The 57,671-nt window shown below is 50.3% G+C and carries 47 protein-coding genes (1 of these 47 running past the window's edge); 10 read left to right on the top strand and 37 right to left on the bottom strand.

The window, feature by feature from the left end; genetic code table 11:
• The 4 genes from Q1B04_RS12465 to Q1B04_RS12450 form a co-directional block, all read right to left on the bottom strand.
• Window positions 1-2,609, bottom strand: partial view of an efflux RND transporter permease subunit gene (locus tag Q1B04_RS12465; RefSeq protein ID WP_299759161.1) — the 5' portion only. The gene continues 571 nt to the left of window position 1, outside the view; only the first 2,609 of its 3,180 coding nucleotides appear in the window; the start codon lies at window positions 2,607-2,609; its stop codon lies beyond the left edge, outside the window.
• 140 nt (window positions 2,610-2,749) lie between these two features.
• Window positions 2,750-3,805, bottom strand: a complete 1,056-nt coding sequence (locus Q1B04_RS12460; protein ID WP_299759159.1) for an efflux RND transporter periplasmic adaptor subunit — start codon at window positions 3,803-3,805, stop codon at window positions 2,750-2,752.
• Between the two features lie 20 nt (window positions 3,806-3,825).
• Window positions 3,826-5,181, bottom strand: coding sequence for a TolC family protein (locus Q1B04_RS12455; RefSeq protein WP_299759157.1), 1,356 nt, complete (start codon window positions 5,179-5,181; stop codon window positions 3,826-3,828).
• A gap of 87 nt (window positions 5,182-5,268) precedes the next feature.
• Entirely contained in the window at window positions 5,269-5,742 is a 474-nt protein-coding gene (locus Q1B04_RS12450) for a MarR family transcriptional regulator (RefSeq protein ID WP_299759155.1), read from the bottom strand.
• Window positions 5,743-6,023: 281 nt separating this feature from the next.
• Between Q1B04_RS12450 and glgP the strand changes: the two genes are divergently transcribed.
• Window positions 6,024-7,679, top strand: coding sequence for an alpha-glucan family phosphorylase (gene glgP, locus Q1B04_RS12445; protein ID WP_299759153.1), 1,656 nt, complete (start codon window positions 6,024-6,026; stop codon window positions 7,677-7,679).
• 575 nt (window positions 7,680-8,254) lie between these two features.
• On the opposite strand, the gene Q1B04_RS12440 is transcribed toward glgP, so the two are convergent.
• The 29 genes from Q1B04_RS12440 to Q1B04_RS12300 form a co-directional block, all read right to left on the bottom strand.
• On the bottom strand, window positions 8,255-9,718 hold the full coding sequence (locus Q1B04_RS12440; protein WP_299759151.1) for an aminoacyl-histidine dipeptidase: 1,464 nt from the start codon (window positions 9,716-9,718) through the stop codon (window positions 8,255-8,257).
• Between the two features lie 106 nt (window positions 9,719-9,824).
• A complete protein-coding gene (locus tag Q1B04_RS12435) occupies window positions 9,825-10,877 on the bottom strand; it encodes a ferredoxin--NADP reductase (protein WP_299759149.1) in 1,053 nt (350 codons plus the stop codon).
• A 344-nt stretch (window positions 10,878-11,221) separates the two neighbouring features.
• Window positions 11,222-11,683 (bottom strand): hypothetical protein, encoded by a 462-nt coding sequence (locus Q1B04_RS12430; RefSeq protein WP_299759147.1) that lies wholly within the window; start codon window positions 11,681-11,683, stop codon window positions 11,222-11,224.
• Between the two features lie 117 nt (window positions 11,684-11,800).
• Window positions 11,801-12,493: a hypothetical protein gene (locus tag Q1B04_RS12425; protein ID WP_299759145.1), complete on the bottom strand. Its 693-nt coding sequence runs from the start codon at window positions 12,491-12,493 to the stop codon at window positions 11,801-11,803.
• 268 nt (window positions 12,494-12,761) lie between these two features.
• Complete coding sequence (locus Q1B04_RS12420) at window positions 12,762-15,197, bottom strand: outer membrane beta-barrel family protein (protein ID WP_299759143.1); 2,436 nt, start codon at window positions 15,195-15,197, stop codon at window positions 12,762-12,764.
• A 442-nt stretch (window positions 15,198-15,639) separates the two neighbouring features.
• Entirely contained in the window at window positions 15,640-16,260 is a 621-nt protein-coding gene (locus Q1B04_RS12415; RefSeq protein WP_299759141.1) for a DUF3347 domain-containing protein, read from the bottom strand.
• A 30-nt stretch (window positions 16,261-16,290) separates the two neighbouring features.
• The gene (locus Q1B04_RS12410) at window positions 16,291-16,419 is read right to left on the bottom strand and encodes a hypothetical protein (protein ID WP_299759139.1); all 129 of its coding nucleotides are present in this window, start codon (window positions 16,417-16,419) and stop codon (window positions 16,291-16,293) included.
• A gap of 11 nt (window positions 16,420-16,430) precedes the next feature.
• Complete coding sequence (locus Q1B04_RS12405; RefSeq protein WP_299759137.1) at window positions 16,431-18,203, bottom strand: efflux RND transporter periplasmic adaptor subunit; 1,773 nt, start codon at window positions 18,201-18,203, stop codon at window positions 16,431-16,433.
• A gap of 111 nt (window positions 18,204-18,314) precedes the next feature.
• The gene (locus tag Q1B04_RS12400; RefSeq protein ID WP_299759135.1) at window positions 18,315-19,745 is read right to left on the bottom strand and encodes a TolC family protein; all 1,431 of its coding nucleotides are present in this window, start codon (window positions 19,743-19,745) and stop codon (window positions 18,315-18,317) included.
• Complete coding sequence (locus tag Q1B04_RS12395) at window positions 19,742-23,503, bottom strand: efflux RND transporter permease subunit (protein WP_299759134.1); 3,762 nt, start codon at window positions 23,501-23,503, stop codon at window positions 19,742-19,744. The genes Q1B04_RS12400 and Q1B04_RS12395 overlap by 4 nt, the downstream gene beginning before the upstream one ends.
• A 94-nt stretch (window positions 23,504-23,597) precedes the next feature.
• Complete coding sequence (locus Q1B04_RS12390) at window positions 23,598-24,035, bottom strand: hypothetical protein (RefSeq protein ID WP_299759133.1); 438 nt, start codon at window positions 24,033-24,035, stop codon at window positions 23,598-23,600.
• Window positions 24,036-24,202: 167 nt separating this feature from the next.
• Window positions 24,203-25,093 (bottom strand): cation diffusion facilitator family transporter, encoded by an 891-nt coding sequence (locus Q1B04_RS12385; protein WP_299759132.1) that lies wholly within the window; start codon window positions 25,091-25,093, stop codon window positions 24,203-24,205.
• A 24-nt stretch (window positions 25,094-25,117) separates the two neighbouring features.
• Window positions 25,118-25,609 (bottom strand): DUF2231 domain-containing protein, encoded by a 492-nt coding sequence (locus Q1B04_RS12380; protein WP_299759131.1) that lies wholly within the window; start codon window positions 25,607-25,609, stop codon window positions 25,118-25,120.
• 1 nt (window position 25,610) lies between these two features.
• On the bottom strand, window positions 25,611-25,928 hold the full coding sequence (locus Q1B04_RS12375) for a hypothetical protein (RefSeq protein ID WP_299759130.1): 318 nt from the start codon (window positions 25,926-25,928) through the stop codon (window positions 25,611-25,613).
• 114 nt (window positions 25,929-26,042) lie between these two features.
• The gene (locus Q1B04_RS12370; RefSeq protein WP_299759129.1) at window positions 26,043-26,693 is read right to left on the bottom strand and encodes a CatA-like O-acetyltransferase; all 651 of its coding nucleotides are present in this window, start codon (window positions 26,691-26,693) and stop codon (window positions 26,043-26,045) included.
• A gap of 366 nt (window positions 26,694-27,059) precedes the next feature.
• Complete coding sequence (locus tag Q1B04_RS12365; RefSeq protein WP_299759128.1) at window positions 27,060-28,520, bottom strand: NADH-quinone oxidoreductase subunit N; 1,461 nt, start codon at window positions 28,518-28,520, stop codon at window positions 27,060-27,062.
• 194 nt (window positions 28,521-28,714) lie between these two features.
• Entirely contained in the window at window positions 28,715-30,265 is a 1,551-nt protein-coding gene (nuoM, locus tag Q1B04_RS12360; protein ID WP_299759127.1) for an NADH-quinone oxidoreductase subunit M, read from the bottom strand.
• Window positions 30,262-32,148 carry an NADH-quinone oxidoreductase subunit L gene (gene nuoL, locus Q1B04_RS12355; protein ID WP_299759126.1) on the bottom strand — a complete coding sequence of 629 codons (1,887 nt, stop codon included), beginning with the start codon at window positions 32,146-32,148 and terminating at the stop codon, window positions 30,262-30,264. Before nuoL ends, nuoM begins: the two co-directional genes overlap by 4 nt.
• A gap of 4 nt (window positions 32,149-32,152) precedes the next feature.
• Window positions 32,153-32,461 (bottom strand): NADH-quinone oxidoreductase subunit NuoK, encoded by a 309-nt coding sequence (gene nuoK, locus Q1B04_RS12350; protein WP_119431143.1) that lies wholly within the window; start codon window positions 32,459-32,461, stop codon window positions 32,153-32,155.
• Window positions 32,458-32,994 carry an NADH-quinone oxidoreductase subunit J gene (nuoJ, locus tag Q1B04_RS12345; protein ID WP_299759125.1) on the bottom strand — a complete coding sequence of 179 codons (537 nt, stop codon included), beginning with the start codon at window positions 32,992-32,994 and terminating at the stop codon, window positions 32,458-32,460. Before nuoJ ends, nuoK begins: the two co-directional genes overlap by 4 nt.
• A 5-nt stretch (window positions 32,995-32,999) precedes the next feature.
• Window positions 33,000-33,515: an NADH-quinone oxidoreductase subunit NuoI gene (nuoI, locus tag Q1B04_RS12340; RefSeq protein ID WP_299759124.1), complete on the bottom strand. Its 516-nt coding sequence runs from the start codon at window positions 33,513-33,515 to the stop codon at window positions 33,000-33,002.
• A gap of 214 nt (window positions 33,516-33,729) precedes the next feature.
• Window positions 33,730-34,692, bottom strand: coding sequence for an NADH-quinone oxidoreductase subunit NuoH (nuoH, locus tag Q1B04_RS12335; RefSeq protein WP_299759123.1), 963 nt, complete (start codon window positions 34,690-34,692; stop codon window positions 33,730-33,732).
• Window positions 34,662-37,391 carry an NADH-quinone oxidoreductase subunit NuoG gene (nuoG, locus tag Q1B04_RS12330; RefSeq protein ID WP_299759122.1) on the bottom strand — a complete coding sequence of 910 codons (2,730 nt, stop codon included), beginning with the start codon at window positions 37,389-37,391 and terminating at the stop codon, window positions 34,662-34,664. The genes nuoH and nuoG overlap by 31 nt, the downstream gene beginning before the upstream one ends.
• Window positions 37,373-38,674, bottom strand: coding sequence for an NADH-quinone oxidoreductase subunit NuoF (nuoF, locus tag Q1B04_RS12325; protein ID WP_299759121.1), 1,302 nt, complete (start codon window positions 38,672-38,674; stop codon window positions 37,373-37,375). Before nuoF ends, nuoG begins: the two co-directional genes overlap by 19 nt.
• Window positions 38,675-38,691: 17 nt before the next feature.
• Complete coding sequence (nuoE, locus tag Q1B04_RS12320; RefSeq protein WP_299759120.1) at window positions 38,692-39,156, bottom strand: NADH-quinone oxidoreductase subunit NuoE; 465 nt, start codon at window positions 39,154-39,156, stop codon at window positions 38,692-38,694.
• Between the two features lie 196 nt (window positions 39,157-39,352).
• Window positions 39,353-41,101 (bottom strand): NADH-quinone oxidoreductase subunit C/D, encoded by a 1,749-nt coding sequence (nuoC, locus tag Q1B04_RS12315; protein ID WP_299759119.1) that lies wholly within the window; start codon window positions 41,099-41,101, stop codon window positions 39,353-39,355.
• A 316-nt stretch (window positions 41,102-41,417) separates the two neighbouring features.
• On the bottom strand, window positions 41,418-42,056 hold the full coding sequence (nuoB, locus tag Q1B04_RS12310; RefSeq protein WP_299759118.1) for an NADH-quinone oxidoreductase subunit NuoB: 639 nt from the start codon (window positions 42,054-42,056) through the stop codon (window positions 41,418-41,420).
• Between the two features lie 76 nt (window positions 42,057-42,132).
• Window positions 42,133-42,525 (bottom strand): NADH-quinone oxidoreductase subunit A, encoded by a 393-nt coding sequence (locus Q1B04_RS12305; RefSeq protein WP_366524690.1) that lies wholly within the window; start codon window positions 42,523-42,525, stop codon window positions 42,133-42,135.
• Window positions 42,526-42,634: 109 nt separating this feature from the next.
• A complete protein-coding gene (locus Q1B04_RS12300; RefSeq protein WP_299759116.1) occupies window positions 42,635-43,066 on the bottom strand; it encodes a CBS domain-containing protein in 432 nt (143 codons plus the stop codon).
• 650 nt (window positions 43,067-43,716) lie between these two features.
• On the opposite strand from Q1B04_RS12300, the gene Q1B04_RS12295 reads away from it, so the two are divergent.
• Both Q1B04_RS12295 and Q1B04_RS12290 read left to right on the top strand, forming a co-directional pair.
• The gene (locus Q1B04_RS12295; protein WP_299759115.1) at window positions 43,717-44,853 is read left to right on the top strand and encodes a P1 family peptidase; all 1,137 of its coding nucleotides are present in this window, start codon (window positions 43,717-43,719) and stop codon (window positions 44,851-44,853) included.
• Complete coding sequence (locus Q1B04_RS12290) at window positions 44,837-45,685, top strand: aminotransferase class IV (protein ID WP_299759114.1); 849 nt, start codon at window positions 44,837-44,839, stop codon at window positions 45,683-45,685. Before Q1B04_RS12295 ends, Q1B04_RS12290 begins: the two co-directional genes overlap by 17 nt.
• A 71-nt stretch (window positions 45,686-45,756) precedes the next feature.
• On the opposite strand, the gene Q1B04_RS12285 is transcribed toward Q1B04_RS12290, so the two are convergent.
• Window positions 45,757-47,313, bottom strand: coding sequence for a protein adenylyltransferase SelO (locus tag Q1B04_RS12285; RefSeq protein WP_299759113.1), 1,557 nt, complete (start codon window positions 47,311-47,313; stop codon window positions 45,757-45,759).
• A 330-nt stretch (window positions 47,314-47,643) separates the two neighbouring features.
• On the opposite strand from Q1B04_RS12285, the gene Q1B04_RS12280 reads away from it, so the two are divergent.
• The 3 genes from Q1B04_RS12280 (at window position 47,644) to Q1B04_RS12270 (ending at window position 49,522) form a co-directional block, all read left to right on the top strand.
• Window positions 47,644-47,841, top strand: coding sequence for a hypothetical protein (locus Q1B04_RS12280; protein WP_299759112.1), 198 nt, complete (start codon window positions 47,644-47,646; stop codon window positions 47,839-47,841).
• 336 nt (window positions 47,842-48,177) lie between these two features.
• Window positions 48,178-49,107, top strand: a complete 930-nt coding sequence (locus Q1B04_RS12275) for a glyoxylate/hydroxypyruvate reductase A (RefSeq protein WP_299759111.1) — start codon at window positions 48,178-48,180, stop codon at window positions 49,105-49,107.
• 1 nt (window position 49,108) lies between these two features.
• Window positions 49,109-49,522 carry a VOC family protein gene (locus Q1B04_RS12270; protein ID WP_299759110.1) on the top strand — a complete coding sequence of 138 codons (414 nt, stop codon included), beginning with the start codon at window positions 49,109-49,111 and terminating at the stop codon, window positions 49,520-49,522.
• A gap of 49 nt (window positions 49,523-49,571) precedes the next feature.
• Here Q1B04_RS12270 and Q1B04_RS12265 read toward each other — a convergent pair whose 3' ends face one another.
• Window positions 49,572-50,945: a TonB family protein gene (locus Q1B04_RS12265; protein WP_299759109.1), complete on the bottom strand. Its 1,374-nt coding sequence runs from the start codon at window positions 50,943-50,945 to the stop codon at window positions 49,572-49,574.
• Entirely contained in the window at window positions 50,932-51,531 is a 600-nt protein-coding gene (locus tag Q1B04_RS12260) for a sigma-70 family RNA polymerase sigma factor (protein ID WP_299759108.1), read from the bottom strand. Before Q1B04_RS12260 ends, Q1B04_RS12265 begins: the two co-directional genes overlap by 14 nt.
• A 97-nt stretch (window positions 51,532-51,628) precedes the next feature.
• Between Q1B04_RS12260 and Q1B04_RS12255 the strand changes: the two genes are divergently transcribed.
• Complete coding sequence (locus tag Q1B04_RS12255) at window positions 51,629-53,482, top strand: von Willebrand factor type A domain-containing protein (protein ID WP_299759107.1); 1,854 nt, start codon at window positions 51,629-51,631, stop codon at window positions 53,480-53,482.
• Window positions 53,483-53,576: 94 nt separating this feature from the next.
• Here the strand turns inward: Q1B04_RS12255 and Q1B04_RS12250 are convergent, their stop codons facing one another.
• Entirely contained in the window at window positions 53,577-54,014 is a 438-nt protein-coding gene (locus Q1B04_RS12250) for a hypothetical protein (protein ID WP_299759106.1), read from the bottom strand.
• A gap of 141 nt (window positions 54,015-54,155) precedes the next feature.
• Here Q1B04_RS12250 and Q1B04_RS12245 point away from each other — a divergent pair, with 141 nt between their 5' ends.
• The 3 genes from Q1B04_RS12245 to dacB all read left to right on the top strand — a co-directional run bounded on the left by Q1B04_RS12245 (window position 54,156) and on the right by dacB (window position 57,160).
• The gene (locus tag Q1B04_RS12245; RefSeq protein ID WP_299759105.1) at window positions 54,156-54,719 is read left to right on the top strand and encodes a DUF1543 domain-containing protein; all 564 of its coding nucleotides are present in this window, start codon (window positions 54,156-54,158) and stop codon (window positions 54,717-54,719) included.
• A 151-nt stretch (window positions 54,720-54,870) separates the two neighbouring features.
• Window positions 54,871-55,572, top strand: coding sequence for a hypothetical protein (locus Q1B04_RS12240; protein WP_299759104.1), 702 nt, complete (start codon window positions 54,871-54,873; stop codon window positions 55,570-55,572).
• Between the two features lie 193 nt (window positions 55,573-55,765).
• Window positions 55,766-57,160: a D-alanyl-D-alanine carboxypeptidase/D-alanyl-D-alanine-endopeptidase gene (dacB, locus tag Q1B04_RS12235; protein WP_299759103.1), complete on the top strand. Its 1,395-nt coding sequence runs from the start codon at window positions 55,766-55,768 to the stop codon at window positions 57,158-57,160.
• The last annotated feature ends 511 nt before the right edge of the window (window positions 57,161-57,671 follow it).

The raw sequence follows: 57,671 nt of genomic DNA, 5'->3' as shown, positions 1-57,671 counted from the left end.
ATGATCGAGGCCAGCAAAGCAAGTCCCAGCGTACCGAAACCTTCGCTCTGGTTTTTCAGGTCGCCGCCATAATCGATGCTCACACCGGCAGGTATGTCAATCTCGGCCACCTTGGCCTGAATATCGGCACCTACCGAACCTGACGGACGACCGATTACCTGCGACTCTACTTTAACCGAAGTTACACGGTTGTAACGCTCCAGCTGCGACGGACCAGTAGACTGGCGGATGTCGGCGAACTGCGCCAGGCGCACCAGTTGCCCTTGGTTGTTCACGAAAGGCAGGTTGCCAATGTCGGTTACGCTGCGGCGGTCGAATTCGTCCAGGCGGATGTTGATATCGTAATCTTCGGTGCCGGAACGGAAGGTAACATCAGAGTTGCCGCTGAAGGCAAGCTGCATACTCGCACCCACGTTCTCCAGCGACAGGCCAACATTCGCCATCTTATCACGGTCCACTACCACTTCAATCTCCGGGTTACCGCCTTCTACAGACATGTCCACGTCGGCTGTACCCTGTATACTTTCCGTAATCGCCATCAGCTTTTCTGAGAAAGCCATCACAGAGTCCAGGCTGGAACCTGACACGATGATCTGGATCGGTGCCTGAGAATTACCTACTAAACCAACCGGAACCGGCGTTACTTCCACATCCGGAAACTTGCTCTCGATATCGGCTTTGGCCTGGCGGCTGAACTGGTCGGTGCTGAAATCACGCTCCTTCACGTCTACCAGCGTAACCGATACATCTGATTTGTAGGCTGTATTCTGGCCTGCCTGAGCCGAGGTAGTTGTACCTACGGTGGTAAATATTCTTTTTACTTCAGGTTTAGACTGCAGAAATGCTTCTACCTGCTTTGTAGCCAAATTAGTCTGCTCCACAGTCGCGTTCTTCGGCAACTCCAGCTGCAAGCTTACTTCACCACGGTCACCGGCAGGTATAAATTCTGAACCGATAAAGCCGAACGGCACCAGCATGAATGAGGCAATCAGCAGCACAAAGGTTAAGGCTAACGTGATGAACTTATGGTTGAACGCCCACTTTAGAGCAGCTATAAAGCCGTCGATGATTCTATCCAGGAAGCGCTCGAATGAAAGTATAAACCTTCCAAAGATGTTCTTATCAGATACATGCTCCAGGCGCGAGAAACGGCTGGCCAGCAACGGAATCAGCGTGAAAGCCACGAACAGGGAAATCATTGTAGAAATCGCCACTACCACGGCAAACTGACGCAGAATGTCCGATACCAGGCCTGAAGAAAGGGCAATCGGGATGAACACTACCACAATTACAAGTGTGATAGACGTTACCGTAGCCATAATTTCACGGATACCGTCGTAAGCAGCCTGCGCCGCTTTTTTGCCCATCTCCATGTGGCGGTGAATGTTTTCAATTACCACAATGGCATCGTCCACAAGTATACCCACCACCAGCGATAGTGCCAGCAAAGACATCAGGTTAAGCGAGTAACCCAGCAAATACATGGCTATAAACGTAGCCACCAAAGATGCCGGAATAGAGATCATCACGATCACGGCGTTACGCAGCGAGTGCAGGAACAAGAGCATCACCACGGCCACAAGTATAATCGCAATTACCAAGTCGTGCATCACAGAGTCGGCAGCCTCCAGGGTAAAGTCGGAGGAGTCGCTGGCAATTTCAAAGCTCAGGCCTTGGTCAGCATAGGATTGCTCCAATTTTGCAAGCGCTTCCTTTGTCAGGCGGCTTACTTCCACGGCGTTGGCATCCGACTGCTTCTGGATGGTAATACCCACAGAGGCTTTCTGGTTTACACGCGTCAGTACTTCCACGTCCTTCTGCGTATCCTGTACCTCGGCCACATCAGACAAACGCACAATACCGTTCTGGTCTTCGCGTACGATCAGGTTGCGCAGCTGGTCCAGAGACTGGAATTTACCAGCCAAACGAATCTGCGTCTGACCGCTTTCCTGCTTAATCTTACCTGTAGGGAAGTCGAGGTTGGAGTTGCGGATTTTCTGCTGCACTTGCAGGATAGAAAGGTTATAAGCCTCCAGTTTATTGGCGTCGATGTTTACCTTGATCTCACGCTCCTGGCCACCCAATACTTTGATAGCCGCCATACCCGGCACTCTCGAAAGCTCCGGCTTGATCTTTTTGTCGATTAGGTCATAGAATTCTGTTGCCGACATGTTGGCCGTAGCACCCATCTTGATAATCGGCAGGTCGTCGAAGTCGAACTTGTTCAGGGTGGGCGCATCGGCATCCTCCGGAAGTTTTGATAAAATCGTATTGATCTTACGCTGCGCATCCTGTAAGCTCAAGTCTACGTCCGTACCCTGGTTCAGCTGGATCGTGATGATAGAAAAGCTTTCCAAAGAGGTACTGTTCATTTCCTTCACGTTTTCCAACGACGAGAGTGCTTCTTCAATCTCCTTCGTTACTGAGTTCTCTACCTCGTTAGGCGAAGCACCCGGATAAATGGTACTTACTGTAAGCACCGGTGGGCTGAACTTCGGTAAAAGCTCATAGTTCAGCGATTGGTAGCTGACAATCCCGAGTAGCGTGAGGACGGTAAATACCACCACCACCAGGGTTGATCGCTGTATCGATAATTTGGTTATATTCATTTTCTAAATTCTCTTAAGAAAGAAGTTTTTCTTCATGCTGCTTCGGATTTGCAATCCGGAGCTTTTATAGTAGCGGATTTGCAAATCCGCGGCAGCTATACTTTCTGATTGCAAATCCGAAAGAGCAAACAATTAACTGTTTACTTCAGCACAGTCACTTTCATACCTTCGCGAAGGTTGATCTGGCCGCTCTGTACAATCTTCTCGCCCGGCTTAACGCCATCCAGTATCTCTACCTGGTTTTGGGTCACAATACCTACCTTCACCTGGCGGCTGAAGGCTTTTCCGTCTTTCACCACATACACGTTCGGGTTCTGAATGCTTCCTACAATGGCTTCACGCGGCAACAGCATGGCCTCGCGCTGGTCGGCTACTTCAAAGTATGCAGTGCCATACATACCGGCTCTCAGGTTGTTGTTGGCGGCGTTTTTCACTTCCACTTCCACATCAAACTTCAGGGTTGGGTCGGCTTGCGCAGCGATGGCAGTAACAGTGCCTTCATACTCCTGGCCTGCACCTGCATCTGCTTTCACCGTTACCTTATCGCCTTTGTTGATCAGGAGCACTTCGCTTTCCGATGCTTTCACTTTTAGCTTCAGTTTATCCACGTTTACAATGTCGTATAGCTTCGTGCCTGCGTTCAGGTAAGAACCTACCTCTACATAGATCTCATTTATCTCGCCGCTGATTGGGGCTGTGATACGTGTTTTGTTCAAGCGCTGACGGGCTGCTACCAACTGCGCCTGCGTAGACTTAGCGGCTAAACGGGCTTCTTCCAGTTGTCTTTTAGTAATAGCGTCGCCGGCGGCCAGGTTCTCGAAACGCTCCAGATCTCTTTGAGCTTTTTGAGCGTTAGTCTGGGCTGTAGCCAAATCCGCAGCCATGGTGTTGCTCTCTACCTGCAGCAGCAGTTCCCCAACATTCACCTTATCGCCCTTGCGCTTCAGAACACGCTGTATCTGGCCCTGCGTTTCCGATAGAAGCGTCAGGCTCTGGATAGGAGCGAAGTTACCCTGCGCCGTAAACGATTTGTCAAGTTTGGCGGATTTAACCTCTGTAATACCCACCGGAATAGCATCACTCTTAATCTCGGCTACAGCTGCGTTTGCGGCCATCTGCTCTTTGTTGCTCATCAGTTTGTAACCAATGAGCCCTAAAACTGCCAGTACTGCTATGATATAAATTACCTTTTTCATTTGTGTTTGTGGTGTGTGTCTTATTGTGTTAATATTTGTAACTCGCCTCTGGCTTTCAGATAGTTCAGCTGGGCTATTTTATACTTCAGGTTCTCGTTGTTAAGGTTTGTCTTGGCCTCGCGTAGGCTTACCTCTGCTTCCAGCAGGTCGGTGAGTGGCGAAATGCCTTCCTTGTACCGGTCATTGGTTGTGTTGTATACCTCTTGCGCCAGGTCTACATTCTGTCGCTGCACCTCAATGGAGCTTTCGCTGTTCTGTAGTTGGGCAAGCGCGTTTGTCAGTTCAACAGCCGTGTTTGTCTCCAGCTTGGAGATATCTTCTTCCGTTTTCTTTAGCTCCAGTTGCCCTTGCTTTACCTGAGCGTCTTTTCTAAAGCCATCAAAAATCGGGATGTTAACCTGCAGGCCTACCACAGAGGTCTTAAACCACGGCACGTCCGAACCGAAAAGCTCGTCGCGTTGGGTGTTATAGCCATACTGGCCATAAGCAGACAAAGTAGGATAGTAGCCAGCCTGTACATTTTTAATGCTGTAGCCCTGCAGCTGCTTCTGGGTATGCAATAACTGGAACTGCGTTTTTTGTGCAGCAGCCTGCTCTGCGGTTATCGCTTCAGTCACTACATTGTCAATCCCTCCTGTTTCATTGGTAAGGGCGATTTCCTGCTCCAGCGGCATGTTTATAAAGAACTTCAGAATGTTCTTCTGCTGCTCGAAAGAAGTGGTTAAGGTCTGCAACTGGTTTTGCAGGTTTGTCTTGTTCACTTTTATGCGGTTTACATCCACCTTGGCCACCAGGTCGTTCTGGTACTGCAGCTCCATGATGCGCTCCAGTTCCGTCAGTCGCTGCAGGTTAGCCTCAATATTCTCGAACTGCTCTTTGGTTTGCAGCGTCTGGTAGTAAGCCGTACTGATGTTATAGATCAGGTCTTCCTCAGCCATTTCTCTTCTCAGGCGGTAAAGGTCCTGCGTTGTTTTGGCGGCTTTTAGCCCCACAAAGTATGATTGGTTAAAGAGCAGCTGCGTCAGGCGTACGTTGCCGTTGGCGTTATAGTCTTTACCGAACTTAACAGGTATGTCCTGACCAGGCATTCCGGCCAGTTCGCCGGGTAAAATCTGAGTTGGCAGGGCAGGATAGTAGTCTACTCCACCGGAAACGCTTACCTGTGGCAGTCCCTGGCTTCTGGCCTCCCGGATTTGCTGCGTGCCGATCTGCTCGTCGTAAATCGCTTTTTTAACATCCTGGTTGTTGCTCAGCGCATACTTTATGCTTTCCTGCAGCGTCAGCTCCTGCACCTGTCCGCCAGTGGCTGGCTCCTGGGCAAAGGCTGGCTTCAGGACGAGCGCCATCATGCCGATTAAAAAATATTTCTTGATCACAGTTGTATAAAATTAAACAGTTTGTTAAGTTCTTTTTAGTTATAGTTGGTTCTGAAAACAGAGAACTAAATAGGTCAAAAAAAGAGGCTACTCTTTATTTTTGGTTTGCTCCCAACGCTGCAGCAGCACCGGAAACTCCTTGTGCATAAACTGCATGAAGTCTGCAAACTCTTCAATGCTGCAGTTAAAGGTGGGAGTCTCATCGCCGCGCACAGCCAGTACTTCCTTCAGCACGTGGCTCATTTTGATTACCTTTTCAATCTCACCCTGGATCAGGTCGCGCCAGTTGCCAACTTTAAGCCTGAAATAACGCTTGCGGTTGCCGGAGAAAGTGGTATAATCTATATGGCCGATGTGCATGAGCAGGTTGAGGGCGGTGGAAGTGGCGCTTTTGCTGATGTTAAGCGTTTCCCGGATCTCATCAAAAGTGAGCTCAGGGCGTGGCGAAACGTAAAGCAGGCCCAAAATGCGTCCTGCCACCGGCTGCAGCCCCTTCTCCTCGTGGGCAATCCCTATTTTCTCAATCAGTGCCTTGTGCTTATCGTCCAATTTTATGCTCATCGTGTTTTTCTCTAGTGTTCTATATTCTGAACAGCACAAAGGTATAAATGGTTCTTTTAGTTCTAAAATTTAAGAACCAATATTTTTATCTTTTTTAGAAGCGGCTGCAAAAGTATAGTATTTTATCTATTTTAAAAGCTTAGTAGAGTGGATTTAAGCTATATCTATCTATAATGCTAAATCATGCGTAGGAGGTTAGGGTATAAGATAATTTCGGTATGCAGCGTTATGTTTCCGAATATCAGTTAAATACGATGTGTCAAGATAAAAAATAGCTACTTATGGCTTCATTATACAACAGATGGTATCATCCTTACGAAATCAACGAGCAGTATAAAAAACGTGTCGCCTACTTCTGTATGGAGTACGGCATCGACCAGGCGCTAAAGGTGTACTCCGGCGGATTAGGTTTTCTGGCAGGCTCACATATGCGCAGCGCCTGTGAGCTGAGGCAAAATATGATTGGTATTGGCATGCTCTGGAAGTATGGCTACTATGACCAGGAGCGGAATGAAGACCAGACTATGCGCCCGCATTTTCAGCAGAAGTTTTACTCTTTTCTGGAGGATTCGGGCATTACGGTGAGGGTGCTGGTTAACGAGCATCCGGTACTGGTAAAAGCCATGGTGCTAAAGCCGGAGATATTCGGAACGGTGCCCATGTATTTCCTCACCACCGATATTCCTGATAATGACCATCTGGCCCGCACCATTACGCACCGCCTCTATGATCCTGAGCCACAGGCACGTATTGCCCAAAGTATAGTTTTAGGAGTGGGCGGCGCTAAAGTGGTAGAGGCGCTTGGCGGGGCTGAGATCTACCACATGAACGAAGGGCATGCCCTACCGCTTGCCTTTAAGCTTTTTGAAGATTACGGAAAACTAGACGAGATACGCAAGCGCCTGGTGTTTACCACACATACTCCCGAAAAGGCAGGCAACGAGCAGCACGACATTCATTTGCTGAACAAGATGAGCTTCTTTAACGGCGTGTCGCTGGAGGAGGTGCGGGAGTTAACAGCCATGCACGGGCAGCTGTTTGACCATACTTTAGCGGCACTCCGACTGGCCAAAGTAGCCAACGGCGTGTCGCAACTGCACGGAGAGGTAGCCCGCGATATGTGGTACGACAACGAGGGCGTATGCGAGATCAAGGCTATCACCAATGCGCAGAATTTTAACTTTTGGGCTGATATGGAGCTTTGGGAGGCGCAGGAGCGAGACGATGACAATGCGCTGACCAGACGGAAAAAGGAGCTGAAGCAGCAGCTGTTTAAAGAAGTGGCAAACCAGACAGGCAAGCTTTTTCGGCCGGATGTGCTGACCATCGTATGGGCAAGGCGTTTTGCCGCCTATAAGCGCGCCGACCTGATCGTGCGCGACATCGAACGCTTCGTCGATCTGATATCAAACCAGGAGATGCCGGTGCAGGTAATATGGGCCGGCAAACCTTATCCGTTCGATTTTGGGGCGATAAACGTGTTTAACAAGCTTGTCAAAATCTCGCAGCAACTGGATAATATGGCCGTGCTGACAGGGTATGAAATTGAGTTATCGCGTAAGCTGAAGCAGGGCTGTGATGTTTGGCTGAATACCCCGCGTAGACCACGAGAGGCTTCTGGCACCAGTGGCATGACGGCCGCCATGAACGGTGGTGTAAACGTATCGGTGCAGGATGGTTGGCTGCCAGAATATGCCCGCAATGGTGAAAACAGCTTTGTGCTCCCCGTTGCAGATACCAGCAAACCTAACGAGGCGCAGGACGATGAGGACTACAGTAATCTGATGCGTTTGATGGAAAAAGAGATTGTACCTGTTTACTACCACAACCAGGAGCGCTGGCTACATATCGTGAAGCAAAGTATGCGCGATGTGGTGCCGCATTTTGAGTCTAACCGAATGGCGCATCAGTATTATGAGCAGATGTTTAATAGTTAATTAATTTCAATGCTGGTAGGGTTACCCCGTAAAGCTGGAATTTAAAACATTGAAGGCCGCTTAATTTATACTTTGGGCGGCCTCCGCTGTTTAACACTTGATGTATAATTGTTGAGTAAGGGTATTTTTTAAAAATGCATGACCTGCCAAGCCTCCGCTGGCGCGAGTTTGCAACTCGTGCCTTTAGTGTTATTACCTGAGCCATACTTTAAAATTGCCTGTTTATACTTGCATAGCCACTGCTTACTCCTTTATACAGGTTATACTTTCTAACTGCTGCTTATCCACGGCTTTACATCCTGCTCTTTTCACCTCTTGCTTTGGCTCCCTCCAGGCGGGGGTAGGGGCCCTCTTTAAGGGAGGCCTCGTCTTCCCGCATCGCGCTGTGTTCCCTTCCTTTGCTACCCTTCGGTCGCAATGCCCTCACGGGCACCGGAATCTCACTGGACTTGCAACAAAAAAGTGGACATTATGTTAAGCTGCTAAAGGGTTGGTGTTTGGACCCAGAAGAACCGCATTCCCTGCTAAAACAAGGGAGCCGCCCAACTACTGAGCGGCTTCCTTGTTTTTTATACTTATATTTTCTCCGGAATGCGCTGCAGCGTTTCCAGTAGGAAGTCCCAGTACTTTTGCACAGAGCTGATCTGAACTTTCTCGTCCGGGGAATGGGCGCCACGAATATTCGGGCCGAAGGAAATCATCTCCATACCCGGATAGTTGGAACCAAGTATACCGCATTCTAATCCGGCGTGACAGGCGTTCACATCCGGCTCGCTGTTGAACTTGCTGCGGTACAAATCACTCATCAACTTTATAATAGAAGCATCGGGGTTAGGAGCCCAACCTGGATAAGAACCGTTAAAAGTAACCTCAGCGCCAGTCAGTTCCAACGCTGCCTGTATCGCCGCCGCCAAGTCATCTTTCTCAGAGTCTACGGAGCTGCGGGTGAGGCAGAGGATTTTGTAAGCTCCGTCCTTCAGTTCTACACGGGCCACATTGTTCGAAGTCTGCACCAGCCCATCAATCTCTGGGCTCATGCGGTAAATGCCGTTTGGCGTGGCATATATAGCGCGCAGTAGGGTAGAGGCAAAGGATGAAGCGGCTACTTGTGCCGGGGCTTCTGTGCTTTCTAACTGTACCTGCAGGTTAGGGTCTGTGGTTTTGTACTCCTGCACAAGTACAGTACGCTGCTCCTCCACATACTTCTCAAAAGCCGCTTTATCACTTTCTGCCATAGCTATTACAGCGGCAGACTCTCTGGGGATGGCATTGCGCAAGCCGCCACCGTCTATACTTCCAATGCGCAGGTCAAACTGTTTGGAGGCGTGGTGCAGCAGGCGGTTCATTAGTTTGTTGGCGTTGCCGCGGCCAAGTATAATATCCATGCCGGAATGGCCGCCGGTGAGGCCTTTTACCGTAAGCTTGTAGCCAGCCATACTTGCTGGTGTGTTTTCCTGCTCATACTTGCCTGTGGCGGTTACATCTACGCCGCCAGCGCAGCCGATGGTCAGTTCGCGGTCGTCTTCAGTATCAAGGTTCAGCAGGATGCTGGCATCCAGCAAGCCGCCTTTCAGGCCCAGAGCACCGGTCATGCCGGTTTCTTCATCAATGGTAAAAAGCGCCTCGATGGCCGGGTGTGCAATATCGTTAGAAGCAAGTATGGCCATGATAGTAGCTACGCCGATGCCGTTGTCGGCGCCCAGCGTGGTGCCACGGGCCTTTACCCAATCTTCATCCACATACATGTCAATGCCTTGTGTGTCGAAGTCAAAGTTGGTGTCGTTGTTTTTCTGGTGCACCATGTCCAGGTGGCTTTGCATGGCTATGGTTTGGCGGCTCTCCATGCCAGGCGTAGCAGGCTTTTTGATGATGACGTTGCCCACCTCATCCTTTATGGTTTCCAGGCCTAGCTTCTGGCCAAAATCAAGTATAAACTGTATCACCCGCTCTTCTTTTTTAGAGGGACGTGGCACAGCGTTTAAGTCAGCAAAGTTTTCCCAAAGCGCCTTCGGCTCCAGGCTGCGTACTTCAGAGCTCATAGTTTGTATCGTTTTTAATTTCCGTTTTTGGTGCAGCAATGGCCGCAGGCTTAAAGTTACGTATTTCAGCCGGAAAAATGTGAGAGGCAGGCAGAAAGCCTCTTTCTCAGCGTATTTTCAGCGTAGCCGGGCCGCCCACCGGGTAGCCGACGCAGGTAAGTATAAGCCCCTGCTGCAGGTCCCGCTCCGTCAGCACCTCGTTATACGACATCCATACCTTGCCGCTGGTGCAGCGGGCGGTGCAGTTGCCGCACTTGCCTGCCTCGCAGCTGTAAGGCAGGTGCAATCCGGCTTTTCGCGCCGCCCGAAGTATGGTATCCGGATACTCAACCGTTAGCTTGTGTTCCTGGTCGTTTACCTGAAGTATAACTTCATGCGGGGCGGTATCGGGTGGCGTTTGGCTGATGGCCACTTTGGTGGTGTTGAAGTTCTCTCTGCGGATATTTTCTGTGGGAGCGCCTAGCTGCCGAAGTGCCCAGTAACACATGCGCATATAGCTGTACGGCCCGCATATGTAAAACAGCACCTGCTGCAGCGGTGCCTCCGCATACTGGCGCACAAACTGCTGCAGCAGGTCTTTGTACAACCTTGCCCGCGACAGATCCGGCGAATTACTGAACAGAAACTGTAACCGAAAGCGGTGGGGAAAAGCCTGCGCCAGCTGCTGCAGCTCCTCTTTGTAAATTGCTTTTTCAGGGTTACTGTTGCTGTAGATAAGCGTTACCGCCACATCCGGGTAAGTATAAAGTATAGATTTTAAAAGTGACAGCTCAGGCGTGATGCCGCTTCCGGCTGCCAACAGAATCACTTGCCGGTAAGCAGGCATATTATCGGGAAGTATAAAAAGCCCGGCAGCACCTGCGGCATACAGTTTGTCTCCCGGCTGCACATCATCAACCAGCCTTCTGGAGAAAAAACCGTTTTCGATACGCTTTACGCCAATGCTTAGCGGCTCCTGCAGCGCCGGCGAGGAGGTGATGGAGTATGATCTTCTTATATCCTGTTCTTTATCTGAATGCACCAGCGTGAGGTACTGGCCGGCTTTATAATCGAGGGGCCTGTCCGGTTCAAGTACGAAGGTTTTAAAATCTGGCAGCTCCTGGCGGATTCCTGTAACCGTAAGCGTGTAATGGTCTGTAGATGGTGTCTGCTTCATCATGATGCGTTTTCATACGCGAAAGACTGGGAGATCGGTACAAGGCACTCAAGTTTCAGAATAGAGAATGTAAAACAACCCCAGCGCGCATCAGGTTAGCTTTGAGGATAAAGCATGATGATTTTTGTCATTCTAACCATCTTTAAAATAGTGGTTATGATCAATCTTATAAGCATGCTCATGCAGGGTCGAAACGCTTTGCTGCAGGAGTTGTAGTTTAAAGTGAAAAGTATTGGCAAGTACTATACCTGCAACGGCAAGGAGCGTCTTCTTAGGACAACCTTTAGCTTATCCGCTCTTACTTAAAATCTTTTTATCTTGAGCAGGGGCAAGTATTGTTTGTGCGGTTATTTACAATCTTCTGCCTTATCGTAATCTTCTTCTATGAATATGAAGCGGTAAAGAGAATTGCTCTCCCTCTCATAGGATGAATCCACGAGTATATTTCTGAACTCCGGGGAAATGTTTTTTCTCAAAGATGATACAATATTGGTATAAACCTGTTGCTTCTCATCATCGAACGTAACAATCACAGAGTCTGTCGCAAAAGCAGCTTGAGCACTTATTGTTTTACCTGCATCATTACTGGAAACGCCTTCTGCAATTAGTCCTGCCCCTGTGATAGATGCTGTCTTTTGTTGTCTCCCAAATCTGTAAAACTCAACTTTTATTTCGTGCTCAGTGCCATTTTCCAAAACATACTTGCGGTTGATGCGGTCATTGTTCCGATCACAGCTAGTTGTTGCAGACAGCATAGCTGAAGCAGATGCGAAAAGTATAAAGCGAATTAAGATTGGTTTCTGGTGCATAGCATTATCTCAGTTAAATGATTTGGGTCACTGCATTATTTTGCTATTTAACGTTGGAACGCGCCAAGCTGACACTGCAATAGTACGTTTAGGGTGGAGTCTCAAACAAAGCGAAGGCTACTCACGGCAGCATTTACAATCTTCAAACAGTTTTTGGGTTCCTTTTTGGAAGGCTTTGTCAACTGCCATGCTGATGGAGGACAAGTTAACAGAAGTACTGCCTCTGTGCCCGTTTGCCTGGTCTTGCTTTGGCAAGGTTACCGGGGATATTTCTGTGGTGGTGGTGAGGGTGTAGATCAGCTTTTTTGCCTGCGTAGAATAAAGGTTAAACTTAACTGTAGCCTTCGTATTGTCCTGGGTAGGGCTAACATTGTACTGCTGCATTTCCCTTTTCTCTGCTGCGCTAACAGAGGCATAACCCAAGCCCGCAGCCTGGTTACCTACTGCTAATTCCAGATAATATGCATAACCCATTTGCTGCATCTTTGCCAGGTTGCTCGTGTCAGTGGCAGTCTCAGGTTTTACGCCTTGTACCCGGAGGTACATGTCCTGCTCCACGGCATAGGCTGGTTGTATTCCGGCTTCTTTAACCTGGGAATCAAGCATTTGGTATAGCTCGTAAGACCGATTAGGTGTTATGCCAAATGCCTCGCCAATCAACAACTTCTCTCCAGCCACCAAAGCTGTGGGGCAGCCCCCGGCAGAGGAGGTAAACTGTGTAGAAGGGATACAGCCGCTGACCAAAACTAAAAGAAGCAGCAGGGCGAAAGCCAGCGAAGAATTAGGGCGTGAGCAGAAAGTTTGTTTCATGAGTTGGTAGCAGCATTCTAAAGCATTATACTCTAATATAGAGGTATTTTTAGAAATTGATATGATTTTAGATCTCAAAAGTTTAAATCTATACTTCCTGCTAGTCAAAATTAAGAGTTCACTGCAGCAGGAGCGATTAACCCCATTACGTAAATCATCCGCTCAATCAGCAAGTATAAAATCAGAGGTTAAGCTAGCAAAAGTATGTCAAGCAAAAAGCCCTGCAGCAAACGCCGCAGGACTTTTTCGCTCTAACACAAAATACTAATTAGTTTCCGCCTGCACGGTTCAGCTCGTCCAGGTTTACGCTGCGTTTTTTAGATACAAACTCCGAGCCTTTGCTGAAGCGGTAGCGCAGGTTTACCCTAAAAGATTGGGCGCCTTGGTACTGCTCGATGGCATTGATGTTGCCGTTCAGTTCTGTATCTACCTTCAGCACACGGCTCTTGAAAATGTCAGTTACATTCATGCTCAGGGTTAGCCTGTCTTGGAGGAAGCTACGCTTCAGGCCGGCATCCAGCCACCATAGCGGTTCTACTCTGTAAAGGCCGTACACGGCAGCGCCCTGGTAGCTGCCGCCTACTTCCAGCCGGATGTTGTGCGGCAGCATAATGTTGTTGGTTGTTTGGGCGATAGCTGTTACCTGGTCATTTACAACCAGCTCCCCGTTCGACATGTTGGTGAATTCCTGGTACATCACAACCACGTTGTTACTTATGTCCCAGTTCTTCGATACTTTAATGGGTGCCACCAAAGTAGCTCTGGCGCTTTTCATATCGCGTACGTTCTGCTGCTGGAAAACCGTAGTGTTATCCTCTGGGTTCTGCCTTGGCACTTCCGCTATATAATCATCCGTAACAGAGTAGCCCAGAATCAGGTTGTAAGTCTGCTTAAGTGTGTGCGTTACCTCAAAAGAGTTTGTGTATTGCGGCCTTAACTGCGGATTTCCCTTTGCCCAGGTGTACGGGTCCAGGTAAAAAATAAATGGGTTAAGTGCCTGGTAATTAGGCCTGTTAATGCGGCGGCTATACTTGTATCCGATCTGGTAATTATCGCTCACCTTCTGCTGCAGGAACACGCTCGGAAACAGGTCCAGGTAATTGCGGTCGGTTTTCTCATTGGTTGTCAAGGATTTGCCCCTGGAGTCCGTCTGCTCTGCACGCAAGCCTGCCTGTAGTGTCCATTTTTCGCCCAGACTAGCATTAAGGTTAGCGTAAGCTGCATAAATATCTTCTTTGTAGATGAAGTGGTTGCTGCGTTTCGGGTCGATGGTTTTCTTGCTATCGGCTGTCTCGTAAAAGCGCAGCTCGTTATCCGACACCACATGGCTGGCCTTAGCGCCTACTTCCAATTTAGTGTTTTTAGCAAGTGGCTTTGTGAAATCTACCTTGGCAGAATAAATATCGTAGCCGGTCGGGTTCTCGCTTAGCAGCAGTTCGTTGCGTACCGGAGCATCGTTAGCGGGCACGTACCTGTTGCGGAACTCAAAATCATCGCGGCTGGTAATGTGCACATAGTCCAGGTCGGCAGAAAGGCTAGTGCCAGTTGTATCGAACTTGCCCAGGTAATGCAGGTTAAAAGTGCCGTTTCCATAGTTGCCTTCAGCCGAGTTTAGGGCGTCGATGTACAGATTTTCCGCTGAGTTGCCGTTTCGTAAGTATGAATCGCTTTGGAAGCTATTGGTGCTGCTGTTGAAGATGATGTTGGCCATAGCCCCGATGCTATGCTTTTCATTTACATCATAGTCGGTGCCGATGCGCAGTGAAGGTTCCAAGCGCTCACTCTCTTCATACCCTAACTGGTCGAAATTACTTTTACTACCGTCCTGATTTGTAAAAAGGCGCGTCATCTCCATATCCCGGAAACGCGTGCGGCGGGCAAAGTCCAGGCTGCCAAAGGAGTTCCACTTTCCGCTTTTGTAGCTCAGTTCTGCACCCGAGGTGTAGGTGCTCAGGCTGTTGTACTGGTAGCCGGCGTACCCACTCCCGTTCATACCAGTGTCCACAGCCTTTTTTAAGTTGATGTTGATTACACCCGAGGCTCCCTCAGCGTCAAACTTAGCCGAAGGGTTCGTGATAAGCTCCAGGTTTTTGATATTCTCGGCAGACATGCCCTGCAGCAGCGTCTGCAGTTCCTTGCCAGAGAGGTAGCTGCGTTTGCCGTTAACCATTATCTGCACACCGGATTTTCCGTTCAGCTGTATGTTGCCATCCTGGTCTACCCATACGCCCGGCGATTTGGTGAGTACCTCATAGGCGGTGGCGCCGCTGGCCAAAGCGGTTCCCTCCACGCTCACCACCATCTTATCAGGCTCCGTAATAACTGTGGGGCGCATGGCCTGTACCTGTACCTCTGCCAGCACTTTTGTATCAGGTTTTACCTGCAGCTGGCCAAAGTTTTTGGAGAAGCTGGGGCCGGTTACCTCAAAGGCTGGCGTCAGGTGTTCTGTATAACCTAAGCCGCTCAGCTTAAGCTTGTAAGTTCCTTTGGCTGGCGTCATAATTTGGAAATTCCCGTCCATGTCGGCAATGGCGCCTGTTATTACTTTAGAACTGGCAGCCTCCATTACGGCCACATTCACAAAGCCCACAGGCTGGTTTTTGTCGTCCAGAACAGTGCCTGTTAGCATACCTGCCGTCTGCGCAAAAGTATGGCTGGTACAGAGGAAAAAGAGAAGTGTGAGGTAAACGTAAATTTTTTTCATGGTTTTATTTTGTGTAGTTTTGATAAATGGATCGATGCTGTAAAAGTATACTATAGTACTTTGTATAGCAAGGTACTGTTTGGTTTATGAAATGACTTTTAGACGAACCGGAGAATTTTATCTTCTAACACCTGCCGAACCTGGGCAAGGGCGCAGAGTATGTGTTAGCTCGCTCCCCATGAAAGGCTTTGGGTAAAAAGATAAAGGAGCAGGTGGAAAGGTTGCTTTAACTCAAGAAAAAATAAAGGCAAGTATAGCTTCTATCGTTAGAGTTATGATTTATCAGGAAGTATAAATGACTAAGTGAAACTGTCTCAGAAGTATAGCTTTCGGTTAGAGCAGTCTTGCTGAAGCCGTATCAATAACAGCCGGCGCTGTAAACAAAAAAAGGCAGAGAGCTTTCTGAGCCCTCTGCCTTTCAATACAATTTTAAACTTTATACTTAGTCCAGCACTTCTTTTGTGCTGCCGCACTTCAGCATTTTATCGCCAAAGTATGGATTACGGATCTCTTCGTTAGAGCTCAGCCAATAGCCGCCTTTGTCGTTCAGGGCCATCGGGCAGTGCTGATAGTATAGTTGCTGGTCGTTGGCACCAAAGGCTTTTGCCATAGCGTACACAGACTCCGAAAGCTGCTCCAGGTTCTCGCGCTGTGCATCAATGTCAGCAGCACCGCTAATGCTGGTGGCGCTGCTGATCACTTTATCAGTTTTCTCCTCGGCAAAGGCCTTCGCTTCTGTATCTAACAGGGAGGCAACAGGCATGGCTTTGGCTACGGTCAGCACCTCATTGGCAGCGGCTCTGGCGGCATCGGCGTCAGAGGCAACCAGAGCATCTTTCAGCTTCAGGTATTCACCCACTAACTGAGAGATCTGCGTTTCTACGGGCTCTGCCCCGGAAGTATAGTCAGGTGTTTCTACCACAGCCTGCGCATGGTCCATTTCGCTATGATCCGCTTCTTCGTGGTGCTCTGTGGTGGCCGCTGTGTTATCGGTGTTGCTCTCAGAGCATGACGTAAAGGCGAACGCGGCTACAACAGCTGCTGCAAAAAATGTCTTTTTCATGGTGTTAAATAATAGTTATAAATTTTGATTTCAATAGTTTATTTGCTGAAGCGCCACAAATACAATTGCAAGTATAACCGCTGCATAAATAAACCATTTCAGCCAGTTTTGCTTTGGCTTGTGAGGTGCGGTGTTTTCGGTTTTGCAACAGTTCTTCATGGCGTAATAGTTTAATGCACGTGAGGCTGTACAGGCTTTGGTTTCTCAGCAGCAGGCACACCAGCGCCTTTTCGGAAGGTTTGCGTTGTCTCGCCGCAGCTAAGCATGGCCTCTCCAAAGTATGGATTTCTGATCTCCTGCTGCTCGCTCAGCCAAAAAGCGCCTTTGTCGCCTAGCGCCATCGGGCACTTCTGTTTATACACAATTTCTTTGTTCGTGCCGAAAGTCTCCACCACCTCAATCAGATGGTCAGAGAGCGGTGAGAATGCCTCACGCTGTTTCTCTATGGCCGTGCTTTTCTTAATTGTACCGGCGTTTGACTGCAGCGTAGGCAGCAGCTGCATCCATTTGGCGTGGGTGCTGCCATCCAGTAGGCTCATATCCACCTTGCTTAGCGCATGGTTAAATTTGCCAGCTGCCTGGCGGGCCGCGGGTGCGTCAGAGGCTACCAATGCGTTCTTCAAAGTATAATACGTGTCCACCAGCGCTGTTACCTGCTGCTGAAACTGCTCGGGCACCTCCATCATCTTGTTGGCCGGAGCTGTCATCATGCTGTAGTTGCCCGTTAGCTGGGCGGCACCATCCACGGCAAACACGCCGTTGGTCACCACTTGCTCTCCTTCACTCAACCCCGACTCTATAATATACATATCGCCTACGCGGGGGCCAAGTGTTATTTCGCGCATCTCAAAAGCAGGTGCCTCACGATCAGCCACTTTCACATAAGCCACAGAGCGTTTGCCTGTCCAGAGAACGGCGGTGCGCTGTATGGCCAGTGCGTTTTCGCGTGCCGCTGATTTGGTGGATGTTTTGATGCGGGCGTTGGCAAACATGCCAGGCTTTAACTGGTTGCCCGGGTTGGAAACTTCGGCGCGTACCTGCACTGCTCTTGTACTGGCATTGAGCACAGGAGTTACAAACTGTACGTTGGCCGTAAACTCTTTTCCGGGAATGCCGGGCACCGTAAAGTTTACCGTAGCCCCTTCTTTAATCCAGGAGAGGTCGCTTTCGTAGGCATCCAGCACCACCCACACTGACGTAAGGTTAGCTACCTCAAACAGTACGGAACCGGTGCTTACGTAATCGCCTACGGCCACCATGCGCTCAGTTACCACACCGGAGGCATCAGCGTAAATATCGAAGTTGGTGAGCAGTTCGCTAGCGTTTTCAATGCGCTGTATCTGGCTGTTGGAGATGTTCCAGAGCCTCAGTTTGGTTTTGGCAGCCTCGTACAATTCCGGCATCAGGTCTTTTGATTTAGCCGCTTCCTGCAACTCGCGCTGTGCCGTGAGCAGCTCCGGAGAGTAGATAGAAGCCAGCCTTTCTCCCTTGCGCACTTCCTGACCGGTAAAGTTAACATACAGCCGCTCAATGCGCCCCGGAAACTTCGCGGTGATCGAGGAAACTTTCTGTTCGTTCAGTTCTACAGTACCCGACAGTAACAGCTCATTCTCCGGGTCTACGCGCTGTACCGGCGAGGTTTGGATGTTAGAAAGGGCAATAGCCTCCGGGGTCATTTCCAGCACGTAGGGACTTGCCGCATCGCTACCGTTTCCGCCTGTGGTTACCGGAATCAGGTCCATGCCGCAGATAGGGCACTGGCCTGGCTTGTTCTGCCGGATCTGGGGGTGCATGGAGCAAGTATACTCGGTTACGCCTGCCACATCTGCTGTGTGGACGTGTGTCTCTTCCGAAGATCGCTCTCCAAAGATCAGCCAGCCCAGCAGCAGGCCGCCCACAGCTATCAGCAGGTACGTTATGTTTTGCTTCGTTTTAGATTTCATGTGTTTATCCTGTAGATAAATATTTTTTTAATTGATAGTTCAACGCCTCTTTCAGAGCTGCACTTGCTGCCTTTTTAACTAACGTTAAATGAAGTTTTGACTCAGGAGCTGTTAACTATCGCTGTTCATCATCCGGTTAATAGCCGACACGGCAACGTGCTGATCTGTAATGGCCTGCAGCTGCTGCTGCCTGTACCCTAAAATAGCCTGGCGTTGCCGCAGAATTTCCTCTATGCCTGCACCTGCCACACTGTAATCTGTGGTTAGCAGCCGGATAGCCTGCTCGTTCAGCCGGATTTGTTCCTCTAGCAGCTGCAGGGTGCTGCTGGCCCGCTGATAATCATACAAAAGGGCGCTCAATTCTGCCAGCAGCTCGTTTTCGGCGGACTCTCTGTTGGCCGCAGCCGCCTCTTGTGCATACTGAGCCTCTTTTTGGGCTGACTTATACTTTTTACGATAGATGGGCAGCGTAACGGTAACCATTGGCATTACCATGTTTTTCCCGCCCATCGGCATCTGTGTCATTTCATCTGTTCTGGGTTTAAAAACCATGTAGTTCAAGCCTACGCCAAACATCGGCCTCCCCATCAGCTGCGCCATCCGGTACTGCGATTCACGCGCCTTTTCGTCCCACTCATACATTTGCAGCATCGGGTGGTTTTGGCGGATAGAGTCTTGGATGAGGGCAAGCGAGGCAGGCAAGGCAACTGGCTGCAATGTATCCGCTAGCTGCACTGCCAGGTTATGCTCTCGGTTGAGCATGCTGTTAAAAGCAACTTCTTTTGGCCTCCTGGAGTCGCGGAGCAGCTGCAGACGGTTTTCAAGGTCCTTTACCTGCACCCGGATAAGGATGACATCTACCATGCTGTTGCCAGAGCTTGCCATAGACGACGACATACCGCCGCTGCTCATACTTCTGCTTCTGGAAGCGGAGCTGCCGCTGGTTGAGTTGCCGCCCATACCTGCCATGCCACTGGAAGAGCCGCCTCCTGCAGCTGCCGAAGAAGTAGCGCCGGCACTTTGCCGTTGACTAGCCTGGCCCTGCGATGAAGCCGCCGGTGCCGATTTATACTTAGCCAGTGCCACACGCTCCAACGCCTGCAGAATCTCCAGCTCACGCTCCAGCAGCTGTACTTCCTCATCTATCTGGTACAGTGCCAGCCAGGTGGTGCGCACGCTGTGGTAGAGGTTTATTTTGGCTTCTATGAAAGATGAAAACTTCATCTGGGCCATGTAATTTGCCTCACTCTTGGCCGCACCCAGAGAGCCGAACCAGGGAAACATCTGCATAATAGAAACATCGCCTACCTGGTTGCCCATTAGCCTTTCCATTGGTTGGAGGAAGAAGCTGAAATTAGCCTCCGGGTCGGGAAGCGAACCAGCCTGAGGAGCCTTTTGCAGCGCAGCCTGGTACTCCGCGTAGCGGGCTTTCAGCTGCGGGTTGTTTTCTCCGGCCATCACGAGGTACTCCTCCAGGGTTTGTGCCTGCAGGTTTGAGATGCATGTCAGGAGAAGAAATATACTTGCTATCAGCTTTTTCATAAAATTTCCTTTTTTACTTTCAGCTCTTCGCGCCAGCTATACAGCACGGGCACGATGAACAGGGTAATTAAAGCTACCACCATACCTCCGAAGGTAGGAATAGCCATTGGAATCATAATGTCGGAGCCGCGGCCTGTGGAGGTGAGCACCGGCAGCAGGGCCAGCAGGGTAGTAGCCGTGGTCATGAGGCACGGCCTTACACGGCGGATGCCAGCCTCCAGCACCGCTTTGCGCACACCTTTTCTCGACTCTGGCTGCAGACTTTCAAAACTTTGTTTTAGGTAAGTGCCCATTACCACACCATCATCTGTGGCGATGCCGAAAAGGGCGATAAAGCCAACCCACACGGCTACGCTCAGGTTAAATGTGCGCATCTGGAAAAGCTCCCGCAGGTTTGTGTCGCCAAACGAGAAGTTCAGGAACCAATCTTGGCTGTAGAGCCACAGCATCATAAAGCCCCCGGAAAAAGCCATGGCGATGGAGGTGAAAATGAAAAGCGTAGTCCAAACCGAACGGAACTGGAAGTATAGAATCAGGAAAATGATCAGCAAACTGAGCGGGATAACTAGAGACAGCCGCTTCTCGGCACGCACCTGGTTCTCATAGTTGCCCGAGAATTTATAGCTGACACCCGCTGGCACCACCAACTCACCTGACTCTATCTTCTGGCTCAGGTAACGCTGCGCATCCTCCACCACCGACACCTCGGCAAAGCCATCCCGCTTATCAAGTAGCACATAGCCTGTCAGGAAAGAGTTTTCGCCTCGGATCATCATCGGGCCGGGACGGTAGACTACCTCCGCAATTTCGCCCAAAGGCACCTGCGCCCCCCCGGCGGTAGTAATCAAAATACGGTCTACAGACTCAGGGCTGTTTCTGTACTCGCGGGCATAGCGTGCCCGGATAGAATAGCGCTCGCGGCCCTCCACGGTGGTGGTCAGTGCCATGCCGCCCATCGCTACTTCTATGTACTCCTGCACATCGGCTACATTTAAGCCGTAGCGAGCCATTGCCCTGCGATTTAACTCTATCTCCATGTACGGCTTGCCCAAAGACCGGTCTGCAAACACAGCCTCTGATTTAACGGAAGGCACTTCTTTCAGAAAACGCTCCATCTGCAGGCTAAAATCCTCGATTGTCTTCAGGTCCGGGCCATATACTTTTACGCCCATTGGCGCGCGCATACCTGTTTGTAGCATCACGAGGCGTGTTTCGATGGGCTGCAGTTTAGGAGCAGAAGTAACACCCGGTATGTTGGCCGCAGCTACTATCTCATCCCAAATATCATCCGGATTCTTGATATGGTCGCGCCACTGGCGGTAGTATTCTCCGTTTTTATCTTCGATGAGCTGGCCGGCTTCGTCGCGCACATACTCGCCTTCATCGTCTACTTTAAAGCGAATCCGTTGGCCGTTTACATCGGTTTTATACTCTGATTTGTATTGGATGATATTCTCATACATGGACATAGGAGCCGGGTCCAGCGCGGTTTCGGCACGACCTGCCTTGCCCACCACTATTTCCACCTCCGGAATAGCCGTAATCAACATATCCAACTGCTGCACAATACGCTTGTTGGCCTCCACGCCGGAGTGCGGCATGGAGGTTGGCATGAGCAGGAAAGCACCTTCATCCAGCGAGGGCATAAACTCTTCGCCCAGCCCCGGAAAGGTATGCACCAGCTCGCTCCAGACAGAGGTGGTGCGGATGTTATTTCCTGTTTTGTCGATGCCGTTGGCCACCCAGCCAAACACGCCGTTAAAACCCAGCCAAACATTAAGGCCTATCAGCATAATGAAAGCAGGTAGCAGCAGGAAAGCGCCTTTATGATCCAGGCACCACATGAGGATGCGCGGGTAAGCCCCAATAAACAAAGCAAAACCCCCGAGTACCAACCCGATAACAAGCAGGATAAACAGGAAGTTGAGAATCAGGCTGACAGAAGCACCCAGCGGCATCCACTGCGTAGCTAAAAGCCACGACACCGCCAACACTGCAATGCCTATCATAACAGGGGTGTTATACTTGCCGTAGCGCTCCGGTTGGTAAAAAGTGAGCAGGTTATTGGCAGCAATCAGCAGCAGTGTGATACCTGCCAGCGGAAGTATAAACAGTGCCACCAGGCCAAGCACAAACAGCCCAATATTCAGGATTTTGGACCAGGCCACGTTCTTCGACTTCAGCCCAAGTATGGAGTGGGCGAAGGCAGGCATGATCAGGATCGTGAAAATCAGCGAAGCCACCAGCGCAAAAGTCTTTGTAAAGGCCAACGGGCCAAACAGTTTACCCTCTGCTGCTTCTAGTGTAAATACCGGCAAAAAACTGACTATTGTGGTAGATACGGCGGTAAGTATGGCGGTGGCAACTTCAATAGTGGCATTGTACACAGTCTTCAGCAGCGACTGGCCGGGAGGGGCCTCATCCAGGTGCCGCAGAATATTCTCATTCAGGATGATGCCTAAATCTACCATGGTGCCAATGGCAATAGCTATACCGGACAGCGCCACGATATTGGCATCCACGTTAAACTGCTTCATCATGATGAAGGTCATTAAAACGGCCAGTGGGAGCAGAGCCGAAATGAGCAAAGAAGCCCGCAGGTTGTACACCATCACGATAATGACAATAATGGTGATGAGAATCTGAAGTATAATCGCCTCGTTCAGCGTGCCCAGCGTTTCGTTTATCAGATGCGTGCGGTCGTAGAAAGGTACCACGGTAACTTTAGAAACGCGTCCGTCGGCTAGTGTTTTAGAAGGGAGCCCGGCGGAAATCTCGTCCAGTTTCTGCTTTACGTTGTTGATTACAGCCAGCGGGTTGTCACCGTAGCGGGCTATAACCACACCGCCCACTGCCTCGGCTCCGCTTTTATCCAGCACACCCAGCATGGAGCGGTCGGCGGGGCCGATGTTTACGCGGGCAATATCCCGGATGCGCACCGGAACGTTGGATGTTACCTTCACCACGGCCTCCTCAATATCCTCCAGGTCCTGCACGTAACCCAAGCCGCGCACCAGATACTCTACCTGGTTTATCTCCACGGTATTAGCGCCTACATCCTGGTTGCTGTTTTTCAGGGCCGTCATCACCTCCATCATAGAGACATTATTGGCCTTCATGGCCACCGGGTCCAGGTCAACCTGATATTCTTTGATATAGCCACCCACGGATGCCACTTCAGCTACACCCTCAGCACCGGACAGTGCATAACGTACATAAAAATCCTGAATAGAGCGCAGCTCGTGCAGGTCCCAGCCTCCGGCAGGGTTGCCTTCTGCATCGCGGCCCTCCAAGGTATACCAGTATACTTGCCCCAGCGCAGTGGCATCCGGCCCGAGCTTTGGGGTTACCTCATCGGGAAGCAGGTCGGTTGGCAGCGAGTTTAACTTCTCCAGAATGCGGGAGCGGCTCCAGTAGTATTCCGTGTCCTCGTCAAAAATAACGTAGATGCTGGAGAAGCCGAACATGGAGGTAGAACGGATGGTTTTAACACCCGGCATGCCTAAAAGAGAGGTAGTTAAGGGGTAGGTGATCTGGTCTTCCACGTCCTGCGGTGAGCGGCCCATCCACTCGGTGAAAATAATTTGCTGGTTCTCGCCAATATCCGGAATGGCGTCTACAGGAACTGGGTCGCTTGGGAGGAAATCGACTTTCCAGTTGAATGGCGCTACTACAATACCCCACCCAACAATGAGCAGCAGAAGCAGGACTGTAACCAGTTTCTGCTCCAGAAAGAACTTTATAATGCTGTTTAACATGCCTTATTCGATTGAATACAAAGAAGTATGGCTACCGGAGTGGCAGCGCAAAACTTTACCAGCCCACAGGCAGGTATGAATCGAAAAAGCGGATTTACAGAAGGAAAGACTGCACCAGCACCGGTATGTCGCGGGCCAGTGGGGGAGACTCGTACAAAGCGTACTGAGGCTTTAGATCGGCCTCCGGAGCAAATAACTGAAGTATAACTGCCTTTACAACAGCTGTAAACCGTACGTCCTGCAGTTTAGTGAGAGACAGTGTTTTGTGCTTGGCCTCCACATCCAGGCGCTCCATAATTACCTGGTGGTCTTCGCAGCAGGCGTCATCTTCGGCAGCCTGTTGGGGAGCATGGCAGGCAGGGACGTTTTCCTGCGGTTTGTCCATGTCCATCAGGCAGTCAGCCTCAGCCCCGAAAAATGTAATGTCGCGTAACTCGCCGCCACAAATATGCATACCCACGGCCATACCCGTCGAGGAGACGAGCACCAGCAGCGTAAGCGTTAGCAGTATGATTTGGCGGTATAAGTTCATGGGTTGGGTTAAAGACTTGCTACAAAGGTATAACGGGTGCGGCAAGTATGCTTATACAATTAACAAAAACTTTTACATTATTTCTCCCTCAGCCTGAAATAAGTATAAGCTCAAGCTTAACCACTGATGAGTTATACATGCTCTGGCAGCGTCAAAATACCAAAAGCTTAATTAATGGCATCGGTAGGTTCTACGTGAATCATTACGTCTATAAACTGCGGCAGGTGCTGCTGTATGTTATCTTTTACCTCATGCGCCACCACGTGCCCTTGCTCCACAGTCATGTTTTTATCTACCCAGATGTGCAGGTCGGCGTGGTTCATTACTCCCATCTTACGGGTATGGCATTTCTGTACTTTCACTACATTCGGCACCTCTTCAGCTAGCGCTGCCACACGGTTGTTAAGCTCCGGGTCAAGGTCTTCGTCCAGTAACTCCCCGATGGCCGGCCTTACAATTTTGTAGGCGTTGATCAGGATGATGCCAGCGGCTAAAAGGGCGGCCCAATCGTCGGCCACTTCATACCCCTCTCCGCCTACAATACCTATGGTTATGCCTATAAACGCTGCACCAGAGGTGATAGCGTCGCTCCGGTGGTGAAATGCATCAGCTTTTACTGCGTCACTGTTTGTTTCTAGCCCTGTTTTCAGCACGAACCTGTACAGCAGCTCTTTGGTAACGATAACCACCAGCAGAATAATCAGCGTAAAGGGAGCCGGACTTTTGTGAGGCGACTGTATATTAAGAATGCTCTCCTTAGCGATTAGAATGGCGGCTGCGCACAAGGCTAAGGCAATGCCAATGGCTACCAGTGCCTCTGCCTTACCGTGGCCGTACGGGTGGTTCTGGTCTGCTGGTTTAGAAGACCACTTTAAGCCAAGCCACAGCATGGTAGAGGTGAAAATATCGGCAGTAGACTCAATGGCATCGGCAACAAGGGCAAACGAATGGCCAAAAATGCCGCCGAGCGCTTTCACAATCGCCAGAAAGCCACTGAATACAATGCCGATAAGCGTGGTTTTAAGCCCTTCGTGGGAGGGTGGTGTCTGCTTTGCCATGTAATTTCTTTCCCTTCAGAGTCTTCAGAATTCAGCACAGTTACCAGAAGGAATGTAGACCCCGCCAGCTTGCTGGTAAACAACCTGCGCGCCAAGATGGCTGGCATAGGCCAGAAAGCCGCTCCCCACAAGTAAGAGCAAAACTACTAAAATCTGCAGAAGGCGTGGCTTAAATTTTATCAGCTGAGAACGTTGCGCTATATCTACCAGCGCGGCAACAGTAAAGGTATAGGCCAGATACTGGGCGTAAATTTCATGGTCTTTCAGTACGGTTGGGTCACAGAGCTTGCGCGATACAATGCCATCGGCCATATCGCCGGTGAAGATGCTGACCCAGGCGGCAAGGGCGCCGGTATACAATAAAAAAGAACCCGACTTCTGCCAGAACTCAGCAGAAGCGGGTTTTAAAAACAATGCAAACAATTTTAAGAGCGTAGCAAAAATCAGCAGCGCAATCGGGAAATGAACCGTGAGCGGATGCCATACTTCTGTTCGCCAAAAAGTTGGTTCGGCCATGCTACTCCAGTATTCTTACCGCAATCGGCTCCAGGCGCTGTCCTACTTTCTCTACCTCAACCTCTACCTGCTGGCCTGTTTCCAGTTGTTCAAACGCAACGGTTTCGCCATTTCTGGTGAGTGTGGTATTCTCGTTAAAGTATAGTTCCAGGCGCTTGTCGTCAGCCGTTTTAACGTAAATCTCTGTTTTATCTGCTTCCACTTCGTCAACAGTTCCCTGGTAAGTGCCAGACTCTACTACATCTGTGCCTTCCTCGCAAGAATAAAGAAACGGCACCATAAATAACAGGGCCAGCAAAATTGGTTTGATACGATTCATAGTTAGTAAATTTAGTTTAGTTAAAAATTATGTTGTTGATTTAAAATAAGCTGAGCGATACAAATATAACAAATCCTGCATACGGAACTTCAAATAAAAGCGGTATGGCGACTGTTAAACTAATGACTTGATGAAGGCCTCCATGTGCTGCAGAAAAAGATGGATGTGATAGCCATCTGCCAGGGCATGATGCACCCGAACGCTGAGCGGCAGCATTACTTTTTCGCCCTGCTTCTCCATCCGCCCAAAAACCAGTTTCGGAATAGCATCATCCGGATCATCTGTGTGGGCGTGTTCCATACCGTTTACCTTAAACCACGGCAGCGTTGTTGCGTGCACCACGTCGGGCCCGTTGTAACCATAAAACAGATTGTTCGATTTCTTTACTTCTTCCACAACCGCCGAGGCCTCTTTACAGAAAGTATGCAGGTCTGGGTGGTGCGGCAGGTGCACAAAGGAAACGGTTTTGTTGTCTTTCAGAACAGTGGTGGAGATATCTGCGGCATCATACTTCACTACGGCATCGCCTTCCAGCCGCAACAGGAAATTTTCTGTTTTACGCACCGCTGCGGTGGCTGCATGCATGTAAGCTAGAAAAACAGACAAGCCATTGCGCTTGCAATAATGGTAAAGGTTGGTTATTTCAACCTCGGTATGCACGTTAAAAAAGGGCTGCGTAAAGCTTCTGAAAAAATGGAAATGCTCTTCCCGGTCCCAGCCTTTTGTGTTGAAGTATGTTTTATTGTGTCGAGTTTGCGAGGCCATCAATTTTTTACTAATCGGATGTTTTTCGAAGCAGCAAAGGTACGACATACTGTGTGAGCAGTGAAGAGAGAATGGGACGGAAATGTTATTTTGGTGCGGCAGTAAGTATAAATCACTGGTTTTCTTGCGGATGAATTTGCCTGCACCAAAAACTGTTGTTATCAAGTTATACTTTGTGATGAGAGTGTTTAGATAAAATGGCTGCTAACCAATAAACGAAAACCATACTTCTGACTGAGCCATTTTCAGGAGTTGTGGCCTGGAAAATGCTGAATGAAAGTTAGAAGAAGTATAAGAAATACTTACTGCGATCTTAACAGACACGTTACCAACTACGTAGCCTGATTATTTGGCTAAGGTTATACTTTACCTCGCCACCAAAGCAGGCACCTCGGCAAACATGCCTTGTATCATATCTACTAAAGCAGTCGGGTATACGCCCACCCAAACCAGCAGCAGCGTTAGAACAGCCAATGTGCCGACACTGGCGATGTAGATGGAAGGGCGGAGCTTTACGGCTGGTTCTTTTTCCGTGTCCGGTTGCTGGAACATGACCGCGATGATCTTGATGTAGTAGTATAAACCGATCACGCTGTTGAGTACGAGCATGGACACCAGCAACCATTTCTGCGTGTTCATGCCTGCCGCCAGTACATAGAATTTGCCCACGAAACCGGCGGTGAGCGGAATGCCGGCCAGCGATAGCAGCATGGCGGTAAAGGCTGTGGCCGTCCAGGGGCGGCGCCAGAGCAGCCCCCGAAAATCGTCCATTTGCTCGGCATCGCGGCTGTTATCGGAGAGCATGGCAATGACGCCGAAAGCGCCTACCGTTGTGATAAAGTATGCGACGAGGTAAAAGGTGACAGCCTCCACACCCATCTGGCTGCCTGCCAAAAAAGCCACCAGCAAGTACCCTAAATGCGAGATGGAAGAGTAAGCCAAAATGCGCTTCACGTTTTGCTGCATCAGCGCCAGCAGGTTTCCGGCAAACATGGAGGCAATAGCTACAATGGTAAAAATCAGCATCAGGGTAGGGTAACGGAACCCGTCCACTTCCATAAAAAAGCGAATCAGCAGGCCCAGCACACCGCCTTTAGATACCGTGGCAACAAAAGCGGTGACCGGAGCAGGGGCGCCTTCATACACATCAGGCGTCCACATATGGAAGGGAACCACGCTGAGTTTAAACCCGATGCCGATAATCATCATCCCAAAACCTGCAAGCAGCAGCATGGGTAATTCCCGGTACCCCGACATAGCCGCGGCAATTCCTTCGAACGTCATGGTGCCGGTGCTGAAGTATACCAGCGCCATCCCGAAGAGCAGAAAAGCCGACGAAAAAGCAGCCAGAATCAGGTATTTAATGCCTGCCTCATCGGAGCGCTCCCGCACCCGCAAGTATGAAATGAGCGCATACAAGGCCACACTGAGTACTTCCAGCCCCAGAAACAGCGAAGCAAAGTGCTTGCTGATCACCAAGACGCAAGCGCCTAAAGTAGCCAGAATCAGTAGGATATAGTACTCTTCTTTCTGCTCTTTTTGCTGCTCAAAATAAGCGTAAGACAGCATGCTGATGAGCAGCGCAGTTGCCAGCATCAAGCCCATGTAAAACACAGCAAAGCCATCAATGACCAGCAGCGGCTCGATGGTATATTCCGTTACCGCGCGCAACTCAAAAAGCGAAAGAAAGGCCGCCACAAACGATATAGCCGTGATAACATAAATGATTTTATGGTTGCGCCATGCCGCGATCACCAGCATAATAAGCAGGGCCGCAAACGTAAGTATGAGCAGCGGCATCAGGTGTAGAAAATCGTTTTGGCTCATGGTTTTATCAATTTGAAGCTTTGAATATGTTTTTCATTTTTGCTGGTAGCATCTGCTTATTAGGCGCGAGCTTGCAGCTCGCGCCTAATAAGCAGATGCTACTTAGTTTTGCGTATTGTTTGGGCCTTTGGCCCGGTCAGTTACAAATCCGACTTTATAGGTAGACACGGTTTGCAAACCCGCGCCAGTAAAATTCATTTACTCGATTTCTCAATGCTTAACTCCGCTTCCGGCACCTCTACCAGAACCACTTTCTTCTCTTCCACCTCCAGCTCCTGATAGGCTTTAAGTTGTTGGTTTATACTTGGCAGGGCAGTATCGAGTATGGGCTGAGGGTAGAGGCCTAGCCAGAGGATCATGGCTACCATTGGCAAGCTGATCAGCATTTCGCGAGAGGTAAGATCCGGGAGCGGCCGATCTGTGGGGGCGGGTTCGTAAAACACTTTCTGCATGATGCGCAGCGAGTATACCGTGGCCAAAACCAAGCCGATGGTGGCGAAAACCGTGAGCCAGTTATTGGCCTGCCAGGAACCGACAAGCGTAAGAAACTCTGCGATAAAATTGCCCAGGCCCGGCAGTCCCAGCGAAGCCATCACGAAAATAAGCGCAATCACGCCCATTTTGGGCGCTTTGGACCAAAAACCACCCATTTGCTGTATGTCGCGGGTATGAAGGCGCTCGTATAAAAAGCCAGCGATTATGAATAGCGCACCGGTGCTCAGTCCGTGCGCGATCATCTGCATCACCACGCCCTGCAGTGCCCAGGTGTTAAAGGCAAAGACACCAAGTATAACAAAGCCCATGTGGCTCACGCTGGTATAAGCCACCAGGCGTTTCAGGTCGGTTTGCGAGAAGGCAAGTATGGCCCCGTAAATTATCCCAACCACACCCAGCAGCATGGCCCAGGGCGCAAATTCCAGGGCGGCATCCGGGAACAGCGGCAGCACAAAGCGCAGCAAGCCATAGGCTCCTGTTTTTAGCAGCAGCCCGGCAAGTATGATACTGCCCGCCGTTGGTGCTTCGGAGTGCGCGTCGGGTAGCCAGGAGTGAAAAGGCACAACAGGCAGTTTCACCAAGAAAGCAGCTAGAAAACCGAACATCAGCAGGCGCGCAGCCAGCGGATCGAGAGTGGTTTCGAGCAGCTCGAAGTAGTTGAAAGTATACATGCCCGTCTGGCTGCCGTGGGTGAAGTATAAACCAAGTATGGCCAGCAGCATGAGCAAACCCGACGCCTGCGTGAACAGGAAAAACTTGTAGGCGGCGTAATTGCGGTTGGCATGCCCCCAAACCCCGATCAGAAAATACATCGGGATCAGCATCACCTCCCAGAAAAAATAAAACAGGAACAGGTCCATCGTTAGGAACACGCCCGTGATGCCGGCCAGTACCCAAAGCAGGTTAAAATGGAAGAAGCCGGTTTTAGTGTTGATCTCGCGCCAGGAAATGAGCACGGCCAGCGCACCCAGAAAAAAGGTGAGCAGCAGCATCAGCAGGCTCAGGCCATCGAGGGCAAGTATAAAATTGACACCCCACTGCGGAATCCAGGGGATTTCGAGGCGGATGAGCCAGGGAGAGGAACCGGTAACAGCCGTTGGCGTGCCGAGCCAAAGGAAGAGAGCGAGTATGAGATCAGTGAGGATGGCAAACAGCGCAATCCAGCGGGGCAGCACGGGGTGCCACTTTTTAGAAAGCCAGGCCAACACGCCGCCAGCCATCAAAAGCACGATCATCCAAAGCAGTATCATAGGAATAAACTTATGGTTAGAATCATGATGGCGCCGACCACAATGCCCATCACATAGCTGCGTAACACCCCGCTCTGGCTCTGCGAAAGCATCACATGGAAGCCCTCGGCCATACGGGCAAGTCCGGTATAAAAACTGTCGATGATGTCGCGCTTGTTAAGGTTGGACAGGAACACGTAGGGCCGCACAAACAGGTTGTCATACAGCGCATCAAAGCCCCAGCCAGCAAACCAGAACTGCTGCAAGCGCACAGCCAACCCATTGTGCATGAGGCGGTGTAGCAAGTAAGGGCTTTTGATGTAGAATAGATAGGCCACGTAAACGCCACCCAGCGATACAACCGCCGCCAGTACCTGGAAAAGCCATTCGTTTGCCGCCAGGCTGGCGCTAGCCTCAATGGCAGGCAACACCGGTTGCAACAGGTCAGAGAAGAGCACCAAATGCCCGAAGTTGTGCGGCAACTCTATAAACCCACTCACCAGCGAAAGTATGGCCAGCAGGATTAAAGGTATAGTAATGAGCTTGCCTGGCGGATGCGATACATGGGTTCTAGCAGGGCCGTAGAATGTGAGAAAGACCATCCGAAAAGTATAAATCGAAGTAATAAAAGCACCGGCAAGGCCAGCAGCGTACAGCCATACATTGCCGTTCTCGCCAGCCAGGGCATACCATAAAATCTGATCTTTGCTGTAGAAACCGGCGGTAATCAGGGGCAGCGCAGCCAGGGAGCCAGCCCCGATCAGGAAGGTCCAGAACACGACGGGCATACTTTTGCGCAGCCCGCCCATGTGCCGCATGTCCTGCTTGTGGTGCAGCGCCAGTATTATGACCCCGGCACACAGGAAAAGCAGCGCCTTAAAGAATGCGTGAATCATGAAATGGAAAATGCCCGCCGACCAGGCGCCCACGCCCAATGCCAGAAACATATACCCAATCTGGCTGATGGTGGAGTAGGCGAGGACGCGCTTCAGGTCATACTGCGTAAGGGCCGAGAACCCGGCAATGAGCAGGGTGGCCGCACCTACAACAGCCACCAGCAGCTGCGCCAACGGAGCCAGCTCAAACACTACGTTCATTCGCGCGATCAAGTACACTCCAGCTGTTACCATAGTGGCCGCATGTATTAGGGCCGAGACAGGCGTAGGGCCAGCCATGGCATCGGGCAGCCAGGTTTGCAGCGGCAACTGCCCCGATTTACCCACGGCACCACCTAAAAGCAGCAAGGCTACCAGCAAAGCACCTTCGGACCCGACCGGCCATACTTGTGGGGCATCAGAAAGTATACTTTGAATGTTGAGCGTACCGAAAAGCTGGAAAAGCAGGAACAGACCAATCGCCATGGCTGTGTCGCCGACGCGCGTGATGATGAAAGCCTTGCGGGCGGCATAGCCGTTGGCGGGCTCCTTGTACCAAAACCCGATGAGCAAGTAGCTGCACAAGCCCACGCCTTCCCAGCCCAGGTATAAAAGCAGCAGGTTATCGGCCAGCACCAGCACCAGCATCGAGCCGACAAACAAATTCATACAGGCAAAGAATCGGGCAAAATCTGCCTCGTCGGCCATGTAGGCGGTGGCGTACAGGTGAATCAGAAATCCCACAAAGGTAATCACGAAGATGAAGACCATGGAAAGTGCATCGACGTGAAAAGCGATGGAAGGCGTGAAACCCGCCACGCTGAACCACTGCCATACTTCCTGCTGGTAATAAAGCGGCAGATCAGCCAGGAATTCAAGCCCTAAAAGTATAGTTACTAGTGCACTAACGCCCACGCTGCCCACCCCGACAACAGCTAGCAGCGGCCTGGGCAAGCGCCCTCCGAAAAGCACTAAAAGTATGGCTCCTAAAAATGGCAAAGCCGGAATTAACCAGAGTAGATTTTCCATAGCGTTATCCTTTCATGATGTTGGCTGCATCGCTGTTGAGCGTTTTGAGTTGGTGGTAAATCTGTAATATAAGCGCCAGCCCAACCGATACTTCGGCAGCAGCCATAGTCAGGATGAAGATGAACATGATCTGCCCGTCGGGTTGCACCCAGCGCGTGCCCGCCACAATAAAGGCCAAGCCGGCGGCATTGAGCATAATCTCCACCGAGATCAGCATAAAAATGATGTTACGCCGAATCAGCACACTGATCAAGCCGAGCATAAAAAGTATTCCTGCCAGCAGTAAAGCGGCTTCCATGGATGCGGTGCTCATGCGGCTGCGCTCCTTTCCTGTAAAAACCGGTGAACGACTTTCTTCTTCTGCCTGCCTAAATGGTATGCGCCCACAATGCCCGCCATCAGCAGAATGCCGCAGAGTTGCACACCCAGCAAGTATGGCCCGAACAGCGCCAGCCCGACCAGTTTGGCATCCACGGCAACCAGCGCTTCTGTTTGCAAGGGGTTGGCACCCAATAGGATATAGGCCAGCTCGGCCAGCAGCACCGCCGATAAAAGGGCAGGGCCCACCCAAACCGAGGGCTTCAGCCACTCTTTTTCGCGCTGCACGTCCTCTTTGGTCATGTTCAGCATCATAATCACGAAAATGATGAGCACCACAATGGCCCCAGCGTAGATGATGATCTCCAGCGCAGCCATAAAGGGTGCGCCAAGCGTGAAGAATACCACGGCCACCGCCATAAAAGACACCACCAGGTAGAGCAGCGCGTGAATCATGTTGTAGCGGGTGATGACCATGATGGTGGAAAGGATGGCAACCGCCGCCGCAATATAAAATGTGAGTTCCATAGGCTTTAAGGTATTAAGCTTTTGATGTCTACCGGAGGGGCTTCGTTTTCGGCCTCGCCCTTGCCTTTGCCGCCAATGGCCATACCAGCCACTTTGTAATAATTGTAGCCCGGATACTTGCCCTCGCTGTTGATGAGCAGGTCTTTCTTTTCATACACCAGGTTCTGGCGGTTGTACTCGCCCATTTCAAAATCAGGGATGAGCTGGATGGCGTAGGTGGGGCAGGCGTCCTCGCAGTAGCCGCAGAAAATGCAGCGCGAAAAGTTAATGCGGAAGAAGTCGGGATAGCGGCGGCCGGCGTCGTCTTCGGTGGCTTGCAGTGCGATGCAGTCTACGGGGCAGGCCACGGCACAGAGGTTGCAGGCCACGCAGCGCTCACCGCCGTCGGGGTCGCGGGTGAGCACGATGCGGCCGCGCCAACGGGTAGGCAGGATGGGTTTTTCCTCGGGGTAAAGTATGGTTTCCCGCTTATGAAACGCGTGCAGAAACGTGAGCCACATACTTCGCAACAAACTAAACATAGCTGCTCCTTTCGTTTTAAGTGTTCTTTTTATACTTGTGCTGTGCCAGGTCAAACCACCCCTAACCCCTCCTTGTCCAAGGCGGGGAATTTTCTTACTTCTTAACTTGAGTAGTTTTGTAGCACAAGTTTACTTTCTATTTTTATTGACCTTTGCTGCAAGCTCGCACCAGCGGTAAGTAACTTCTAAACTCTCTAACTCTTAAACTCCCCAATCACTCATTCACCCAAAGCACCACAGCAGCTGTTACCAGCAGGTTAAGCAGCGTTAGCGGTAGCAGGATTTTCCAGCCGTATTCCATCAGTTGGTCATACCTGGGGCGGGGCATAGAGGCGCGGAGCAGGATGAAGATCATCAGGAAAAAGGCTGTTTTCAGGATAAACCATACCACCGGCGGCAGGAAGTCCGGGCCGAGCCAGCCGCCAAAGTATAGCGTCACTATCATGCAGGAAATCAAGGTGATGCCCATGTACTCCCCGATGAAGAACATGCCGAACTTCATACCCGAGTACTCCGAGTGAAAGCCCGCCACCAGCTCGCTTTCGGCCTCCGGGATATCGAAAGGCAGGCGGTGCGTTTCAGCGATGCCCGCGATGAAAAAGATGACAAACCCGACAATTTGCGGAATGAAAAACCACAGGCCGCGCTGTGCCTCCACAATCTCCACCAGGCTGAACGAGCTGCTCAACAGCACCACACCCATCAGCGAAAGCCCCATGAAAACCTCGTAAGAGATCATCTGCGCCGCACCGCGCATGGCACCCAGTAAGCTATACTTGTTGTTAGAGGCCCACCCACCCAGTATGATACTATAAGCGCCCATCGACGACATGGCCAGGAAAAACAGCAGCCCGATGTTCAGGTCGGCCACTATCACGCCCGGCGCGAACGGGATTACCACAAAACTCATGAGCACGGTAACCACCACAATGGCCGGGGCAAGTATAAACACAGGCTTATCGGCGAAAGGTGGTATCCAATCCTGCTTAAAAAACAGCTTGATGGAGTCGGCGGCCACGATGAACAGTCCCAGCGGACCCGCCCGGTTCGGGCCGTAGCGGTCTTGGAACAAGGCAAGCAGGCGGCGCTCTACCCAGATGAGTGCGGCGGCCACGTTGAGCATCACGAACAGCACGCCGCCGATGATCAGAAAGTAGTTTGGGGCTGCTTCTTCCATTTTATGTCTCGGTTAAGTATGGCCCAGGCGGGTAACTCGGCGAAAGGCACGCCCGGCAAACCGTTTGGCATGCCGGCGGCTCCGCTGGGTATGATCTGGCTTAGTTTTATGGGTAATTGATACACCTGCCCTTCGATGGAAAAGCTGAGGAGCTGGCCCTCGCTTAGCTTCATGCGTTGGGCATCGGTGGCATTGATGGTAACATAAGGCTCGGGAATGCGCTCCCGGATGGCGGCTGCCTGGTTGCTGAGCTCTTCGGAACCAAAGGTATGATGCAGCGGCAGCATGTATAAGTGGCCCTCCAAAGGTATAAATGCCTGCGGCACGGCTACCGAAAAAGGCGCGGTGCCAATCGGTTCGATGAGCCTTACGCCAGGGTCTCCGCCTTTGAGGTGCCCGCCCACTTCCTGCTGGTATTTGTTGGTGGCCTGCACCGAGTTCCAACCCGGCGACCAGAAAAAAGGAATAGCCGATGAAGGCGGCTGGCCACGGTAGCCCTCCATGGTATAAGAAAGCGGCGAATCGGGGTCTTGCGGCGGTTTGGGCTCGCTTACGTTTATATTGGCAAGCATGGAGGTGCGCCCGCTAAAACGGTGCGGCTCGCGCGGTATTTTCTGGCCTGCAATCCGGAAATCGGATGTTGGAGCGGCTTTTTTTATACTTCGCAGCGCCGGAATCTCATCGGTCAGGGCTTTTACAATATCGTCGTAGCCTTGCCAGCTGCTGATCTGTTCGTCGGCCATGATAGTGCCCAGCTCGGCCAGCCAGTGCCAGCTCTCCTGAATTTCCTCGGGCGTGGCGTGTACCTGGAAAAAGCGCTGCGCCCGCCCTTCGTTGTTGATGAGCGTACCGTCGGCTTCCGAGAAAGCGCCGACTGGCAATAGTATGTCGGCTTTTTCGGTGGTGGCGTTGTGTAGATGATCCAGCACGATGACCTGCTCGCAGCGGTCCAGGAACTGCGTTACGCGAGCGGTGCTGGCCCTTCGGAAAAGATCATTCTCCAAGATGATAACCGTGTCGGCGTAATCGTTCAGCACAGCCTCGAAAGCGGATTCCAGTTTGTGGCCGCCCATCAGCGCCAAACCCATACTGTTGCACTCCGGCACCACCAAGCTTATACTTGCAGCTTTCTCGCGCGCAATAAGGGCGTGGGAAATGTTGGCGGCGGCTTTCAGCACACGCTCGTTGCCGGAAGAGGTGCCTGAGATTACCAAAGGCTTATTGGCTTGCATCAGCGCATCGGCAATTTGCTGCGCCAGCGCCTGATCTTCCTCGCTGATGCCCCGTACCTCCGGCGAATCAGGGTGAATCAGATTTGCCACCGCAAAGCCTAGGCGGGCAATATCGTCGGGGGCGTTAAAGTATGTTTTAGTAGCCAGCTCATCGAGCTTGGTCGGGGTGTAGTGCGCCATGAAAAGCGGGCCTTGTTCGGATTGAATTAGCGCACGGGCAGCGGCATCCTGCCATACCGGAATATTGGCTTTCGAGACTTGCTCCAGCATCGGTTTCTGCCGCACCGATTGCCGCACGGCCAAAGCCATCAGCGGCGCAGTATTCGTCAGGTCTTCGCCAAGTATAAATACGGCATCGCACTGCTCAGTCTCCTGCAAGGTTGGCGTGGGGGCAGAGCCTTCGCTAAGTATGTTCAGGGCCAGGTCTACCAGATCGTGGCTGGTATCGGATACGCCATGATGGAAATTATCCTCGCCCACCAGTTTACGCAGCACATAATTCGATTCCAGTGATGCGCGCGGCGAGCCAATACCGATTACCCGGCCAGCTTTGAGGGCGGAGGCGGTTGCTTTCAAGGCGGTGTACTTATCGGTGGCCTCAGGCAGCATCTGGCGCACCAGCGGCATGCGCACGCGGCCCGCACTGTTCACGAACTCATAGCCAAAGCGGCCCCGGTCGCAGAGGAAGTAGCCGTTCACCTCGCCGTTATACCTGTTGGTGATGTTGCGTATGGTGCCATACCTTTCGCCGGCAATGGTGTTGCAGCCAAGGCTACAATGGTGGCAAACCGAAGGAGCAGAGGTTAGATCCCATTTGCGGGTATAGTGCTGCTTCAGGGTTTTATCAGTAAACACGCCTGTGGGGCATACTTCGGCCAGGTTGCCGCTGAACTCGCTCTCCAGCACGCCATCCTCGGCACGGCCAAAGTATAAATGGTTGTGCGCCGCAAACACATCCAGGTCTTTGCCGCCGGCATAGTCTTTATAATAGCGCACGCAGCGGTAGCACTGTATGCAGCGGTTCATTTCGTGGTTGAGGAAGGGGCCGAGGTACTGGTTAATATAGGTGCGCTTGTCGAAGCGGTACTGGCGGTAATTATGGCCGGTCATCACGGTCATGTCCTGCAGATGGCAGGAGCCGCCCTCGTCGCAGACGGCGCAATCGTGGGGGTGGTTGGTCATGAGCCAGCCGATGATGTGCGCCCGAAACTCTTTGGCTTCCAGGTCGGCTATCGAAACACGCATACCCTCGCGCACCTGCTCCATACACGACATAAAGAGCTTTCCCTTGGTGTCGTTCTCGTCGCGGTATACTTTTACGGCGCACTGGCGGCATGCTCCGATCGAGCCCATGGCGGGGTGGTAGCAAAAGTATGGCAGGTCGAGGCCCAGCGAAAGACAGGCTTCGAGCAGGTTTTTTCCGGCTTTTACGTCGTAAGGTTTGTTATCTATGTAGATGGTTGCCATGCAGTGGTTTTGCTCCAGGGACAGTGATGTTCGTGTATATGCCGTTCAAAATCCTCCCTGAAATATTTCAGGGCGCTCTGCAGGGGTTCCATGGCACCGGGGGCAAGCGCGCAAAACGTGTTGCCGGGGCCAAGGTATTTGGTATGGAAGTCGAGGGTGAGGAGGTGCTCGGGCTTGCCTTCGCCGCGATCCAGGGCCAGCAGTATTTTCTCTACCCAGGGCAAGCCTTCGCGACAAGGGGTGCAGAAGCCGCAGGACTCCTGTGCAAAAAAGTGCTGCAGGTTGTGAACAAAGCCAACGGGGCAGGTTTGATCATCCAAAATTATCATAGTGCCCGTGCCCATGCGGCTGCCCGCGTTTTGTATGGACGGGTAATCCATGGGGAGGTCGAGGTGTTCTTCTACTAAGAAATCTGTGGAGGCGCCGCCTGGTAAAAGTCCTTTAAAAAGGTAGCCGTCCTGCATGCCGCCGGCGTGTACTTCCAACAGCTCACGGATGGTGGTGCCCATGGGCAGTTCCCAGCAGCCGGGCGTTTTCACGCGGCCGCTTACGCCGTAAAGTTTGGTTCCGGCATCCTCTGTTAATCCTAACTTCTTAAACCACTCCGCACCCTTATTAATGATGTGTGGAATGTTGCAAAGCGTTTCCACGTTGTTAACGATAGTCGGTTTGCCGAACAAGCCGCTGACCTGTGGAAAAGGGGGTTTTGCTCTGGGGTTGGCCCGTTTGCCTTCGAGGGCGTTGAGCAGGGCTGTTTCCTCGCCGCACATGTAGCGCCCCACACCGGTATGCAGGTGCATTTCCAGGTCGAAGCCGGAGCCAAGTATGTTTTTGCCGAGGTATCCGGCATCGTAAGCTTCGTGTATGGCTTGGGTAATTTCCTTTGCCGCCAGCTTGTAGGCCCAGCGCATGAACACATAGCTTATACTTGCCTGAATAGCATAGGCCGACACAATCATCCCTTCAATCAACTGATGCGGGTTGCCCTCCAGCAGCACGCGGTCCTTAAAAGTGCCGGGCTCCATCTCATCGGCGTTGGCTACCAGGTATTTGGGAGTGGCGGCATCATCTCCCATGGGCACAAAGCTCCACTTCAGACCTGTGTTAAAGCCCGCACCGCCACGGCCGCGCAGGTTAGAGTCTTTTACCAGCGTCTGCACTTCCTGCGGCGTCATCTCTTTTAGCACTTTACGCACCGATTGGTACCCCCCCACTTTCTCATACTCTTGTAAGTTGAGTGGTTTGCGGCCGGGTACAATGTGTTGGGTAAGCGGCTTTTCCATAGGCCCGCTTTTTCGGTTTAAGTATACTTCATCAAAATCTCATCCAGTTGTTCCACCGTTAGGTTGCGGTACAGATCATTGTCAATCATAAGGGCGGGGGCACAGTCGCAGGTGCCGAGGCAGCAGTTTGGGAGCAGGGTAAAGCGGCCATCTGCTGTGGTTTGGCCGTATTTTATACTTAGTTTTTCAAATAATTTATTGCGGATGTCTTCGTAACCCATCACGTAGCAGCTGATGCTGTCGCAGAGCAGAATGACATGGCGGCCCACCGGCCTCCGGAAGATCAGGTTGTAAAACGTTGCCACGCTGTCTAGCTCAGCCGTAGACATGCCCACATAGTCGGCCACATCCTTCAGGCTCTCATCCGACACCCAGCCATGGCTGTGCTGCACGATCTTCAGGGCCTCTATGCAGGCGTTCTTTGGTGTCGGCACCAGGCTTATCTCATGGTCGATCTGGTATTTTTCTTCTGTTGTCAGCATTTTTTAAATTGTTAAATTGCTGATTGTTAAACTTTTGTTTAGTCATGTGCTGGTGCGAGCTTGTAGCTCGTACCTCTATCTTGTGTGCGGTACGAGCTACAAGCTCGCACCAGCGGTGGTGGCAATTGCAATAAGCATAATTTATTTGTATCACTTTCCATATCTAATTTTGAATCCATAATTTCTAATTATCGCGTCACCTGTCAATATCCGCCAGCACATAATCCATGGCCCCAAGTATAGAAAGCAAGTCTGCTACGGTATAGCCTTTGGTGATGTAAGGCAGCATTTGCATGTGCGGGAACGAGGGGGTGCGTATGCGCAGGCGGTAGGGTGAGGTGTTGCCGTCGCTGGTAACGTAATAGCCGTTGGCGCCTTTGGTCGCTTCGATGCAGCTCATAGCTTCGCCGAAAGGCATTACAGGCCCCCAACTCATACCCAGAAAATGTGTGATCAGGGTTTCGATATCGTGCATGGTATTTTTCTTGATAGGCGGCGTAGTGAGCGGATGATCAGCTTTGTAAGGGCCTTCGGGCATGTTTTTAAGGCATTGCTCGATGATGCGCAGGCTTTGGCGCATTTCTGCCACGCGCACCAAGGCACGGTCGTAGCAATCTCCGTTGGTGGCGGTCGGCACGTCAAAATCGAACATCTCATACCCGGAGTAAGGTTGCTTTTTCCGGAAGTCCCATTCAAAACCGCAGGCACGCAGGTTCGGCCCTGTTACGCCCCATTCGATGGCTTCATCCAACGTAAATATGCCGATGCCTTTGGTGCGGGCCTTGAACAGGCTGTTCTTCATCACCATGTTGTCGTACTCTTTCAGCCGCTTCGGGAAGTAGTTGAGAAAATTCTGCACCAGCTTTTCCCAGCCTTTGGGCAGGTCCTGCGCCACGCCGCCTATGCGGAACCAGTTCGGGTGCATGCGTCCGCCGGTGATAGCTTCTACTATATCAAATATTTTCTCGCGATCGGTGAACATGTAGAACACTGGCGAGAGCTGGCCTACATCCTGGGCAAAAGTGCCGTACCAAACCAGGTGGCTGGCAATCCGAAACAACTCGCAGAGCATCACACGGATCACTTTTACCCGCTCCGGCACCTCTATACCGGCAAGTTTCTCCACGGCCATCAGGTAAGCGAGGTTGTTCATCACGCCGCCCAGGTAATCCACGCGGTCGGTGTAGGGGAGGTAGGTGTGCCACGACTGCCGCTCGGCCATTTTTTCCTGCCCGCGGTGGTGGAAACCGATATCAGGTATGGCATCCACAATATCCTCGCCATCCAGTTGCAGCACAATGCGCAATACGCCATGCGTGCCGGGGTGCTGCGGGCCGATATTCAGGAACATAAAATCACTGTCTTCGCTTTGTCGCGCCAGACCCCATTCCTCGGGTTTAAACTGCAGAGCTTCCTGCTCCAAATCCATTTTATCGTCATACAAAGCAAAAGGCCCCATTTCGGTGGCGCGGGCAGGATGCTCTTTCCGAAGCGGATGGCCAACCCAGGTGCGCGGCATCAGGATACGGTAAAGGTGCGGATGCCCTTCGAAGCGGATACCGAACATATCGTATACTTCGCGCTCGTACCAGTTGGCATTTGCCCAAAGTCTGCTTATACTTTGCACCGTCGGGAACTCGTCCCGGAAGCCGACTTTTAGCCGGATAAAGCTGTTGCGCTCGAAAGAAAGGAGGTGGTAAATGATGGTGAAGGCAAAAGGAACGTGCCCGTTCTCGTGTTTGCGGGTGCGCTCGTCGGTGGCTGTTAGGTCGTAGAGTAGGGGGAAAGGCTGCGGAATGTCGTGCTTCAGAAAAGCCAGCACCTCCTTTATTTTGTCGTGCGGCATCCAGAGGGTGAGGATCTCATCCTTTGTGCTTTGCGGCTTAAACGTATCGGTGCCAAACCGCGCCTGCAGTTGCGCTACTATGCTGTTCCCGTTTTCCATGGGTGAATTCTGAAAAATGACCTGACTATGTTACTTCATGCTATACTTCTGTAGTTGGTATTTTATGATAAGTAAAAGTTATGATGTTAAAGTTTATTAAGTTCTGATTTTGATTCTTTAATTCAATTAGCTGAGTTTTGTCTCTTCTCCGCTGGTGCGAGCTTGCAGCTCGTATTTTAAGGTATTATGAAGGTACGAGCTGCAAGCTCGCACCAGCGGAAGCTCGTACCAGCACATGAAGTATTTACCTTCTGCAAACACCAGCACATAAGGCCTTTAACTCCCAACCTCACAAACCCCCTAACTCCTAAGCTCCCTACACTTCATCCGGCGATCGGAACTCCGTCATCTTGAATCTTGCTTCCTGCCGTCTTTCCTTTACATCAATCTTGTTTGGCCGGATCACGCCCTGCTCGCCGATTGTCCAGCTGAGTGGCCTTTTTTCTTTGCCTACTGATTCTGCCAGCAGCATCAGGCCTTCCATAAACGCATCGGGGCGGGGAGGGCAACCGGGTACGTATACATCCACAGGCAGAAATTTGTCCACGCCCTGCACCACACTGTAAATGTCGAACATGCCGCCGGAGTTGGCGCAGCTTCCCATCGAGATCACCCAGCGCGGCTCCATCATCTGCTCGTGCAAACGCTTTATTATCGGTGCCATTTTAATGAAAACCGTTCCGGCGATAATCATCACATCGGCCTCGCGCGGCGTGCCGCGTATCACTTCTGCCCCGAAACGGGCCACGTCATACTTTGGGGTCATGCTGGTGGCCATTTCTACAAAGCAGCAGCTCAATCCAAAATGGAAGGGCCACATGGAGTTTTTACGGCCCCAGGCCAGCAGGTCCTGCATAGTGCTGAGCATCACGCTTTGCTGCACGGTTTCCTCGTAAGAGCTAGTTCCGCTCGTTGCCTTTACCGGATCATCGGGTTTGCTTAGCCACCATTTCATGCGTAATTGTTTTATAATGAAGGTAGCTTGCAAAAAGGTGTATTTTCCTTTGCCTACCAGTCTGTTGTCAATTAAATCAGGCTGCAGGCTTTTGCAGCAGGCGCTTATAGGCAGCCAAAATCTTGCTGCCGCTTGGGCCGAAATCCAGAGCGCCGTTGCGCCACTCGTACACCAGCACCACGGCCAGCATCACAATGAAAACCAGCACGCCCAGGTAACCATACCAGCCCAACTCCCGAAAAGCAATCGCCCAGGAAAGTATAAATACCGTCTCCACGTCAAAAATGACAAAGAGCATGGCCACCAGGTAAAACTGGGAGGAGAAGCGTGTGCGTGCAGAACCTTCGCTAAGTATGCCGCCTTCGTAAGGCTCGCCGGTTGCGCGGTCGTTGTGGCGCTGGCCTAATACGTAAGACAGGCCAAGTATAAGCGCAACCAGGCTTAATACAATAGCGCCATAAACTACCATGGGCCACAGCAATGTTGTGCTTTCACTGGAAGTATCCAAAGTGGTTTCGCCTCCTATCGAATTCTGTGTCTAACTTAAAATTAATCAGAAAATGCTGTGCTGGTATTGCTCAGTGACCTGTAATATAGTGCTCCAGGTTATCAATGATGAACTTTTGTTCCTCGATGATGTACTTTACAATATCCCCAATCGAAACCAAGCCAACCAGCTTATCGCCTTCTAAAACCGGAAGGTGCCTTATATATTTTTGAGTCATCAGCTTCATGCAGCCTTCTACCGTGTCGTCTGGTGTTACGGTAGCGGGGTGCTCACTCATAATCTCACGTACTAGGGTTTCTTTAGAAGCCTTTCCTTTCAGTATAACTTTTCTGGCGTAGTCTCTTTCCGTAAAAATTCCCGCAAACCGCTCTTTATCCATTACCAGCAGGGCGCCCACATTCTTCTCAACCATGTACTCAAGCGCATAATAGACAGTGGCGGATGGATCAACAGAATAAGCGTTATGGCCTTTCTTCTGTAATATATGTCTTACTGTGCCCATAGTTACCTCCTCCTGGTTTTGTGGGTGGGAATATTGAAAGATTAAGTGTGTATACGATTTATTAAAATTTATGGTGTAAAAATTATATATTTTTTATAAAAAATTGTTATCGATTCAATATAGTTTAATATAAGATCGGTTTTACCCCCATTTTTTTGCTGATAACCCTCATTTATCTGTTGTTTACACCATAACTTCTTAATATTATTACGTATAATCGTGTTATGGAAACATTGATTATAGGTTTGGTTCTGGCTCTGTATGGAGTAGCCTACTTCATCTACTACTGCTATGGCAAAGAGCAGCGGCCGCCGCGCAAGCATTACGATCACTACTGGTAATGCCTCATGCGTTAAGCTGGCTTGTGTGACGGGCATATACTTTTTCCTCAGGTTATAGCCTGTAGGCTGTGGCATAATGTGCCCAAAATAAGCTGATATTAATCGTCTAGATAGCCCTACGCAAAGAGCCGCCGTTGTTATTCACGGCGGCTCTTTGCGTAGGGCTATTTTTTGTGTGGTGGTGACAATGTCAAGTATAAGTAACGCTTATCGAGCGCTGCTTCTTAAAGTATAGCTTTTCTCAAATGGCTTCTCTATTTTTATGCAAGGAGTGCTTTGCCCCTGTAGTAACATTCTAAACCGAAGAACATGAGGATTGCCTTTATACTTTTATTGCTGATGAGTATGTATACACAAGTGAGCGGGCAGGAGCGCAAACGGGCAAGAGAATACGGCGTACAAATTGGCGTTTTACCGACAGGCAGGTATAACGCCATAACGGACGTAGCCGGAGTGCGTGTCGGGCAGGTTACGCTGGTGGAGGGGGAGCAGGTACGAACCGGTGTAACAGCCATTCTGCCGCATCCGGGCAATATTTTTCAGGAGAAAGTGCCTGCCGCCGTGTATGTGGGAAATGGATTCGGAAAGTTGGCTGGCAGTACACAAATACTGGAACTCGGTAACCTGGAGACTCCAATCATACTTACCAACACCCTGAGCGTGGCCACCGCCATGAATGCCCTGATAAGCCATGCGCTGCAGCAGCCCGGCAATGAGCAGGTGCAGTCGGTTAATGCGGTGGTGGGCGAAACAAACGATGGCTACCTCAGTGACATCAGGGGCCGGCACGTGAGCGAGCAAAACGTGCTGGACGCTATTGAGAAGGCTGAGAGCGGCGCGGTGCAGGAAGGTAATGTTGGGGCTGGCACAGGTACGGTATGTTTTGGGTTTAAAGGAGGTATCGGCACATCTTCGCGTAAACTTCCTGTTAACTCAGGCGGCTATACAGTTGGGGTGCTGGTGCAGACAAACTTTGGCGGCGTGCTGCAGGTAAACGGTGCGCCTGTTGGCCAGGAGCTGGAGCAGTATTTCATGAACCAGCAGCTAAAAGACAGCGCAGACGGTACCTGTATGATTATAGTTGCCACTGACGCACCCGTAGATGCACGTAACCTGGAGCGTATGGCCAAGCGTGCGATGATGGGGCTGGCTAAAACCGGCGGCATCGCCTCCAACGGCAGCGGTGACTATGTGATCGCCTTTTCCATAAACCCTAAACTCCGTATACCTTACTCCTCTGAAGATAAAACTCAAACGGCACCCATACTTCGTAACGATGAAATGTCGCCCCTTTTTCTGGCGGTGATAGAGGCAACGGAAGAAGCAATTATCAACTCACTGTTTAAGGCCGAAACCATAACCGGCAAGGAAGGGAGAAAGGTAGAAGCGCTGCCACTAAATAAAGTTTTAAAGCTGTTAAAGAAACACCATGCAATCCAACCCTAACTATGCCTACGTGCGCGGCCAGGTGCTGCCCCTCGAAAAAGCTACACTCCACATTAGCGACCTTTCTATACAGAGAGGGTACGGTGTGTTTGATTATTTTAGGGTGCATAATGGCAAAGCTGTCTTTCTAGACAAGTATTTGGAGCGTTTTCATGCATCGGCAAAGGCTATGCGCATGGCTCTCCCAATATCAGATGGCGAGTTGAAGGCTGTTATTCAGGAGCTGATACAGAAAAACAGTATGCCCCTGGCAGGTATGAAGATGATCCTGACCGGAGGCTATTCCTCCAATGGTTACGATCTGGCAGAGCCAAGTTTGGTTATTTTTCAGCAGCCGCTTATACTTCCGGGGGCAGAAATGCTGGAGAATGGCATCAAGATCATCACCCATGAATTTGTGCGGGAGGTGCCGCAGGCCAAAACCATAAATTATACTATGGGCATTCGGCTGATAGACGAGATACGGCAGCGAGGGGCGAGCGATGTGCTTTACCAGCGCAATGGTGTGGTGTCAGAGTTTCCGAGGTGCAATCTTTTTATCGTAAAACAGGACGGCGCTGTGGTAACGCCAGCAGAAAATGTGCTGCTGGGCGTAACTCGCAAAAACGTACTGGACCTGGCCGGTAAAAAATATAAGGCCGCTGAAGGCACGGTTACGTTGGAGGATATATTTCAGGCAAAAGAAGTATTCCTGACCAGCACGACCAAGCGCATTGTGCCCATTGTGCAGGTGGATGAGCAGGTGATCGGGAACGGCAAACCAGGGGAGGTTACGCTCTCGTTGCTGCAGGACCTTATAAGGCTGGAGGAGCAAGTAGGAATGCAATCATAAACCTGAAAACAAAGTATAAATCTGCCCCGGCAAAGGCTCCGGGGCGGATTTATACTTATGAGTGACTCAGCTTACGAACTGCATGATAACATAGAGCATCCTGCTTTCTGGCTGGCCCAGTCGGGTCTGGTTGTAAAGAACTCATCAAACTTATCTGAGTAAGGTTCTTTCAGGGCTTGCTGCAGCTTTTCGAACAAATCCGGTTCTCCTTTCTCCAAACCCTCAATAGCCTGGTGCAGCAGGTAGTTCCGAAGTATAAATCTTGGGTTGGCCTCCCGCATCAGTTTCTGAGAATACTGCCGTGTGATGGTATTCTTGTTAAGGCGGTCCAGGTAATTTACGATCAGCGAATACAGCATCTCCTGCTCCTCTGTACTTAATTCCTTATACAGGCTGGTTTTGAAAAACTCCTTCACTTCCTGCGTGCTGCCCATGTGTAAAGGCAGCTCTATCAGCAACTGGAAGAAAATGGTCATATCAGGTTTTAGGGCGGCAAGCGTTTTCTCAAACTGCGCGATAAGATCTGTGTCAATTTTACTGACGTGGTCCAGCCCTAGTTTTTTACCCATCATCGCATAATATTTGCCCCAGTATACTTCCTTGTAGCTCTCTAATGCGGGTAGCAGCTGGTCTTTTTCTACTAAAGGGAGCAGTGCCGCTGCCAGGCAGCCGAGGTTCCAGTAGCCTATACTTGGTTGCTTGCCAAAAGCGTAGCGCTTGCCTGGCAAGTCAGTGGTGTTAGGCGTAAAGTCAGGGTCGAAGTCGTCCAGGAAAGAGTAGGGTCCGTAATCAATCGTGAGGCCAAGTACAGACATGTTATCGGTATTCATGACGCCGTGCACAAAACCTACGCGCTGCCACTCCACCATAAGGCTGGCTGTTCGCTCCACTATTTCCTTGAACCATGAAATCACTTTTCCTTCACCAGTCAGGTGCGGGTAGTAACGGCTGATGGTCCAGTCCACGAGTTGGCGCAGGTTATCGGTTTCTTTGCGCGCGTTCAGCAGCTCGAAGTTTCCGAAGCGCAGAAAGCTTGGTGCTACGCGCATCACAATGGCACCGGCCTCATAAGCCGCGTTTCCGTTGTAAAACATATCGCGCAGCACGGGCTCGCCGGTAGTAACCAGGCTTAGGGCACGTGTGGTAGGCACACCCAGGTAATGCATGGCCTCGCTCATTAAATACTCACGCACCGAGGAACGAAGCACCGCACGCCCATCTGCGCGTCTGGAATAAGGAGTGGGGCCAGCGCCTTTCAGCTGCAGCTCAAAATACTTGTTATTTGGTGCTTCCCACTCGCCTAAGGTAATGGCGCGGCCATCTCCAAGCTGTCCGGCCCAGCCGCCAAACTGGTGGCCGGCGTAGCAGGCAGCGTAAGGGTGCATGGTGCTGGCTAAGTTGTTGCCTCCCAATATATCTACCTCCTGCTGGCTTACTGGTTTTCCAATGCCAAGTTCTGTTGCCAGTTCTTCTGACCAGGCCAGCAAGGTGACTTTTTCTACCGGAGTTGGGATAGCTTTACTGTACAGCATGCCCGGTGTTTGCCGTGGCGTTAGGTCGCCGCTTTCGTCGCCGGGAAAAGTGCTGATAAATTCCTTTTTATAGTTTTCTGAGCTGAGGCTCTTCATTGTTTTTCTTTATTTAAATGAATGCTGTACCGGAGTAAGCTTGAAGGTAACAGGTACGAGCCTGAATTAGTTAAACTTTATACTTAAAATTCGTTAGCGGGCAAGGTAAAGTTGCCTGCTGCTGCTGCACAAGCCTCTTCCTGAAAAAGTATGGATGCTTTCTGAAAAGCTTTAATATCTATACATGAGATTCGGCTCAAAGTATGATGGCATTATAGTTTGTATGCTTATAAATTTAAACTGCAGGGAGTTGCTTTTAACGCTCAAAGAATATCTAATTAGCTATTGATAACGTATCCACTAACAGATTGATAAAACAGCTATAAAACTATGGAAAATACATTAGAGAACACTTCTCTGCGGGGGCTTCTCCAAGACCCATCCCAACTGACTGACATCATCAAAGATCCTACAAAAGGGCTTGATTTTTACAAAGCGCTATCTGTTAAAGAGCAGCAGTATATTCTGTTTGCAGCCGCTGCTGGCCTTATCGGCTATGCAATTTACTTAGGCAGAAGCGGAAAATAGGTTGGCTGCGTTTAACCTCTTGAAAGAGGCTACGTATAAAGCAGTATACATTTTAAGTTTCCGACCAGACAGGTGATAGCCTGAATAAAGCTTGTAGAAGCTTTGAGTTTTAACTTTTCGTTTGTTTGGAACGCTTGATGGAAAGCCTGCCTTGAGTTTAAGCTTAAGGCAGGCTCTTTTTTGTCCTGATCCTACATCAAACTTACCTTTTCTTTATCCTGAATTTTGGCTGAAAATGCCAATTTTTAGGTGTTTAGGTTGTACCTTAGTGGCAGCAGCTAAGTTTTTTTATCTAACCTTTTATATCCACTGCCGCTGCTGATACTTCTGTTTGTTATGCCTATTTCTATTGTTAGCCAGGGCAGAGACCTGAGTACCTGGGTTAAAGCGCTGAAAGAAAAAAAACCAGACTTGGATGTACGTATCTACCCTGATGATCACCCGCGCGATGAAATCACATTTGCCTTGGCCTGGAACCATCCGCTTGGTGCATTTACACAATTCCCAAACCTGCAATGCATTTCCTCGCTTGGTGCCGGAGTGGACCATGTGCTGAAAGACCCGAATATTCCGGAGCAGGTGCAGATAAGCAGGATCAAAGATAAGAACCTGACAAACGACATGGCGGACTTCTGCCTGGCGCAGGTTCTGAACTATATGCGCGACCTCCACAAGTATAAAACTGCAGAACAAACGCATACCTGGAAACCGCTGCGCTACAAAAATAAAGCAGAGATAACCATCGGCGTGATGGGTGTGGGCGCACTGGGTAGTGAAGTGGCGCGCCGCCTCAGCAGCAACGGGTTTAACGTAACCGGCTGGGCTAATTCTGCCAAGCAGCTGGAAAGTATAAAAGTTTATGCCGGAGCCGAAGAACTTGACTCTTTCCTAGAAACTGCCGATATTCTCATCTGCCTGCTGCCGCTCACTCAGGAAACCGCAGACATTCTGAATAAAGACACGCTCGGGAAACTGCCGAAAAATGCCTTTGTCATTAACGTGGCAAGGGGAGAGCACCTGATAGAGCAGGACTTGATCGACTTGATTGAGAGCGGACATTTAGCAGGGGCGAGCCTGGATGTGTTTCGGGAGGAGCCGCTGCCGGAGAAACACCCGTTTTGGGCTCATCCAAGTATAAAAATTACGCCGCACATCGCAAGTGTTACAAATCCGGCCTCGGCAGTTGATCAGGTACTGGAAAACTATGACAGGCTCCAGAACAGCAAGCCCTTAATCAATCTTGTTTCACGCACCAAAGGATATTAGTATGAACGCATTTCATTATGCTTTTAAGATAAAAGATATTGCCTCTACCAGAAGGTTTTATGTAGATATGCTGGGTTGCCAGGAGGGGAGAAGCACCGAGCATTGGATAGATTTTGATTTCTTCGGGCATCAGCTTTCCGGCCACGTAAGCGATAATATCCCGGAACTGGATTACTGCGGGAAGGTAGACGGTGTGAGCGTGCCGGTGCCGCATTTTGGCTGCATACTGAGTTACGATCAATTTGAGCAGGTGCAGCAGCAGCTACAGCAGCACGATATAAAATTTGTGGTGAAGGCGCATACCCGCTACGAAGGCCAGGTTGGCGAGCAGCGTACTATGTTTGTGCTAGACCTGAGCGGCAACCCGCTGGAGTTCAAGGCTTTTAAAAACCCGGAGGAGGTATTTGCCTCCTAAACAGGCTTACAAGTATAAACTAGCCCTTGCATTTCAGGAAATACAAGGGCTAGTTTTTGAATTTGACGGTAACTTTTACCTCCTGAGGTATAGGTTGTCCGTTTTGTGAGGCGGGTTTCCAAAGCGGGCCTTCCTGCACCAGGCGCAGCGCCTCCGCATCACAGGCTGCGCACAGGCTCTGCTCTACGCGCAGTTGCTGCGGCTTTCCGTCTTCTGCTACGGTAAAGACAATTTTTACCTTCCCCTGCTCCGGAACAGGTCTGCTGTTTTCCTTTACATACTTTTTATACTTGCGCATACCTCCAACTGGTTTTGCCGGAATAATGGCGTGTGCTTTTGCGGTGCCGTAAGCTATCACAACCACTTCGCTCAATGCGCGCTGGTCAGGCGTTAAAGTAATGTCAGCGGAAGTGTCGTTTTGGGCCAGTGCTTTTTCTGCGGTCTCATACCCTATAAAACTAAAGCGCAGCGTTTGCTCCCCATCCGGCGTTGCCAGGCTGTATTTTCCCTCAGCATCCGTTACAGTGCCAATGGCCTTGCCTTTCAGTAAAACCGCTACCCCCGGCAGCGGCTCCCCCTCTTCAGACAGCACCTGCCCGCTCACCTGCTTTTGGTTTAATGAAATTATAGACTTTATAGTGCTGACCCCTCTGATGGTAACTCCCGCCGCTTTGCCCGCCAGCGCTTTGGAAACATCCACAGATTCCGGTGCGAGTGCCATGGTAGGCAGCGGTTTTTTATGAAAAGCAATAGAGTCAATTTCTACTGATTGCTTTTTCTCTACCTTGTCAATGCCTGCAAAATATCCTAGATTTAAAGGTTTATCATCAATAAGAGTATCTTCAGGATACATATCCATGTAAAAAAACTCCTCCTGGTCGTATACTTCCTCCACATCCTGCTTTACCACCGGCGAAGTATACTTTCGTTGAGACTCAACTGCTGCTATACTTGCTTTCGGAATTTGAGGTATGGCCATGCTATCAGCTTCTGTTGCTGCTGAGGGCTGGGAGAGGTCAAGTAGCGGCGCTGCCTCTGGTTCTACCACTGCTTCTTCTTTGGCTATTTCCTGTAGCGCCGGCTGCTGCTCTTTGTAATTATAGTATAGTACCAGCACAGCCGATGCCACCAATATAAGTATGGCTGCGGCGCTTTGCCAGTACAAAGGCGCTGTTTTCTTCTTGCGCTGCTGCACCTTTGCCTGTACACGCTGGTTAATATCGGCTACGGCAACTTTGGTCTTCCCCGCATCAGAGAGCTCCATACCTTCCAGCACATCCGCACAAAGCGCACAACCTAGCACGTGCCGCTCCAGCTGGTGGTGCAGGGCAGCAGGCAGGTTGCCGTGCTGGTACTGCCGTAGCAATTCCAGCGAAGGATGCTCGCCGTCTGGCCAAAGTATATGGTGCTTAGCGTGTGGCATGGTTCTTTTCCATGTAGATTTTAAGGTTGCGCTTCCCGTTTTGGATATAGCTTTTTACTTTATGAAGCTCAAAACCGGTAAGGCCAACAATATCGGCATAGCTCTTCTGCTGCAGGTAAAACAGTTCTACACAAGTATACTGCTCTGCCGGCAGCTGCTGCATGGCTTTCCGCAAAAGCTGTTCCGTTTCCTCGGTTTGCTCTGCCTCTGTAAGATGCAGCGGTTCATTGTTTTCCATAAGCGGAGGCGGCAATTCTTCCCGAAAAACCCCTGTTGCTCCTTTTTGCGCCCGCAGCTTCATCAGGCAGTGGTTTTTGGCGGTGGCATAAAGCCAGCTTTTAAAATTGCTTACCTCATGCTTCAGCAAAGTGGTGGTCAGGTATTCGAAAAGCTGCATGGTGGCATCTTTGCTCTCTTCCTTATCCTTCAGATACTTCAGGCAAACCAGGTATACCATTTCCGAATGTCGCTGGAAAAGCTCGCCTAGGTGCTCCAACTCTCCGCTCTGCCGGTACAGGCGCAGCAGCTCCGCATCCGGTGGAGGCGGCTTGGCGTTGGTGAACAGCTTGAGGAAAAAGGGCAGCATCTGGAGGATCGTTTCCTAAAGAAAGTAAATATTTTTCAGATAGGCTTATGGAAAAGCTATAGGTGCTGCATCCTTTAGGAAACAAAAGAACAAAGCCATGAAAAAACAACTCTACATATTGCTGCTGGCCCTGCTGATGCTTGGGCTGCAGGCGCAGGCACAGTCTGTAACCGTAACAGGAACCGTAACCGATTCCGCAAACGGCACTCCATTGCCAGGGGTGACAGTCACGGAGAAAGGAACGGCATCAGGAGTAGCCACAGATGAGTTTGGCAAGTATAGCCTGCAGGTGAGAAACGAAAAAGCCATACTTGTTTTCCGGTTTATCGGCTACGAGACACAGGAAGTGAAGGTAGGTAAAAAGCGGGTGCTGGATGTGCAGCTTCAGGTGGATAACCGAGCGCTAGAAGAAGTGGTGGTAGTAGGGTATGGAGAACGTAAAATAAGGTTGCGAGGTGTTGCGGCCGGGGTGGCAGTGCAGAAGCATACAAACAGCTATATGGCTTACGATCAGGAGGTGCTGCACAACACCGAAAATTATACTTACCTGAAGGAGAGCACATTTCAGAACGCTAAAAAGTCACCGCTTTCCACTTTCTCTATTGATGTGGACCGTGCCTCTTACAGCAATGTACGCCGTTTTTTGAACCAAGGGCAGAAGCCGCCTGTGGATGCCGTGCGTATCGAGGAAATGGTGAATTACTTCAAATATGATTATCCGCAGCCAACCGCTGAGGTTCCGTTTGCCGTGCACACGGAGCTTTCCGCCTGCCCCTGGAACAAAGAAAACCAGCTGCTGCACATTGGCCTGCAGGGAAAAGAAATAGCAACCGATAACCTGCCGGCCTCTAACCTGGTGTTTCTGCTGGATGTGTCGGGTTCTATGGCCACTCCCGATAAGCTGCCATTGCTAAAGTCGGGGCTGAGCCTGCTGGTAGACCAACTGCGCCCGCAGGATAAAGTAGCCATTGTGGTGTATGCCGGTGCTGCCGGGTTGGTGCTGCCTTCCACTCCCGGAGACCAGAAAGAGAAAATATGGCAGGCACTGGAAAAACTGGAAGCCGGAGGCTCAACGGCAGGAGGCGCAGGTTTAAACCTTGCGTACCAGGTGGCGCAGGAGCAGTTTATGAAAGAGGGCAACAACCGGATTATACTTGCCACCGACGGCGACTTTAACGTGGGCATTAGTAGCGACGGAGAACTGAACCGGCTGATAGAGAAAAAGCGCGAAATGGGTATTTACCTGACGGTGCTGGGTTTGGGGACAGGTAACTTAAAGGACTCCCGCATGGAGCAGCTGGCCGACAAAGGCAACGGTAACTATGCCTACGTCGATAACATACTGGAAGCCAAGAAAGTATTCATCAACGAGTTTGGCGGCACGCTGTTCACCATCGCCAAAGACGTAAAGCTGCAACTGGAGTTCAACCCAGCCAAGGTAAAGGCTTACCGCCTGATCGGTTATGAAAACCGCACCTTGCAGAGCGAGGATTTTAACGACGATAAGAAAGATGCGGGGGAACTTGGAGCGGGCCACACCGTAACCGCCCTCTATGAAATTGTGCCAGCCAGTGCCAAAGGTACACACACAGGATCAGTGGATAAGCTGAAGTACCAGCAAACGCAGCTGAACAAGCAAGCCACTGCCACCGATGAGATCCTGACGCTGAAGCTGCGGTATAAAGATCCGGAGGGGAGCAAGAGTAAATTAATTTCCACCACAGTTTCTGATAAGGCCTCGGCGCTAAAACAAACCTCGAACAATTTTCGTTTTGCGGCGGCAGTAGCCTCCTTCGGTATGCTGCTCCGCGATTCAGAATTTAAAGGCAATGCAACTTATGCGCAGGTGCTGGAGCTGGCGGAAAATGCAGTCGGGCATGATGAAGAAGGATATCGTGCAGAGTTTATACGGCTCGTGCGGTCCAGGGCTTTGCTAAGCGACAGACGTTAATTTAGTGCCATACTTTAAAACAGCGAGGGCAGCTTATAAAGTATAAGTTGCCCTCGCTGTATGCTTGTTAGTATAAAGCTGGTTAAAAATGGCTTTACCTGTTTTTTCTGCCGCGGCCTTTCTGCTGCTGTTTCTTTTGCTTGTTGCGCTCTGCTTTAATCTCCTTAAACTCTTCGTTTGAGACTATAACAGTATAGTAGAGCGAAGAAAGTATGGTAACGTCAGCATCAAAATCATACTCTATACTTAGCGAAAGCTGTTTGTCCGGATTTAAGATATATTCCTCGTCTACTTTATCATATACCTCAAATTCATACTCGCCTTCTTTCAAAAGTTTGTTGTTGATGCGAGCCAGGCAATCGCCGGTAATCACGAGAGGCGTATCCAGCTCATCCTCAAATTCGAAGGGCTGATAAAAGCGGCCATCCTTTTTGTGCGTAACGTATTCCACTCTGCTGATGTGCAGCTCAATTTCGCTGTTACGACTGTCTCTGGTGTTCTTTATATCGAGGATGTTTCCGATCAACTTCATATAATTTTGTGCTTTACAGGTACAAAGGTAATCAATAACAAGCTTAAAGTATGGAAAAGCTGAAAGATGTCCCAGCTACCTTGGCTGTAAATCTTAGGTTCGGATACTTTAATTGCCCGGTTTACTTTCTAAATTTACAAGATGCAAACACCCAAATTATACATGCTGATGCTTGGCTGCACACCAGCTGGCAGAAACACCGAGCAACATGATGTCTTTTTCAGTATTGCCAATTCCGTTAAGGAGCTGGTGCCGGAAATAAAGGCTTTTTGGCTAGAGGCAAAGGGAGAAATACATGTGGATGCCTGGCGGGAAGTGACGCAGGTAAACGGCTACAAGATAACCGTAGTGCCCAAAGAGGCCGCTGAAAACAATGCGGAGTCTGCTAAACTTTTTTTCCTGAACCTGGGCGGCTATAAGCCGGCAGAGTTTGATGAGTTTCATTATAAGATGCTGGCAGTGGCACAAAATAGCGCAGGTGCTATAAAGCAGGCCAAAGAAACGGCATTTTACAAACATACCGGCTTTAAAGGCGCAACCTCACACATTGACGATAAATTTGGTGTAGATGTGGATGACCTGCACAAAGTACAGGATATTCTGCCAGCATCTGCCAAGCAGAAGTATAGCCTGCAAATAACCGCAGCTCAGGCTGAGGCTGAGGACGAAATGCACCTGGGGTACTTTCAGCTGCACAAGCTGTAGCAGCCTTAGCGTAGTTATACTTGCCGTTGTTGCTGCTGTTTATAGTTGCTTCTGTTTTTATACTTGCTCCCCAGATTTTGGTGCAAGTATAAACATGCTTTACGTTGTTGCGTTAGTATAGGGAGTAATTTTCGAATCAAAAATAAAAGCTATGAACAGAAACTTTGAGCCTAACAACGGACCTGATAAAAACCATTACGCCGATTTTGATGAGCACGGCAACCCGCGCACAGGCAATACAAACAGCCTTTCCCGCTACAACGCGGAGAAAGGTTATTCGTCTTTTGGCCAGCACCGGGAAAACGACCGCTATGGCAACCGCGACACCAACGCCGCGCATGCATACGGCGATTATAGCAGAGGCACACGCTATGGCGAAGGTGGCAGCAACGAAGGCGGCGGCTCTTCCTACGGGCATTCATACTATGGCCTATCCGGCAACCAAGGCCCCCGCATCACGCAGCACGACAGGCGCTGGTCTGATAGCAGGCAATACGATGCGTACGCCGATAACGAGCACAGCCGTACCCGCGATCAGCGATTTAGCGATAGCTTTGGGCGCAGCAGCGATGGTGGTTATATAAACGAAGACAGAAACAGCAGGTATAACCGCAACTACAACGACGACAGCTACCAGGGCTCGGACTACAGAAGCCGGGAAGGCCGGAACACAGGCTATGACCGTGGCTTTAGCGACTACGGCGGCACTGGCTACGGTTCCACCCCTTACAATAACCGCGATCTGGATCGCGAACGCAGTGCCTACAGCCGTGGCAATCAGCCTCAGGAAGACCGCCGCTACTCGGAGCGAGAACAGCACAACCGCCGCTACAATCGCCATCAGGATTGGTAGACGGTAAAATTAATTTACATAAATAACAGAAGCAGCCGCTTGTATATAATGCAGGCGGCTGTTTCTGTTTTAACCATCAAGAAATGCTTCATCTATACTTTAAAAGCACTTAGTAGCACTTAAATTTTAAAAGCGAAGAGTAAACTGCCCTTACTATAAAGTATAAGTGGCATTAAATGCTTAAATTTTGGGTATGAAATTTTCTACATATAAAACTTCCCTTGTACTGGCGTTTCTGCTGGTTTATACTTGCGCAGTTGCTCAGAACTTGCCTCAAAACCTTGCTGCCGCTTTTAGTAAGTTTGAGCAGGACCCACAGCTGCAGAATGCCATAGCATCCTTATATATAATAGACGCAAAAACCGGGGAAGTTATTTTTGACCGGAACAGCAGGGTAGGGCTGGCACCCGCATCCACCATGAAAGTAATTACCAGCATCAGCGCCTATGAGTTATTGGGTAGCGGGTTCAGGTATAAAACAGAATTCGCATACAGTAAAAATAACGGAAAGGCTGAGCTGATCATACTTCCGAGCGGCGACCCTACTTTAGGCAGTTGGCGTTGGGCTGAGTCAAGAGAAGGAAATGTGTTGAAAACTCTTACTATAAAGCTGCAGCAGACAGGCGTCAAATCCTTTGATAAGGTGATTGTCGAGAATGAGGGCTGGAACGATGAAACTGTGCCGGACGGCTGGATGTGGCAAGACATCGCCAATTACTATGGCGCAGGACCTGCCAAACTTAACTGGCGCGAAAATCAGTATGACGTTATCTTAAAGTCTGGGAAGCGCATCGGTGATCCGGTTGCTGTGGTAAAGACAGTCCCGGAGATGAACGGGTATGAATTAAACTCTGAACTTACCTCAGCTGCAGCCGGCACCGGCGACAATGCTTATATCTATTTTCCGCTCAGCACCTCATCCGCCACTATAAGAGGCACTATTCCGGTAAACGAAAGCAGCTTTAAAATTTCAGGTGCCATGCCGGCGGCAGGCAAACAATTTATAAGTGTATGGGCCGATACGCTTCAGCAAATAGGTATACAATTGCCTAAGCAGCTGGTGGAGCAGAATACTAAGTTGCCTCAGCGTAGCTATACTACCTTCCATACTATCACATCACCACCGCTGGATAGCATCATATACTGGTTCAATAGGAAAAGCATAAATCTGTACGGCGAAGCCTTAGTAAAAACTATTGCCTACCAGCACACCCAGAGCAGCAAGACAGATGAAGGCTTGGATAAAATCCGTACGCTCTGGAAGCAGCACGGCATTCCGGAAACAGAATTAAGTATGGTAGATGGCTCAGGACTATCGCCGCTTAACAGGGTAACAGCGCATACGCAAGTAAAGCTGCTGCACCACGCCAAGAACCAGCCCTGGTTTAACGGGTTATATACTTCGCTACCTATATATAATGGTATGAAAATGAAAAGCGGGACCATAAGAGGCGTCAAAGGCTATACAGGTTACCATAAAAGTAAAGACGGTAAGGAATATGCCTTCTCCTTCCTTGTAAACAACTACAATGGCTCTGGTGCCTCACTCGTTCAGAAAATGTATAGAGTGCTGGACGAACTAAAGTAGACTACTCGCTCTTTACATAGTCGTCTTTTATTACAGGTTTGCTTCTATATATTACATCGAACTACTGCATCATATTTACCACTCTATACTATATAAGTATGGGTACTGATTGATAAGGCAATGCAGAGAGCTATTTTAGAGGCAGTGAAGTATGATATATGCAAACCTAGTAAAAGGGGGGAGTAGTATGAATCATTGTATAAGATCAAGAGATGAAAAGCAACAAAAGCATAATATAAAGCTGCATGGCTGCTCAGGTATAGAAGTCGCAGTACACAGTATATAGTATGATGGTTAAGAAATATGAAGTACTTCTAAAAGAATAAAGCAGTTTTGATGAACTCCAACAAGCTATAATCTTGTTGCCTCTAAGCATAGAGGATTAATGATTAAACTTTTTCTCCTTGTCTTTCAGCGCCTTGCGTGCCTCAGTCAAGTTTTTTTGGGTGGTGGTGTTGCGGGGGCGGGATTTTTGCCTACTTTTGCATCCCGGTTCAGCAGGGACGGGGCA

The sequence above is a fragment of the uncultured Pontibacter sp. genome, assembly GCF_947495565.1.
Classification (GTDB): Bacteria; Bacteroidota; Bacteroidia; order Cytophagales; family Hymenobacteraceae; genus Pontibacter.
This window is presented reverse-complemented; position numbering and strand designations above follow the sequence as displayed.

Coding starts and splice junctions, on each gene's coding strand:
- Q1B04_RS12460 (WP_299759159.1), bottom strand. CDS start 3,805: ATGAAAAAGGTAATTTATATCATAGCAGTACTGGCAGTTTTAGGGCTC.
- Q1B04_RS12450 (WP_299759155.1), bottom strand. CDS start 5,742: ATGAGCATAAAATTGGACGATAAGCACAAGGCACTGATTGAGAAAATA.
- glgP (WP_299759153.1), top strand. CDS start 6,024: ATGGCTTCATTATACAACAGATGGTATCATCCTTACGAAATCAACGAG.
- Q1B04_RS12440 (WP_299759151.1), bottom strand. CDS start 9,718: ATGAGCTCTGAAGTACGCAGCCTGGAGCCGAAGGCGCTTTGGGAAAAC.
- Q1B04_RS12435 (WP_299759149.1), bottom strand. CDS start 10,877: ATGATGAAGCAGACACCATCTACAGACCATTACACGCTTACGGTTACA.
- Q1B04_RS12430 (WP_299759147.1), bottom strand. CDS start 11,683: ATGCACCAGAAACCAATCTTAATTCGCTTTATACTTTTCGCATCTGCT.
- Q1B04_RS12425 (WP_299759145.1), bottom strand. CDS start 12,493: ATGAAACAAACTTTCTGCTCACGCCCTAATTCTTCGCTGGCTTTCGCC.
- Q1B04_RS12420 (WP_299759143.1), bottom strand. CDS start 15,197: ATGAAAAAAATTTACGTTTACCTCACACTTCTCTTTTTCCTCTGTACC.
- Q1B04_RS12415 (WP_299759141.1), bottom strand. CDS start 16,260: ATGAAAAAGACATTTTTTGCAGCAGCTGTTGTAGCCGCGTTCGCCTTT.
- Q1B04_RS12410 (WP_299759139.1), bottom strand. CDS start 16,419: ATGAAGAACTGTTGCAAAACCGAAAACACCGCACCTCACAAGCCAAAG.
- Q1B04_RS12405 (WP_299759137.1), bottom strand. CDS start 18,203: ATGAAATCTAAAACGAAGCAAAACATAACGTACCTGCTGATAGCTGTG.
- Q1B04_RS12400 (WP_299759135.1), bottom strand. CDS start 19,745: ATGAAAAAGCTGATAGCAAGTATATTTCTTCTCCTGACATGCATCTCA.
- Q1B04_RS12395 (WP_299759134.1), bottom strand. CDS start 23,503: ATGTTAAACAGCATTATAAAGTTCTTTCTGGAGCAGAAACTGGTTACA.
- Q1B04_RS12390 (WP_299759133.1), bottom strand. CDS start 24,035: ATGAACTTATACCGCCAAATCATACTGCTAACGCTTACGCTGCTGGTG.
- Q1B04_RS12385 (WP_299759132.1), bottom strand. CDS start 25,093: ATGGCAAAGCAGACACCACCCTCCCACGAAGGGCTTAAAACCACGCTT.
- Q1B04_RS12380 (WP_299759131.1), bottom strand. CDS start 25,609: ATGGCCGAACCAACTTTTTGGCGAACAGAAGTATGGCATCCGCTCACG.
- Q1B04_RS12375 (WP_299759130.1), bottom strand. CDS start 25,928: ATGAATCGTATCAAACCAATTTTGCTGGCCCTGTTATTTATGGTGCCG.
- Q1B04_RS12370 (WP_299759129.1), bottom strand. CDS start 26,693: ATGGCCTCGCAAACTCGACACAATAAAACATACTTCAACACAAAAGGC.
- Q1B04_RS12365 (WP_299759128.1), bottom strand. CDS start 28,520: ATGAGCCAAAACGATTTTCTACACCTGATGCCGCTGCTCATACTTACG.
- nuoM (WP_299759127.1), bottom strand. CDS start 30,265: ATGATACTGCTTTGGATGATCGTGCTTTTGATGGCTGGCGGCGTGTTG.
- nuoL (WP_299759126.1), bottom strand. CDS start 32,148: ATGGAAAATCTACTCTGGTTAATTCCGGCTTTGCCATTTTTAGGAGCC.
- nuoK (WP_119431143.1), bottom strand. CDS start 32,461: ATGAGCACCGCATCCATGGAAGCCGCTTTACTGCTGGCAGGAATACTT.
- nuoJ (WP_299759125.1), bottom strand. CDS start 32,994: ATGGAACTCACATTTTATATTGCGGCGGCGGTTGCCATCCTTTCCACC.
- nuoI (WP_299759124.1), bottom strand. CDS start 33,515: ATGTTTAGTTTGTTGCGAAGTATGTGGCTCACGTTTCTGCACGCGTTT.
- nuoH (WP_299759123.1), bottom strand. CDS start 34,692: ATGGAAGAAGCAGCCCCAAACTACTTTCTGATCATCGGCGGCGTGCTG.
- nuoG (WP_299759122.1), bottom strand. CDS start 37,391: ATGGCAACCATCTACATAGATAACAAACCTTACGACGTAAAAGCCGGA.
- nuoF (WP_299759121.1), bottom strand. CDS start 38,674: ATGGAAAAGCCGCTTACCCAACACATTGTACCCGGCCGCAAACCACTC.
- nuoE (WP_299759120.1), bottom strand. CDS start 39,156: ATGCTGACAACAGAAGAAAAATACCAGATCGACCATGAGATAAGCCTG.
- nuoC (WP_299759119.1), bottom strand. CDS start 41,101: ATGGAAAACGGGAACAGCATAGTAGCGCAACTGCAGGCGCGGTTTGGC.
- nuoB (WP_299759118.1), bottom strand. CDS start 42,056: ATGAAATGGTGGCTAAGCAAACCCGATGATCCGGTAAAGGCAACGAGC.
- Q1B04_RS12305 (WP_366524690.1), bottom strand. CDS start 42,525: ATGGTAGTTTATGGCGCTATTGTATTAAGCCTGGTTGCGCTTATACTT.
- Q1B04_RS12300 (WP_299759116.1), bottom strand. CDS start 43,066: ATGGGCACAGTAAGACATATATTACAGAAGAAAGGCCATAACGCTTAT.
- Q1B04_RS12295 (WP_299759115.1), top strand. CDS start 43,717: ATGAGGATTGCCTTTATACTTTTATTGCTGATGAGTATGTATACACAA.
- Q1B04_RS12290 (WP_299759114.1), top strand. CDS start 44,837: ATGCAATCCAACCCTAACTATGCCTACGTGCGCGGCCAGGTGCTGCCC.
- Q1B04_RS12285 (WP_299759113.1), bottom strand. CDS start 47,313: ATGAAGAGCCTCAGCTCAGAAAACTATAAAAAGGAATTTATCAGCACT.
- Q1B04_RS12280 (WP_299759112.1), top strand. CDS start 47,644: ATGGAAAATACATTAGAGAACACTTCTCTGCGGGGGCTTCTCCAAGAC.
- Q1B04_RS12275 (WP_299759111.1), top strand. CDS start 48,178: ATGCCTATTTCTATTGTTAGCCAGGGCAGAGACCTGAGTACCTGGGTT.
- Q1B04_RS12270 (WP_299759110.1), top strand. CDS start 49,109: ATGAACGCATTTCATTATGCTTTTAAGATAAAAGATATTGCCTCTACC.
- Q1B04_RS12265 (WP_299759109.1), bottom strand. CDS start 50,945: ATGCCACACGCTAAGCACCATATACTTTGGCCAGACGGCGAGCATCCT.
- Q1B04_RS12260 (WP_299759108.1), bottom strand. CDS start 51,531: ATGCTGCCCTTTTTCCTCAAGCTGTTCACCAACGCCAAGCCGCCTCCA.
- Q1B04_RS12255 (WP_299759107.1), top strand. CDS start 51,629: ATGAAAAAACAACTCTACATATTGCTGCTGGCCCTGCTGATGCTTGGG.
- Q1B04_RS12250 (WP_299759106.1), bottom strand. CDS start 54,014: ATGAAGTTGATCGGAAACATCCTCGATATAAAGAACACCAGAGACAGT.
- Q1B04_RS12245 (WP_299759105.1), top strand. CDS start 54,156: ATGCAAACACCCAAATTATACATGCTGATGCTTGGCTGCACACCAGCT.
- Q1B04_RS12240 (WP_299759104.1), top strand. CDS start 54,871: ATGAACAGAAACTTTGAGCCTAACAACGGACCTGATAAAAACCATTAC.
- dacB (WP_299759103.1), top strand. CDS start 55,766: ATGAAATTTTCTACATATAAAACTTCCCTTGTACTGGCGTTTCTGCTG.